The 55,332-nt window shown below is 73.3% G+C and carries 57 protein-coding genes and 1 pseudogene (2 of these 58 cut by a window edge); 37 read left to right on the top strand and 21 right to left on the bottom strand.

Going from position 1 to position 55,332, the window contains the following annotated elements:
- Positions 1–361: the 3' portion of a TetR/AcrR family transcriptional regulator gene (locus Ae331Ps2_RS02705; RefSeq protein WP_249265366.1), read on the top strand. 224 nt of this gene lie to the left of the window's left edge; 361 of the gene's 585 nt are visible here — the last part of the coding sequence; the start codon falls outside the window, past its left edge; the stop codon is at positions 359–361.
- On the opposite strand, the gene Ae331Ps2_RS02700 is transcribed toward Ae331Ps2_RS02705, so the two are convergent.
- Both Ae331Ps2_RS02700 and Ae331Ps2_RS02695 read right to left on the bottom strand, forming a co-directional pair.
- On the bottom strand, positions 348–1,577 hold the full coding sequence (locus tag Ae331Ps2_RS02700) for an enoyl-CoA hydratase-related protein (protein WP_158071514.1): 1,230 nt from the start codon (positions 1,575–1,577) through the stop codon (positions 348–350). The two genes, Ae331Ps2_RS02705 and Ae331Ps2_RS02700, sit on opposite strands and share 14 nt — an antisense overlap.
- Before the next feature lie 14 nt (positions 1,578–1,591).
- Positions 1,592–2,380 carry an enoyl-CoA hydratase/isomerase family protein gene (locus tag Ae331Ps2_RS02695; protein WP_075310921.1) on the bottom strand — a complete coding sequence of 263 codons (789 nt, stop codon included), beginning with the start codon at positions 2,378–2,380 and terminating at the stop codon, positions 1,592–1,594.
- A gap of 92 nt (positions 2,381–2,472) precedes the next feature.
- Between Ae331Ps2_RS02695 and Ae331Ps2_RS02690 the strand changes: the two genes are divergently transcribed.
- From Ae331Ps2_RS02690 to Ae331Ps2_RS02680, 3 genes are read left to right on the top strand one after another with little or no spacing between them, the layout of a single operon-like run.
- A complete protein-coding gene (locus Ae331Ps2_RS02690; RefSeq protein WP_043278107.1) occupies positions 2,473–3,714 on the top strand; it encodes an NAD(P)/FAD-dependent oxidoreductase in 1,242 nt (413 codons plus the stop codon).
- A gap of 24 nt (positions 3,715–3,738) precedes the next feature.
- A complete protein-coding gene (locus Ae331Ps2_RS02685) occupies positions 3,739–4,890 on the top strand; it encodes an acetyl-CoA C-acetyltransferase (protein WP_020623741.1) in 1,152 nt (383 codons plus the stop codon).
- Positions 4,890–6,056 (top strand): thiolase family protein, encoded by a 1,167-nt coding sequence (locus Ae331Ps2_RS02680; protein WP_075310923.1) that lies wholly within the window; start codon positions 4,890–4,892, stop codon positions 6,054–6,056. The genes Ae331Ps2_RS02685 and Ae331Ps2_RS02680 overlap by 1 nt, the downstream gene beginning before the upstream one ends.
- 25 nt (positions 6,057–6,081) lie before the next feature.
- Here Ae331Ps2_RS02680 and Ae331Ps2_RS02675 read toward each other — a convergent pair whose 3' ends face one another.
- A complete protein-coding gene (locus Ae331Ps2_RS02675) occupies positions 6,082–6,879 on the bottom strand; it encodes an enoyl-CoA hydratase/isomerase family protein (RefSeq protein WP_075310925.1) in 798 nt (265 codons plus the stop codon).
- A gap of 48 nt (positions 6,880–6,927) precedes the next feature.
- On the opposite strand from Ae331Ps2_RS02675, the gene Ae331Ps2_RS02670 reads away from it, so the two are divergent.
- Positions 6,928–7,965, top strand: a complete 1,038-nt coding sequence (locus tag Ae331Ps2_RS02670; protein ID WP_075310927.1) for an MBL fold metallo-hydrolase — start codon at positions 6,928–6,930, stop codon at positions 7,963–7,965.
- Between the two features lie 127 nt (positions 7,966–8,092).
- On the opposite strand, the gene Ae331Ps2_RS02665 is transcribed toward Ae331Ps2_RS02670, so the two are convergent.
- A complete protein-coding gene (locus Ae331Ps2_RS02665) occupies positions 8,093–9,412 on the bottom strand; it encodes an NAD(P)/FAD-dependent oxidoreductase (protein WP_075310929.1) in 1,320 nt (439 codons plus the stop codon).
- A gap of 56 nt (positions 9,413–9,468) precedes the next feature.
- A complete protein-coding gene (locus tag Ae331Ps2_RS02660) occupies positions 9,469–10,116 on the bottom strand; it encodes a TetR/AcrR family transcriptional regulator (RefSeq protein WP_075310931.1) in 648 nt (215 codons plus the stop codon).
- Between the two features lie 273 nt (positions 10,117–10,389).
- Here Ae331Ps2_RS02660 and Ae331Ps2_RS02655 point away from each other — a divergent pair, with 273 nt between their 5' ends.
- The 3 genes and pseudogenes from Ae331Ps2_RS02655 (at position 10,390) to Ae331Ps2_RS02645 (ending at position 14,085) form a co-directional block, all read left to right on the top strand.
- Complete coding sequence (locus Ae331Ps2_RS02655; RefSeq protein ID WP_075313133.1) at positions 10,390–11,214, top strand: transposase family protein; 825 nt, start codon at positions 10,390–10,392, stop codon at positions 11,212–11,214.
- 25 nt (positions 11,215–11,239) lie between these two features.
- Positions 11,240–12,310: pseudogene (locus tag Ae331Ps2_RS02650) on the top strand (CaiB/BaiF CoA transferase family protein); the annotation flags it as partial.
- 83 nt (positions 12,311–12,393) lie between these two features.
- Positions 12,394–14,085, top strand: a complete 1,692-nt coding sequence (locus Ae331Ps2_RS02645) for a class I adenylate-forming enzyme family protein (protein ID WP_075310935.1) — start codon at positions 12,394–12,396, stop codon at positions 14,083–14,085.
- 54 nt (positions 14,086–14,139) lie between these two features.
- On the opposite strand, the gene Ae331Ps2_RS02640 is transcribed toward Ae331Ps2_RS02645, so the two are convergent.
- From Ae331Ps2_RS02640 to Ae331Ps2_RS02625, 4 genes are all read right to left on the bottom strand, one after another.
- A complete protein-coding gene (locus Ae331Ps2_RS02640) occupies positions 14,140–15,762 on the bottom strand; it encodes an AMP-binding protein (RefSeq protein WP_083695156.1) in 1,623 nt (540 codons plus the stop codon).
- A gap of 59 nt (positions 15,763–15,821) precedes the next feature.
- Positions 15,822–16,478 (bottom strand): TetR/AcrR family transcriptional regulator, encoded by a 657-nt coding sequence (locus Ae331Ps2_RS02635; protein ID WP_075310937.1) that lies wholly within the window; start codon positions 16,476–16,478, stop codon positions 15,822–15,824.
- A gap of 4 nt (positions 16,479–16,482) precedes the next feature.
- The gene (locus Ae331Ps2_RS02630; RefSeq protein WP_075310939.1) at positions 16,483–17,649 is read right to left on the bottom strand and encodes an acyl-CoA dehydrogenase family protein; all 1,167 of its coding nucleotides are present in this window, start codon (positions 17,647–17,649) and stop codon (positions 16,483–16,485) included.
- Positions 17,650–17,727: 78 nt separating this feature from the next.
- Complete coding sequence (locus Ae331Ps2_RS02625; protein WP_075310941.1) at positions 17,728–18,525, bottom strand: SDR family NAD(P)-dependent oxidoreductase; 798 nt, start codon at positions 18,523–18,525, stop codon at positions 17,728–17,730.
- A 151-nt stretch (positions 18,526–18,676) separates the two neighbouring features.
- Between Ae331Ps2_RS02625 and Ae331Ps2_RS02620 the strand changes: the two genes are divergently transcribed.
- From Ae331Ps2_RS02620 to Ae331Ps2_RS02570, 11 genes are read left to right on the top strand one after another with little or no spacing between them, the layout of a single operon-like run.
- Entirely contained in the window at positions 18,677–19,930 is a 1,254-nt protein-coding gene (locus Ae331Ps2_RS02620) for a cytochrome P450 (protein WP_075310943.1), read from the top strand.
- Entirely contained in the window at positions 19,927–20,136 is a 210-nt protein-coding gene (locus Ae331Ps2_RS02615) for a ferredoxin (RefSeq protein WP_337819577.1), read from the top strand. The genes Ae331Ps2_RS02620 and Ae331Ps2_RS02615 overlap by 4 nt, the downstream gene beginning before the upstream one ends.
- 3 nt (positions 20,137–20,139) lie before the next feature.
- Positions 20,140–20,595 (top strand): MaoC family dehydratase, encoded by a 456-nt coding sequence (locus Ae331Ps2_RS02610; protein WP_020622791.1) that lies wholly within the window; start codon positions 20,140–20,142, stop codon positions 20,593–20,595.
- 28 nt (positions 20,596–20,623) lie between these two features.
- On the top strand, positions 20,624–21,910 hold the full coding sequence (locus tag Ae331Ps2_RS02605) for a Rieske 2Fe-2S domain-containing protein (protein ID WP_075310945.1): 1,287 nt from the start codon (positions 20,624–20,626) through the stop codon (positions 21,908–21,910).
- Positions 21,907–22,407 (top strand): aromatic-ring-hydroxylating dioxygenase subunit beta, encoded by a 501-nt coding sequence (locus Ae331Ps2_RS02600; RefSeq protein ID WP_075310947.1) that lies wholly within the window; start codon positions 21,907–21,909, stop codon positions 22,405–22,407. Before Ae331Ps2_RS02605 ends, Ae331Ps2_RS02600 begins: the two co-directional genes overlap by 4 nt.
- On the top strand, positions 22,407–22,625 hold the full coding sequence (locus tag Ae331Ps2_RS02595; RefSeq protein WP_020622794.1) for a hypothetical protein: 219 nt from the start codon (positions 22,407–22,409) through the stop codon (positions 22,623–22,625). The genes Ae331Ps2_RS02600 and Ae331Ps2_RS02595 overlap by 1 nt, the downstream gene beginning before the upstream one ends.
- The gene (locus Ae331Ps2_RS02590) at positions 22,622–23,437 is read left to right on the top strand and encodes an enoyl-CoA hydratase/isomerase family protein (RefSeq protein ID WP_226360363.1); all 816 of its coding nucleotides are present in this window, start codon (positions 22,622–22,624) and stop codon (positions 23,435–23,437) included. Before Ae331Ps2_RS02595 ends, Ae331Ps2_RS02590 begins: the two co-directional genes overlap by 4 nt.
- Positions 23,434–24,234: an enoyl-CoA hydratase/isomerase family protein gene (locus Ae331Ps2_RS02585; protein WP_075310949.1), complete on the top strand. Its 801-nt coding sequence runs from the start codon at positions 23,434–23,436 to the stop codon at positions 24,232–24,234. The genes Ae331Ps2_RS02590 and Ae331Ps2_RS02585 overlap by 4 nt, the downstream gene beginning before the upstream one ends.
- 39 nt (positions 24,235–24,273) lie before the next feature.
- A complete protein-coding gene (locus tag Ae331Ps2_RS02580; RefSeq protein WP_075310951.1) occupies positions 24,274–25,137 on the top strand; it encodes an SDR family NAD(P)-dependent oxidoreductase in 864 nt (287 codons plus the stop codon).
- A 7-nt stretch (positions 25,138–25,144) separates the two neighbouring features.
- A complete protein-coding gene (locus tag Ae331Ps2_RS02575; RefSeq protein WP_075312949.1) occupies positions 25,145–26,557 on the top strand; it encodes an aldehyde dehydrogenase family protein in 1,413 nt (470 codons plus the stop codon).
- A gap of 11 nt (positions 26,558–26,568) precedes the next feature.
- Entirely contained in the window at positions 26,569–27,378 is an 810-nt protein-coding gene (locus tag Ae331Ps2_RS02570) for an alpha/beta fold hydrolase (RefSeq protein WP_233147630.1), read from the top strand.
- Between the two features lie 72 nt (positions 27,379–27,450).
- On the opposite strand, the gene Ae331Ps2_RS02565 is transcribed toward Ae331Ps2_RS02570, so the two are convergent.
- The gene (locus Ae331Ps2_RS02565) at positions 27,451–28,242 is read right to left on the bottom strand and encodes a coniferyl-alcohol dehydrogenase (RefSeq protein WP_075310953.1); all 792 of its coding nucleotides are present in this window, start codon (positions 28,240–28,242) and stop codon (positions 27,451–27,453) included.
- Positions 28,243–28,343: 101 nt separating this feature from the next.
- Between Ae331Ps2_RS02565 and Ae331Ps2_RS02560 the strand changes: the two genes are divergently transcribed.
- Complete coding sequence (locus tag Ae331Ps2_RS02560) at positions 28,344–29,318, top strand: nitronate monooxygenase family protein (RefSeq protein ID WP_020628014.1); 975 nt, start codon at positions 28,344–28,346, stop codon at positions 29,316–29,318.
- A 56-nt stretch (positions 29,319–29,374) separates the two neighbouring features.
- Here Ae331Ps2_RS02560 and Ae331Ps2_RS02555 read toward each other — a convergent pair whose 3' ends face one another.
- The 6 genes from Ae331Ps2_RS02555 to Ae331Ps2_RS02530 all read right to left on the bottom strand — a co-directional run bounded on the left by Ae331Ps2_RS02555 (position 29,375) and on the right by Ae331Ps2_RS02530 (position 34,705).
- A complete protein-coding gene (locus Ae331Ps2_RS02555) occupies positions 29,375–29,857 on the bottom strand; it encodes a nuclear transport factor 2 family protein (RefSeq protein WP_020628015.1) in 483 nt (160 codons plus the stop codon).
- A 37-nt stretch (positions 29,858–29,894) separates the two neighbouring features.
- Positions 29,895–30,692: an enoyl-CoA hydratase/isomerase family protein gene (locus Ae331Ps2_RS02550; protein ID WP_020628016.1), complete on the bottom strand. Its 798-nt coding sequence runs from the start codon at positions 30,690–30,692 to the stop codon at positions 29,895–29,897.
- A gap of 30 nt (positions 30,693–30,722) precedes the next feature.
- A complete protein-coding gene (locus Ae331Ps2_RS02545; protein ID WP_075312953.1) occupies positions 30,723–31,640 on the bottom strand; it encodes an SDR family NAD(P)-dependent oxidoreductase in 918 nt (305 codons plus the stop codon).
- Entirely contained in the window at positions 31,637–33,325 is a 1,689-nt protein-coding gene (locus tag Ae331Ps2_RS02540) for a class I adenylate-forming enzyme family protein (RefSeq protein ID WP_020628018.1), read from the bottom strand. The genes Ae331Ps2_RS02545 and Ae331Ps2_RS02540 overlap by 4 nt, the downstream gene beginning before the upstream one ends.
- A gap of 83 nt (positions 33,326–33,408) precedes the next feature.
- Positions 33,409–34,170: an enoyl-CoA hydratase/isomerase family protein gene (locus Ae331Ps2_RS02535; protein ID WP_075310955.1), complete on the bottom strand. Its 762-nt coding sequence runs from the start codon at positions 34,168–34,170 to the stop codon at positions 33,409–33,411.
- 40 nt (positions 34,171–34,210) lie between these two features.
- Complete coding sequence (locus tag Ae331Ps2_RS02530; RefSeq protein WP_020628020.1) at positions 34,211–34,705, bottom strand: nuclear transport factor 2 family protein; 495 nt, start codon at positions 34,703–34,705, stop codon at positions 34,211–34,213.
- A gap of 95 nt (positions 34,706–34,800) precedes the next feature.
- On the opposite strand from Ae331Ps2_RS02530, the gene Ae331Ps2_RS02525 reads away from it, so the two are divergent.
- Positions 34,801–35,664, top strand: coding sequence for a PaaI family thioesterase (locus tag Ae331Ps2_RS02525; RefSeq protein ID WP_075310957.1), 864 nt, complete (start codon positions 34,801–34,803; stop codon positions 35,662–35,664).
- On the opposite strand, the gene Ae331Ps2_RS02520 is transcribed toward Ae331Ps2_RS02525, so the two are convergent.
- Positions 35,624–36,172, bottom strand: coding sequence for a TetR/AcrR family transcriptional regulator (locus Ae331Ps2_RS02520; RefSeq protein ID WP_075310959.1), 549 nt, complete (start codon positions 36,170–36,172; stop codon positions 35,624–35,626). The two genes, Ae331Ps2_RS02525 and Ae331Ps2_RS02520, sit on opposite strands and share 41 nt — an antisense overlap.
- A gap of 177 nt (positions 36,173–36,349) precedes the next feature.
- On the opposite strand from Ae331Ps2_RS02520, the gene Ae331Ps2_RS02515 reads away from it, so the two are divergent.
- Together Ae331Ps2_RS02515 and Ae331Ps2_RS02510 are read left to right on the top strand one after the other, a co-directional pair.
- Positions 36,350–36,763: an SCP2 sterol-binding domain-containing protein gene (locus Ae331Ps2_RS02515; protein ID WP_075310961.1), complete on the top strand. Its 414-nt coding sequence runs from the start codon at positions 36,350–36,352 to the stop codon at positions 36,761–36,763.
- A gap of 5 nt (positions 36,764–36,768) precedes the next feature.
- On the top strand, positions 36,769–38,043 hold the full coding sequence (locus tag Ae331Ps2_RS02510; protein ID WP_075310963.1) for a cytochrome P450: 1,275 nt from the start codon (positions 36,769–36,771) through the stop codon (positions 38,041–38,043).
- Positions 38,044–38,060: 17 nt separating this feature from the next.
- On the opposite strand, the gene Ae331Ps2_RS02505 is transcribed toward Ae331Ps2_RS02510, so the two are convergent.
- Positions 38,061–39,245: a TetR/AcrR family transcriptional regulator gene (locus Ae331Ps2_RS02505; protein WP_075310965.1), complete on the bottom strand. Its 1,185-nt coding sequence runs from the start codon at positions 39,243–39,245 to the stop codon at positions 38,061–38,063.
- 136 nt (positions 39,246–39,381) lie between these two features.
- Here Ae331Ps2_RS02505 and Ae331Ps2_RS02500 point away from each other — a divergent pair, with 136 nt between their 5' ends.
- The gene (locus Ae331Ps2_RS02500; RefSeq protein ID WP_075310967.1) at positions 39,382–40,914 is read left to right on the top strand and encodes an acyl-CoA synthetase; all 1,533 of its coding nucleotides are present in this window, start codon (positions 39,382–39,384) and stop codon (positions 40,912–40,914) included.
- 52 nt (positions 40,915–40,966) lie between these two features.
- On the opposite strand, the gene Ae331Ps2_RS02495 is transcribed toward Ae331Ps2_RS02500, so the two are convergent.
- The 3 genes from Ae331Ps2_RS02495 to Ae331Ps2_RS02485 form a co-directional block, all read right to left on the bottom strand.
- The gene (locus Ae331Ps2_RS02495) at positions 40,967–41,608 is read right to left on the bottom strand and encodes a TetR/AcrR family transcriptional regulator (protein ID WP_051050496.1); all 642 of its coding nucleotides are present in this window, start codon (positions 41,606–41,608) and stop codon (positions 40,967–40,969) included.
- A gap of 92 nt (positions 41,609–41,700) precedes the next feature.
- Complete coding sequence (locus Ae331Ps2_RS02490; protein WP_075310969.1) at positions 41,701–42,861, bottom strand: acyl-CoA dehydrogenase family protein; 1,161 nt, start codon at positions 42,859–42,861, stop codon at positions 41,701–41,703.
- 28 nt (positions 42,862–42,889) lie between these two features.
- Positions 42,890–43,612, bottom strand: a complete 723-nt coding sequence (locus Ae331Ps2_RS02485) for a hypothetical protein (RefSeq protein WP_075310971.1) — start codon at positions 43,610–43,612, stop codon at positions 42,890–42,892.
- Between the two features lie 144 nt (positions 43,613–43,756).
- Between Ae331Ps2_RS02485 and Ae331Ps2_RS02480 the strand changes: the two genes are divergently transcribed.
- The 13 genes from Ae331Ps2_RS02480 to Ae331Ps2_RS02420 all read left to right on the top strand — a co-directional run.
- Complete coding sequence (locus Ae331Ps2_RS02480) at positions 43,757–44,365, top strand: cytochrome c oxidase subunit 3 (protein WP_075310973.1); 609 nt, start codon at positions 43,757–43,759, stop codon at positions 44,363–44,365.
- A 3-nt stretch (positions 44,366–44,368) separates the two neighbouring features.
- Entirely contained in the window at positions 44,369–44,650 is a 282-nt protein-coding gene (locus tag Ae331Ps2_RS02475) for a cytochrome C oxidase subunit IV family protein (RefSeq protein ID WP_233147629.1), read from the top strand.
- Positions 44,651–45,122: 472 nt separating this feature from the next.
- Positions 45,123–45,905, top strand: a complete 783-nt coding sequence (locus tag Ae331Ps2_RS02470; protein WP_198932213.1) for an ABC transporter permease — start codon at positions 45,123–45,125, stop codon at positions 45,903–45,905.
- A gap of 10 nt (positions 45,906–45,915) precedes the next feature.
- Entirely contained in the window at positions 45,916–46,758 is an 843-nt protein-coding gene (locus tag Ae331Ps2_RS02465) for an ABC transporter permease (protein WP_198932212.1), read from the top strand.
- 11 nt (positions 46,759–46,769) lie between these two features.
- Positions 46,770–48,011 (top strand): MCE family protein, encoded by a 1,242-nt coding sequence (locus Ae331Ps2_RS02460; RefSeq protein WP_158071513.1) that lies wholly within the window; start codon positions 46,770–46,772, stop codon positions 48,009–48,011.
- Positions 48,008–49,027 carry an MCE family protein gene (locus tag Ae331Ps2_RS02455; protein ID WP_020628035.1) on the top strand — a complete coding sequence of 340 codons (1,020 nt, stop codon included), beginning with the start codon at positions 48,008–48,010 and terminating at the stop codon, positions 49,025–49,027. Before Ae331Ps2_RS02460 ends, Ae331Ps2_RS02455 begins: the two co-directional genes overlap by 4 nt.
- Positions 49,015–50,082: an MCE family protein gene (locus Ae331Ps2_RS02450; RefSeq protein ID WP_075310977.1), complete on the top strand. Its 1,068-nt coding sequence runs from the start codon at positions 49,015–49,017 to the stop codon at positions 50,080–50,082. The genes Ae331Ps2_RS02455 and Ae331Ps2_RS02450 overlap by 13 nt, the downstream gene beginning before the upstream one ends.
- On the top strand, positions 50,079–51,245 hold the full coding sequence (locus Ae331Ps2_RS02445; protein ID WP_020628037.1) for an MCE family protein: 1,167 nt from the start codon (positions 50,079–50,081) through the stop codon (positions 51,243–51,245). Before Ae331Ps2_RS02450 ends, Ae331Ps2_RS02445 begins: the two co-directional genes overlap by 4 nt.
- Entirely contained in the window at positions 51,242–52,480 is a 1,239-nt protein-coding gene (locus Ae331Ps2_RS02440) for an MCE family protein (protein ID WP_075310979.1), read from the top strand. The genes Ae331Ps2_RS02445 and Ae331Ps2_RS02440 overlap by 4 nt, the downstream gene beginning before the upstream one ends.
- Positions 52,477–53,997: an MCE family protein gene (locus tag Ae331Ps2_RS02435; RefSeq protein WP_075310981.1), complete on the top strand. Its 1,521-nt coding sequence runs from the start codon at positions 52,477–52,479 to the stop codon at positions 53,995–53,997. The genes Ae331Ps2_RS02440 and Ae331Ps2_RS02435 overlap by 4 nt, the downstream gene beginning before the upstream one ends.
- A complete protein-coding gene (locus Ae331Ps2_RS02430; RefSeq protein ID WP_075310983.1) occupies positions 53,994–54,548 on the top strand; it encodes a hypothetical protein in 555 nt (184 codons plus the stop codon). The genes Ae331Ps2_RS02435 and Ae331Ps2_RS02430 overlap by 4 nt, the downstream gene beginning before the upstream one ends.
- Complete coding sequence (locus Ae331Ps2_RS02425) at positions 54,545–55,129, top strand: hypothetical protein (protein WP_075310985.1); 585 nt, start codon at positions 54,545–54,547, stop codon at positions 55,127–55,129. The genes Ae331Ps2_RS02430 and Ae331Ps2_RS02425 overlap by 4 nt, the downstream gene beginning before the upstream one ends.
- Positions 55,126–55,332, top strand: the start of a protein-coding gene (locus tag Ae331Ps2_RS02420; protein ID WP_075310987.1) for a hypothetical protein. 495 nt of this gene lie beyond the right edge of the window; only the first 207 of its 702 coding nucleotides appear in the window; the start codon lies at positions 55,126–55,128; its stop codon lies beyond the right edge, outside the window. Before Ae331Ps2_RS02425 ends, Ae331Ps2_RS02420 begins: the two co-directional genes overlap by 4 nt.

The raw sequence follows: 55,332 nt of genomic DNA, 5'->3' as shown, positions 1-55,332 counted from the left end.
CGAGCGGCTGCGCCGCGCGGTCGAGGCCCACGTGCGGTTCCACGCCCGCAACCGCCTGGAGGCCTTCGTCGGCAACCGGGAGCTGCGCAGCCTGACCGAGCCGCACCGGTCCGAGGTGCTCGGGCTGCGTGCCGACTACGAGCGGCGCTTCCGCCGCCTGATCACCGACGGGGTCGAGGCGGGCGTGTTCTCGGTGGCCTCGCCGCAGCTGGCCTCGTACGCGATCCTGGACCAGGGGATGGGCGTCGCGGTGTGGTTCCGCGACGACGCGGGCCCGGCCGAGAACGAGGTCGCCTGGCAGCTCGCGGAGTTCGCGCTGCGCCTCGTCGGAGCCGGGCCCGGGCCGGTCAGGAGCCCGTGAAGCGGGGCTGCCTGCGCTCGGCGAGGGCCCGCGTCCCCTCCAGCAGGTCGTGGCTGCGCCCGGCCTCGACCACCGAGCGCTGCTCCTCGGCGAGGTGGGTGTGCAGGTCGGACTCGCTGCTGCGGCGCAGCAGCCGGCGCACCGCGCCGAACGCCTGTGTCGGGCCGTCCGCGATCGTCGTCGCGTACTCCCGCGCCACCGCGTCGACCTCGGCGGCGGGCACCACCCGGGTCACCAGGCCCCACTCCAGGGCCTCGGCCGCGGTGAGCCGGCGCCCGGTCAGGAACAGCTCCTGGGCGCGGCGCAGCCCGACCAGCCGCGGCAGGGTCCAGGAGAGCCCGCCGTCGGCGGTGAGCCCGATGCCGCCGTAGGCGGTGGTGAACACGGCGTCCTCGGCGGCGACGACGACGTCCGCGGCGCACACCAGTGCCAGGCCCATCCCGGCTGCGGCGCCGTGCACCGCCGCGACCACCGGCGCATCCATCGTGGACAGGCGTTCGACGGTGGGGTGGAACAGGTCGGTGACCTCGCGCAGGACCCGGGGGAGCTCCTCGGGGGCGCAGCCGGTGAACAGCTCGACGTCGCCGCCGACGCAGAACACCCGGTCCCCGCCGGTGAGCACCACGGCCCGCACCGCGGGGTCGGCGGCGACGGCGTCCACGGCCCGGGCGAACTCGGCTCCCAGTGTCCGGTCGACCGCGTTGTGCCGGTCCGGACGGTTCAGCCGCAGGGTGCCGACGCCGTCGGCGACCCGCACGTCGAGGGTGGTGTACGGCGGCGCGGCGGCGGCCCAGCGGGCGGTGTCGGTGAGCTGTTCGAGCCGGGTCAGCCGGCCGCCGGCGACGGTGACGACGTGGGTGAACGCCGCCTCCAGCTCGGCGCCGCCGCGCCGCCCGCGGCCCCGGTAGTGCCCGGAGACCAGCAGCCGGCCGTCGGCGAGCGCGTCGATCCGGTCGGGCTCGGCGCGGGCGGCGAAGTGTCGTCCGATGCCGCCCCAGCCGTCGCGCCGCATCGCCTCGGCGCCGCGGTGCTCGCCGCCCACGTCGCCCGGCATCCCCGCGGCGAGCACGCCGACGAAGTCGGGGTCGAGGATCGCGTCGAGGGTGTCCCGGTCGCCGTCGGCGAGCGCGGTGTAGAGGCGCCGGACCACGGCCTCGGCGTCGGTTCCGGTGCCGCTGTCGGTGTGGGTGTCGGTGGTGACGGTGGTGGTGTCCACGGTGTGCTCCTGGGTCATCGGCCGTCGAACTTCGGGGCGCGGCGCTCGGTGAACGCGATGACGCCCTCGCGGACGTCGGCCCGCCCCGCGCCGGCCGTCATCAGCCGGTACTCGGCGAGCAGGCCGTCGGCGTGGGTGCGGTCGTCGCTGTCGCGCAGCAGCTGCTTGATCCCGCCGTAGGCCCAGGTCGGGCCGTCGGCGAACTCCTCGGCGATGGTCCGGGCAACGGTCTCGACCTCGTCGCCGGGCACGACCTGCGACACCAGCCCCCACTCCAGCGCCTGCTCGGCGCCGACCGGGGTGGAGCGCAGCATGAGCTGCTGGGCGCGGCGCATCCCGACCAGCCGCGGCAGGTACCAGGTGCTGCCGCCGTCGCCGGTCATGCCGAGCTTGGTGAACCCCGTGGCGAGCTTCACGTCATCGGCGGCGACGACCACGTCGGCACCCCACACCAGCCCCAGCCCGCCGCCGCCGACGCCGCCGCGCACGGCCGCGACGACCGGGACCGGCAGCGCGGAGAGCCTGCGCAGCGTCGAGCCGTGCCACGTGTCGATCATCGAGTCCAGCTGGGCGGGCAGGTCGTCCACCCGGCTGCGGAAGAACCCCAGGTCGCCGCCGACGCAGAAGGCCGGACCGGCGGCGGTGAGCAGCACGCTGCGCACGGTCTCGTCGGCCTCGACGGCGCGGACGGCGGCGTCGATCGCCTCCACCATCGCGGGGTCGATCGCGTTGCCCCGGTCCCGGGTCAGCCTGATCTCGGCGAGTCCTCCGGTGACCCGGTGGATGGCCCTGTCCTCGTGCATCGCGTCCTCCCGAACGGCGGCCCCGGCGTTGACGTCGAATCTGGCATAAGTTTATTCTCGATTCAAATCTGGTCGACGAAAGGGTGCCTGCGATGTCACCGAGTCCCGGTCCCCGCCTCGTGGTCGTCGGGGCGTCCCTGGCCGGTCTGCGGGCCGCCGAGGCCGCCCGCGACGCCGGGCACACCGGCCCGGTGACCCTCGTCGGTGCCGAGGCGCACCTGCCCTACGACCGGCCCCCGCTGTCGAAGGCGTTCCTGGACGACCCCGAGGCGCCGGACGTGCGGTTCCGGACCGAGGAGCACCTGCGTGACGAGCTCGGCGTGGACCTCGTCCTCGGCGAGCCGGCGACCGGCCTGGACGCCGACGCCCGCGAGGTCGTCGTCGGCGACCGCCGGATCGGCTACGACGCACTCGTCGTCGCCACCGGGGCCCGCGCCCGCACGCTGCCCGGGGACCTGGCCGGGGTGCACACGCTGCGCACCCTCGACGACGCGCGGGCCGTGCGCGCCGCGCTGGACGCGGGCGCCCGCACCGTGGTCGTCGGGGCCGGGTTCATCGGGTCCGAGGTCGCGTCCGGTGCCCGCAAGCGCGGCCTGCCCGCCACCATCGTCGAGGCGCTGCCGGTCCCGCTGGTCCGCGCGGTCGGCGAGCAGATGGGCGCGGCGCTGTCACGGCTGCACGAGACCAACGGCACCGACCTGCGCTGCGGCGTCGGCGTCGACGGGCTGGAGGGCGACGGCCGGGTCACCGGTGTCCGGCTCGCCGACGGCACCGTGCTGCCCGCCGACCTCGTGGTCGCCGGGATCGGCGCCACCCCCGACACCGGCTGGCTGGAGGGCTCCGGGGTCGGCCTGGACAACGGGATCCTCGCCGACGAGACCCTACGGACCGACCTGCCGGGGGTGTACGCCGCCGGCGACGTCGTGAACTGGGTCAACCCGCTGTTCTCCGAGCTGCCGACCGGCGGCCGCATGCGGATCGAGCACTGGACCAGCGCCGCGGAGCAGGGCGCCCGCGCCGCCCGCAACGCCCTCGACCCGGACGCGGCCCGGCCCTACGAGACCGTGCCCTACTTCTGGTCGGACTGGTACGGCAGCCGCATCCAGTTCGTCGGCGTCCCGCGCGCGGACGAGATCCGGGTCGTCTCCGGCTCCCCGGAGGACGGCCGGTTCGTGGCGCTCTACCGGACCGGCGACCGGCTGACCGGCGCGCTGACGCTCGAGCGCCGCGCCGACGTCATGAAGTACCGCGTCCGCATCGGACGCCGCACGAGCTGGACGGACGCACTCGCGTTCGCCGAGGAACGCAACGCCGCGGCCGTCGCCGCGCGCTGAGACGCGACGCAGGAAGAGGAACTCATGGGCGAGGCCTACATCGTCGACGCCGTCCGGGCCCCGGTCGGCCGCCGCAAGGGCGGACTGGCCGCCGTGCACCCCGCGGACCTCGGGGCGCACCCGATCCGGGCCCTGGTGGAGCGCACCGGGGTCGACCCGGCGGCGATCGACGACGTCGTCTACGGCTGCATCGACGCCATCGGCGCCCAGGCCGGGGACATCGCGCGCACCGCGGCGCTGGTCGCCGGGCTGCCGGAGTCGGTGCCGGGCACGACCGTGGACCGCCAGTGCGGCTCCAGCCAGCAGGCCGTGTCCTTCGCCGCGCAGGCGGTCATGGCGGGCACCCAGGACCTGGTGATCGCCGGCGGCGTGCAGATCATGTCGCAGTACCCCATCCTGTGCTCGTTCTCCGTCGGCGAGCCGTTCGGCGCGACCGACCCGTGGACCGGCAGCGTCGGCTGGGAGAAGCGCTACGGCACCCAGGAGATCAGCCAGTTCCGCAGCGCGGAGATGATCGCCGAGAAGTGGAACCTGTCCCGCGAGGACATGGAGGTCTTCGCGCTGGAGAGCCACCACCGCGCGCTGCGCGCCATCTCCGAGGGCCGCTTCGAGCGGGAGATCGTGCCGTTCGGCGAGGTCGGCACGGACGAGGGCCCGCGCGCGGACACCTCGCTGGAGAAGCTCGCCGGCCTCAAGACCCTCACCGAGGGCGGCCGGCTGACCGCCGGCGTGTCCAGCCAGGTCTCCGACGGCACCGCGGCACTGCTCATCGCGTCGGAGTCGGCGGTGCGCGACCACGGGCTGACCCCGCGGGCGCGGATCCACCACGTGTCGGTGCGCGGTGCCGACCCGGTCTGGATGCTGACCGCGCCGATCCCGGCGACCGAGTACGCGCTGCAGAAGACCGGTCTGACCATCGGCGACATCGACACCGTCGAGATCAACGAGGCCTTCGCCTCGGTCGTGCAGGCGTGGCTGGCCGAGACCGGCGCCGACCCGGAGAAGGTCAACCCCAACGGCGGCGCCATCGCGCTCGGCCACCCGCTCGGCGCCACCGGCGCCCGGCTGATGACGACCATGCTGCACGAGCTGGAGCGCACCGGCGGCCGCTACGGCCTGCAGACCATGTGCGAGGGCGGCGGCCAGGCCAACGTCACGATCATCGAGCGGCTCTGATGCGCACCGCCGTCGTCGTCGAGGCGATCCGCACCCCGGTCGGGAGAGGCAAGCCCGGCGGCGGGCTGTCGGGTGTGCACCCGGCCGACCTGCTCGCCGGTCAGCTCGCCGCGCTCGTCGAGCGGGCCGGGATCGACCCGGCGCTGGTCGAGGACGTGATCGTCGGCTGCGCCCAGCAGGTGGGGGAGCAGGCCGGCAACATCGGGCGCAACGCGGTGCTCGGCGCCGGGTTCCCCGAGTCCGTGCCCAGCACGACGCTCAACCGGCAGTGCGGGTCGAGCCAGCAGGCGGCGGCGTTCGCCGCCCAGGCCGTGCTGGCCGGCGTGCACGACGTGGTGATCGCCGCGGGCGTCGAGTCGATGAGCGCGGTGCCGATCGGCAGTGCCCGCGCCGGGATGGGGGAGCGGGCGTCCGCCCGGTACCCCGACGGTCTGGTCAACCAGGGCATCTCCGCCGAGCTGGTGGCGCAGCGCTGGAAGCTCGAGCGCGACGAGCTCGACGCCTACTCCGCCGAGTCGCACCGCCGCGCCGCGCGGACCTGGGCCGACGGCGGGTTCGACGCCGAGGTCGTCGCGGTGCCGGAGGCGCCAGGGCTGACCACCGACGAGACCGTCCGCGACACGACCACCGCCGAGGGCCTGGCCGGGCTGCGGCCGTCGTTCCGCACCGACGAGATGTCGGCGCGGTTCCCCGAGATCGACTGGCGGATCACGCCGGGCAACTCCTCCCCGCTGACCGACGGCGCGTCCGCCGTGCTGGTCATGAGCGAGGAGCGGGCGACGGCGCTCGGGCTGCGTCCGCGGGCCCGGTTCCACGCGTTCTCCGTCGTCGGCGACGACCCGCTGATGATGCTGACCGGCCCCATCCCGGCCACCCACGCGGTGCTGGCCCGCGCCGGTCTGTCCCTCGACGAGATCGACGCCTACGAGGTCAACGAGGCGTTCGCCCCGGTCCCGCTGGCCTGGGCACGCGAGTTCGGCGCGGACCCGGCCCGGCTCAACCCGCGGGGCGGGGCGATCGCGCTCGGGCACGCGCTCGGCTCCTCGGGCACCCGGCTCCTGGTGACGATGCTGCACCACCTGGAGGCCACCGGCGGCCGCTACGGGCTGCAGACGATGTGCGAGGCCGGAGGGATGGCCAACGCCACCGTCATCGAACGGCTGTGAGCGGCGGCGGGCCGTGTCCGGGGGATCAGCACCCCCGGAACACGGCCTGCCGCTTCTGTGCGAACGCGGCCCTGCCCTCGGCGTAGTCGTGGGTGGTGGCGTGCCGCTGCTGCAGGGTCGCCTCCAGCTCCAGCTGGTCGGCCAGGCGCCGCTGGGCGGCCGCCCCGAGGGCCTGTTTGGTGCTGGCCAGCGCGACGGTCGGCGCCTGGGCGAGGCGCCGGGCGAGTGCCTCGGCCTCGGCGTGCAGGCGCTCGCCGGGGTGCACCGCGTTCACCAGTCCCCAGCGGTGTGCGGTCTCGGCGGGCAGCCGGTCGCCGAGCATGCAGAGCTCCGCGGCGCGGGCGAGCCCGATCCGCTCGGCCAGGAACGCCGTGGTCCCGCCGTCGGGCATCACCCCGATCCGGACGAAGGCGAGCAGCAGGTAGGCGTCCTCGGCGGCCAGCAGCAGGTCGCAGGACAGGGCGAGGGACACCCCGAGCCCGGCGCAGGCGCCCTGCACCGCCCCGACGAACGGCTTCGGTGCCGCCCGCACCGCCAGCACGATGGGGTTGTAGATCTCGCGCAGCCGGGTCGACAGGTCCGGATCGCCCTCGGGGGTCGTCTCGCGCGGGTTCTTCACGTCGGCACCGGCGCAGAACGCCCGGCCGGCCCCGGTGACGAGCACCGCGCGGACCGCGTCGTCGGCCGACGCCCGACGCACGGCGTCGAGCAGCTCGGTGCCCATGGCGGGGGTCCAGGCGTTCAGGGCGTCGGGGCGGTGCAGCTCGATCCGGGCCAGTCCGTCGCCGGTCTCGTACCGCAGGTCCTCGTAGCGCGGGGTCACGTCCGCGAAACTACATTGAATCAGGATTAGAAAGAAGGAGGGGTCGATGTGACCGTGGAGCTCGCCGAGCAGGTGCAGGACTGGACCGAACCGGGGGCGCACCCCGTGCTGCCGGGGGTGCACCGGATCCCGCTGCCGTTGCCGCTGGACGGGCTGCGGGCGGTCAACGTCTACGTGCTCGACGGGCCGGACGGGCCGACCCTGGTCGACTCCGGCTGGGTCGACGCCGACGGCGACGCGCTGGAGGTCGGCCTGCGCGCCCTGGGGTACGCCCCGGCCGACGTCGCCCAGGTCGTCGTCACCCACGCCCACCACGACCACTACACCCAGGCCCTCGCGCTGCGCTCCGCCCACGGCACCCGGGTCGTGCTCGGCCGCGGGGAGGAGCCCTCGGTGGCGGCGCAGAGCGACCGCGCGGCCCACCCCGCGCCGCAGCCGGCCATGGTGGCCGCGGCAGGTGCGGCCGACCTGGCCCGGGACCTGGCCCGGCACGTCGCCGAGGTCGAGCGCGTCGACCTGGCGCCGTGGAGCATGCCCGACGCCTGGCTCGACGACGGCGACCTGGTCACCGCAGGCGAGGGCGAGCTGGAGGTGCGGGCGACCCCGGGGCACACCCGCGGGCACGTCGTGCTGCGCGACACCGCGCGCGGCGCGCTGTTCTCCGGGGACCACGTGCTGCCGCACATCACGCCGTCGATCGGCTACGAACGCGCCCCCGAGCCGATGCCGCTGCGCAGCTACCTGGACTCGCTGCGGCTGGTCCGCGACCTGCCCGACTCCCTGCTGCTGCCGGCCCACGGGCCGGTCACCCGCAGTGTGCACACCCGTGTCGACGAGCTGCTGGCCCACCACGAGCAGCGGCTGGCCGCCGCCGCGGCGCGGGTCGGGGCCGGGGACACGACGGCCTGGGCGGTCGCGTCCGCCCTGCCGTGGACCCGGCGGGAGCGGCACCTGTCGCAGCTGGAGACCGAGCACGCCGCGCTCGCGGTGCTGGAGATCGCCGCCCACCTCGACGTGCTGGTCGACGCGGGCGTGCTCGTCGCACACGACGGCGAGGACGGCGTACGCCGCTACGCCCCGTCCTGAGCGCCCCGTCCCGGCTGCCCCGTCCCGAACGCGCTGTCCTGAACGCACTGTCCCGAACGCACTGCGCGCCGCCACCCGGGGAGCAGGTGGCGGCGCGCCGGTGGGGGAGTGGCCGGGAGCGGCGGGGTCAGACCGCCGCGGTCAGCGGGTACTCCGCGAGGATCTTCTCGGTGACGAGCTTGGCGGTCTCGGCGCAGGCGGTGGTGCCGCCGTTGGCGTACTCCTTGACCCCGTCGCCGACGTTCCACAGGTTCGCGATCGGGGTGTCGTGGCCCAGGTCGTAGCCCGCGACCGCGCGCTGCGGGGGCCACCCGTCGCGCATGACCGCGACCGACAGGGTGCGGGCCCGGTCGAAGCCGGGGATCTGCTCGCGCAGGTCCGTGCGCAGCAGCTCGACCTCGGCATCGGCGTCGAAGTCGCCGACCGAGGGCTTGGGCACCGAGGCCGCGACGTAGAGGTTCCAGCCCTCCGGCGCCATCTCCGGGCAGGTGTCGGTGAAGTTGGCGACGTAGCAGAGCCGCTCGGACGTGGAGAACAGCAGCATGCCGGGCACGTCGACCAGGCGCTCGCGGCTGGCGAAGTTGAGCGCGATCATCGAGCACGGCCGGTCCTTGACCGCGACCTGCTCGCGGTAGTCCGCGGGGAGGTTCTCCGCGCCGAGCAGGCCCACGGTCGCGGCGGGCCCGGTGTCGCTCACGGCCACTCGGCAGGTGACCTCGACGCGCTCGCCGTCGCGCACGACGGTGGCACCGGTGACCCGGCCGTCGGCGAGGTGCAGCCGCTCGACCTCCGACGACAGCCACACCTGGCCGCCGTTGCCGATCACCGAGTTCGCCAGCGACTGCCAGACCCCGATCGTGCCGGCCGGGCAGAACCCGAACTTCTTGAACGCCGACTTGCGGGTGAAGTAGGTCAGGAACACCCGCGCGGGCAGCTCCTCGGACCCGACGGCGAACACCGAGGCGCACATGTTGCGGAACACGCCCTGCACGGCCGCGTTCTTCGAGTACCTGCCGACCCACTCCGCGGTGGACAGCTCGCTGCCGGGCAGTGCGTCGTCGTTCGTGCGGGCGGCGCCGATGCCCGAGAGCAGCTTCGCGCCCTGCCGGGTGAGCTGGGACAGCAGCATGCCCCAGCCGCCGCGGGTGACGTCGAGGTTCTTGCCGCCCACCCGGTAGAGCACCGGGACCTTCGGGGTGCGGATGTCGAACTCGGCGCCGACCTCGGCGAAGGTCTCCTCGGTGATGCCACCGACCTCGATGACGATCGCGCCGTCGTTGACGAGGAACCCGTCGATCTCGGTGGTGGACGCCCGCCCACCCACCTTGTCGAGCCGCTCCACGACGAGGGTGCGGTAGCCGGCACGGGCCAGCCGGGCGGCGGCGAACAGGCCACCGGCGCCGGCGCCCACCACGAGCGCGTCGAACGCGGTGTCGGACGTCTGCACGGGTCATCTCCTTCGGTCGACTCTTTAATCGAGAGTAAATTAATACGAAGCACGGGTCAACGGTCCGGCGAGAGCCCCTCGCGCACGATGGTCTGCGCGGTCGCCACGGTCCCTGCGAGGTCGCCGCGCTCGGGGCGCCACCACTCCGGGGCCCAGTTCAGCGCCCCCATCACCAGCATCCGGGCCGCCTGCGCGTCCAGGTCCGGATCCACCTCGCCGGCCTCGCGCGCGGAGTCCACCAGGCCCCGCCACAGTGCGCCGTAGCGGCGCTGGTCGCGGAGCTGGACGTCGCGGATGCCCGGCGGGAGCTGGGCGGCGTGCCGGATCGCGGCCGAGGCGTACTCCGAGTCCCGCAGCACGATCTCCAGGTGTGCGCGCACGGCGGTGGTGATGCGGTCCATCGGCGAGCTGTCCGGCGGCAGTGCGTCGAGCTCGCCGTGCACGTGCGCCATCACCCGGCGCAGTCCGACCTGCACCACCTCGGCGATGAGCTCGTCCCGCGAGGCGAAGTGGTAGTAGATCGCCGGGGCCTGCAGGCCGGCGATGGTGGCGATGTCGAGCAGCCGGGTCCCCGCGTAGCCGTTGCGGTTGAGCACCACCGCCGCCGCGTCCAGGATCCGCTCCCGGGTGGGCGCCGGGCGCGGGGCGGGGAGCTCCGCGGCGTCGCCCACCGTGGCTGGGTCCCGCTCCGGTGCGTCGGTCACGGTCGTCAGGCTACTGTTTAATCGTAGTAAGAAAAAGTATCGGGAGGGTGCGGCATGGGTGGGACGCAGCGGGGGCCGCTGGCCGGGCGGACGGTCGTGGAGCTGGCCGGGATCGGGCCGGGACCGTTCGCCGGCATGGCACTGAGGTGTTCTCAGTAGCGGGGTGGCAGGTCGTGGCGACACGCCGAGGGTGGTGAGATGAGCGGGAACGGGGCAGGACCCCGGTAGATCGGTTCGGTCCAGCACAGATCGACACCGTCACCGAGGTCCTGCATGTCTGATCCTGTCACCTACACCGCTGTCCTCCCGATCGGGGAGCGCACCGTGGCCTATCTGGCGCGGCTCCTGGTCCTTCAACGCCGTCGACGTGGCACCCGGCGGCGGGCGTTGACCCCGTTCGCCCAGGCAGTGCTGGTGATCCGCTGGTTCTGTGATGCTACCCGGGTCCGATGTTTGGCCGGTGACAACGCGATCAGCACTGCAACGGCCTACCGTTACCTGCACGAAGGCATCGACGTCCTCGCCGCGGCCGCACCCGGCCTGCACGGAGCCCTGCTCGCCGCCCGCACAGCCGGGCACACCCACGTGAATCTCGACGGCACCCTGATCGCCACCGACCGGTGCCGCGCGCTCGGCCTCACCCCCGGGGTCGACCTGTGGTGGTCGGGCAAGCACCGCCGCCACGGCGGGAACATCCAGGTCCTCACCGCACCTGATGGATGGCCGCTATGGACCAGCGACGTGCGGCCGGGCCGCGAGCACGACACCCGCTGCGCCCGTACCCACCCCGGGCTGCTCGAGGGCCTGGCCGCGTTCACCGACGACACCCACGCCGCGCTGGGCGACCTCGGCTACGAAGGCGAAGCCGACCGGCTCACCGTGCCCATCAAACTCGCCCCCGGCCGCGGGCAGACGGTCAACCAGCGCACCGTCAACACCCTGCACTCAGCCCTTCGTGCTCTGGCCGAACGCGGAAACGCCCTGCTCAAGACCACCTTCGCCGCGTTGCGGCGAGTCACGCTATGTCCCTGGCGCACCGGCGCGATCACCGCAGCTGCGCTCGTACTACTCCACACCGAGTACGACCGCACGACATGATCAACCCGCTACTGAGAACACCTCACTGGCCGACCTCGGGGCCGACGTGATCCGGGTCGACCGGCCGTCGGCCGGGCCACTGCCGACCGCGCCGCCGGCCGCCGACGTGCTGGGGCGCGGCAAGCGTTCGGTGGTGCTCGACCTCAAGCGGCCCGAGGCGGTCGAGGCGGTGCTCGCCCTCGCCACCGGTGCGGACGTGCTGATCGAGGGCAACCGGCCCGGGGTCGCCGAACGTCTGGGGGTCGGACCGGAGGCGGTGTGGGAGCGCAACCCGCGGCTGGTCTACGGGCGGATGACCGGCTGGGGGCAGGACGGGCCGCTGGCGCACACCGCCGGGCACGACGTCGGCTACATCGCCCTGACCGGGGCGCTGGGTGCCATCGGCCCGGCCGACGGACCCCCGCAGATCCCGCTCAACCTGCTCGGCGACTTCGGCGGCGGGGCGACCTACCTCGTGATCGGTGTGCTCGCGGCGCTGCTGGAGGCCGAACGCACCGGGCGCGGGCAGGTCGTCGACGCGGCGATCGTCGACGGCACCTCGCACCTGCTCGCCGTGATCCACACCCTGCTCGGCTCCGGTCGCTGGGAGGACCGGCGCGGGGTCAATCTGCTCGACGGCGGCACGCCGTTCTACGCCGTCTACGCCACCTCCGACGGCGGTCACATGGCGGTCGGTGCGCTCGAACCGCAGTTCTACGCCGAGCTGCTGCGCCTGCTGGAGATCCCGTGCGAGGTCGCGGACCCGCGGGACCAGCACGACCGCAGCCGCTGGCCGGCCCTGCGCGCCACGCTCGCCGGACGGTTCGCCACCCGGACCCGCGCGGAGTGGACGGCGGTGTTCGACGGCACCGACGCCTGCGTCGCGCCGGTCCTGGGCCTGCGCGAGGCGGCGGCCCACCCGCACCTCGTGGCCCGGGGGAGCGTGGTCGAGGTCGACGGGGTGCTGCAGCCCGGACCCGCGCCGCGCCTGTCCGGGCATCCCGTCGCCGCGCCCGGCCCCGCGCCGGTGCGGGGCGGTCACACCCGCGAGGTGCTCGCCGCAGCCGGGCTGGACGTCGACGCCCTGCTCGCCTCGGAGGCGGCCCGGCAGGCCTGACCCGGTGCGCCGGACGGTCCATTGTCCGCCGCGCCCGGCTTCTCTAATCTACGACAGATTAAACACTGACGTGGAGGTCGACGATGCCCGCCCCGATCACGGACCGTCGAGCGGCCCTGGAGGCCCGCCACCCGGTCTGGCGCCCCCGGACCCTCGACGGTTTCCTGGACGACTGCGCCGCCGAGTTCGGCGACCGCCCGCTGGTCGTCACCGACGACCGCACACTGACCTACGCCGAGGCCGTCGCCTGGTCCGACCGGCTCGCGGGCGGCCTGGCCGCGCTCGGCGTGCGGCCCGGGGACCGGGTCGGCCTGCTCATGGCGAACCACCTGGAGTTCGTGCCGCTGAAGTTCGCGGTCGCGCGGGCCGGGGCGGTGGCGATCCCGTTCAACTTCCTCTACCGGCGCGACGAGCTGGCCTACGTGCTGCGTCAGTCGCGGTGCACGGTGCTCGTCACCATGACCGGCTACGGCGACCTGGACCACCTGGCCCTGCTCGACGACGTCGCGCCCGGCTGGGAGCAGGGCCCCACCGCGGAGCTGCCGGACCTGCGCGCGGTCGTCGCGCTGCCCACCGTGCACCCGGCGCGGCCGGGGGTCACGACCGTCGAGGAGCTGGGCGCGCTCGGATCCCCGGTCGCGGCCGGCACGGCAGGCACCACACCCGGCGATCTGGGCGACATCCTCTACACCTCGGGCACCACCGGCGCGCCCAAGGGCGTCATGGTCACCCACGACGGGGTGCTGCGGACGGGGTACGCCTCCGCGCTGACCCGCGCGTTCGAGGACGGACGGCGGATCCTGTTCTCACTGCCCTGCTACCACATGTTCGGCTACGTGGAGGGCCTGGTCGCGGCCATGTTCGTCGGCGGGGCGATCGTGCCGCGCCTGGCGTTCTCCGCGGCCGACTACGTCGAGGGCATCGAGCGGCACCGGGCCACCGAGATCCTCTGCGTGCCCACGATGACCGTCGCCCTGCTCGAGTCCCCCGCCCGGGCCGGGCGCGACCTGTCCTCGGTGTTCGCGCTGCTCTCCGGCGCCGCGCCGGCGCCGGTGTGGCTGTGGGAGAAGGTGCGGGCCGAGCTGGGCATCGCCGAGGTCACCACCGGCTACGGGATGACCGAGTGCGGCGGCGCGATGACGATGACGCTGCCCGAGGACCCGCTGGAGCGGCACGCGACGACGGTCGGCCGGGTCAAGCGGGCCGGCGTCGCCGGGCTGCCCGACCGCGACGGCGACCTGTGCGCGTACACGACCTGCGACCCGCTCACCGGTGAGGAGCTGCCCGCCGGGGCGGAGGGCGAGCTCGTCTCGTCCGGACCCACCCACATGCTCGGGTTCTGGGACAAGCCCGAGGAGACCGCGGCCGCGCTGCGCGGAGGCCGGGTGTTCTCCGGTGACCTGGGCCGGGTCCGCGACGACGGCTACCTGGAGATCACCGGCCGCAGCAAGGAGCTCTACAAGAGCGGCGGCGAGCTGGTGATGCCGAAGGAGATCGAGGAGCTGCTGACCCGTGAGCCGGGGATCAGTCAGGCGTTCGCCGTCGGCGTCCCGGACGACCGCTGGGGCGAGGTCGGCTGCGTCTGGATCGTCCCGGAGCCGGGCGCGACCGTCGACCCGGACGCGGTGCTCGCCCTGTGCCGGGAGAAGCTCGCGCGGTTCAAGGTGCCCCGGCACGTCCTGGTGACCACCTCCGGGGAGCTCCCGACCACGCCCACCGGCAAGATCCAGAAGTTCCGGCTCGCCCGGCGCGCCGCCGAGGTGCTGGGCGGATGAGTGCCGGGTCCCGGGCGCACCGCCCGGGACCCGGCCGCTCGTCCGGTGCGGGGCTCAGCCGCCCAGCTCGTCGCGGAGCACGAACTTCTGCACCTTGCCCGACGGGGTCATCGGCAGCTCGTCGACCAGGAACCAGCGCACCGGCACCTTGTACGGGGTGAGCCGGGCGAGGCAGTGTGTGGCCAGCTCGTCGGTGAACCCGGCCGGCTGCGGCTCGTGGGTCACCACGGCCGCGGCGACGATCTCGCCCCAGGTCGGGTCGGGCAGTCCGACGACCGCCGACGCCGCGACCGCCGGGTGCTCGGCGAGCGCGACCTCGATCTCGGCCGGGGCGATGTTCTCCCCACCGCGGATGATGAGCTCCTTGAGCCGACCGGTCAGCGTGATCATCCCGCGCTCGTCCATCGACCCGAGGTCGCCGGTGTGCACCCAGCCCTCGTCGTCGACGGTCGCGGCCGTGGCCTCCGGGTCGTCGTAGTAGCAGAGCATCTGGTTGTAGCCGCGGGCGCAGACCTCGCCGACGACGCCGAGGCCGGCCACCTCGCCGGTCGCCGGGTCGACGATCCGGGCCCCGGTGTGCGGCAGCGGGCGGCCGACGGAGCGGACGAGGTCGTCCTCGCCGTCCGACCGCCGGGTCAGGCTCAGCACGGGGGAGAGCTCGGTCTGGCCGTACAGGTTGTGCACGAACGCCCCGAACGTCTCCCGGACCCCGGTGATCAGCGTCCCGGGCGCGGTCGCGGCACCGACCAGGACGGTGTCCAGCGGCGGGGCGGCCTCGTCGCGGCCGCGGGCCTCGTGCAGCACCGCCCCGAGCACCGTCGGCACGCTCATCAGGACCGAGGCGCCCTCCGCGCGGATCGCGTCGAGCACCGCGGCGGGGGTGAACTTCTCGATCAGCACCATCGTGCCGCCGAGCACCGCCGGGCCGAGGGTGGAGATCACACAGCCCGCGGTGTGGAAGGTCGGCAGCGGGGCGACCGCGACGGCCCCCTCGCGGGCCTGCGCGGTGTGCATGGTCAGCCGCGCGTTGTTCAGCAGCGAGCGGTGCGCCAGCAGCACCCCCTTGGGGCGGCCGGTCGTGCCGGAGGTGAACTGCATCATGGCCGGGGCGTCCGGGCTGCTGCGGTCCGCGGCGTCGGGGGACCCGCCGTCGAGCGGGGCCCCGTGCAGCCGGTCGGTGTCGGACAGGCTGACGACGTGGGCGAGTCCCGGCACTCGGGGGGCGACCTCGGCGACGACGCCGGTCAGGTCGTGGTCGCGTACCCGGTCGGCGTGCAGCAGCACGGTGGAACGGGACAGGGTGAGGGCGTACTCGAGCTCCCCGGGGCGCAGGGCCGGGTTGAGCGCCACCAGCACGACGCCGGCCAGGCCCGCCGCGTACTGCACGATCGTCCACTCGGCGATGTTCGGCGCCCAGATCGCGACGTGGCCGCCGGGTCCGGCGAGCTCGTGCAGGGTGCCGGCGACGCGGCTCGCCTCGTCGAGCAGCTCGGCGTAGGTCCACCGGCCCGGTGTCCCGTCGTGCCGGGTCGCGACCAGGGCGACGGTGTCCGGGCGGGCGGCGGCCTGCTCGCGCAGCAGTCCGCCGACGGTGCTCTCGAGCAACCCGGGGCCGGGGCCCTCCAGCCATTCGGCGCGCCGGAGCGCGGTGGGCTGCGGGCTGACGGACGTGCTCATACGGCCTCCGACGATGCAGGTCACGAGATGAACCGAATCTAGATAAGAAACTTCGGACGTCAACCGCCGGTCGGAGCCGTCAGGCCCCGCCGGACGATGGTCTGCGCCGTTCGGACCAGCGACCGCAGGGAGCCACGCCCGGGGCTCCACCACTCGCACGCCCAGTTGAGCGCCCCCAGTACGAGCATCCGTGCCGCGCGGGGGTCGAGCTCGGGCCGCAGCTCACCCGAGACCCGGGCGGCCTCGACGAGCTCGCGCCAGAAGTTCACGTAGCGCTGCTGTTCCGCGAGCTGGCGGTCCCGCACCTGCGGGGGCAGCTGCGCGGTGGTGCGCACCGCCGCGACGGTGTAGTCGGAGATCCGCAGCACGGCCTGCAGGTGGGCCTCGACGGCGCAGCAGATCCGGTCCATCGCGCTCGCCGTGGCGGGCAGTTCCTGCACCCGGGCCCGCACGTGCTCCAGGTTGCGCACCATCCCCGCGACGACGACCTGCTCGACCGGGTCCTCGCGGGAGTCGACGTAGTAGTAGATCGCCGGAGGCCGGACCCCGGCCAGCCGCGCGACGTCGGACAGCCGGGTCCCCGCGTACCCGCGGGTCGCCAGCAGCGACGCCGTCGCGTCCAGGATGCGGCGCCGGGTCCGCGCCGCCTTCTCCCCCGAACCCCGCGCGCCCTCGGCGCGGGACCCGGGGGAGCGGGCGCTCTGGGTACGGGTCATCGGGTCAGTAGGACGCCGGCAGGCCCAGGCTGCGCTGGGCGACGAAGTTGAGCACCATCTCCCGGCTGACCGGTGCGGTCTTGAGCATCCGGGCCACGAACCACAGGTCGGCCAGGCCGTACTCCAGGGACATGCCGTTTCCGCCGTGGGCCTGCATCGCCTGGTCCAGGGTGCGCAGCGAGGAGTCGGCGGCGGCGAACTTGGCGATGTTCGACGCCTCGGCCGCGTCGACGCCGGCGTCGTAGAGCTCGGCGGCGCGGTAGGCCATCAGCCGCGAGAGCTGGGTCCCGATGTAGGCCTCGGCCAGCGGGTGCGCGACGCCCTGGTGCGACCCGATCGGCACGCCCCACACCTGCCGGTCGCGGGCGTAGCCGCACGCCTTCTCCAGGGCGTAGCGGGCGATGCCGTTGGAGATGCAGGCCGCGGTGATCCGCTCCGGGTTGAGTCCGGCGAACACCTGGCGCAGGCCGTTGCCCTCCTCGCCGATCAGCGCCTCGGGGCCCACCCGGACGTCGTCGAAGAACACGGTGAACTGGTGCTCGGGCTGCTGCAGTGCGGCCGGGATCGTCTGCCAGGTCAGCCCCTCGGTGTCGGTCGGCACCACGAACAGCGACAGCGGGTGGCGGCCGTTCGGTCCCGCCTCGGGCGCGCGGGTCACCACGAGGACCGCGTCGGCCTCGTCGATGCCCGAGGTCCAGTACTTCTGGCCGCGGAGCCGCCAGTCGTCGCCGTCGGGGTGGGCGGTGGTGGTGATCTCGTGGCTGTTGGACCCGGCGTCGGGCTCGGTGATGGCGAAGGCCATCTTCAGCGAGCCGTCGGCGATGCCGGGCAGCCAGCGCGACTTGAGCTCGTGCGAGCCGTGCGTGTCGATGATGGTGCCGCAGATCGCGGGGGAGATGACCATCATCAGCAGCGGGACGCCCTGGGTCGAGGACTCCTCGACGACGACGGCCAGGTCGGCCATGGTGCCGCCGCCCCCGCCGTAGGCCTCGGACAGGTGCACGCCCAGGAAGCCGGCCGCGCCGAGCTCCTTCCAGAGCTCGGTCGGCTCCTCGTGGGCGGCGGCCTTGCGCATGAAGTAGTCGTGGCCGTAGCGGCCGACCAGGGTCGCGACCGCGTCGCGCAGCGCCGCACGCTCCTCGGTGTCGGCGACGATCAGCGAGCTGGGCATCGTGTCTCCTCGTGACCCGGAGTATTTTCTAATCGAGAATAGGTAAAGTGGGTCGGCGTCGTCAACGTGGGCCCCACGTCACGGCATGGACGACCCGCCGCCGACGGCGACCACCTGCCCGGTGACCTGGAACGCGGCCGTCTCCGAGGCCAGCCAGGCGACCGCGTTCCCGACGTCGGTCGGCGTCGTGCGCCGGCGCAGCGCCTGGGTCGCCACGATGGCGTCGACGGCCTCGGGGGCGAACAGCGAGTCCGCGCCGCCCGCCCACACCGAGCTCGGGCCGACCTGCTCGTCCTCCGGTGGCAGGACCAGGCCCGGCGCGACGACGTTGCTGCGGATCCCGAACCGGCCGTTCTCCCGGGCCACGGTGCGGGCGAGCGAGATCAGCGCCGCCTTGGTGCCGCCGTAGATGCCCTGGCGGACCGCCCCGTAGGCGGCGTCGCTGGACAGGAACACGACCGCGCCCCGCCCGGCCTCGCGCATCGGTCCCAGGACGGCCTGGGTGCAGTCGATCGCGGCGAACAGGTTCACCTCGACGGTGCGCCGCCACAGGTCGCGGTCGGTCTGCTCGGCGAACCAGCCGGGCCTGCTCCAGCCCGCGTTGTTGACCAGCACGTCCACCCCGCCCCAGGCGTCCAGGGCGGCGGCGGCCACCGCGGCGCCCGCGCCCTCGGCGGTCAGGTCGGTGGCCAGGGCGAGCGCCTCCGGCGCGCCGAGCCCGGGCAGCTCCCCGGCGACGCGCCCGGCCTGCTCGCCGTCGATGTCGACGACCAGCACCCTGGCGCCCTCGCGGGCCAGGACCTGGGCGATGCCGCGCCCGATGTTGGCCCCGGCCCCGGTGACGACCACCCGTGCGTCGCGCAGTCCCAGATCCATCGCCGCTCCTCCTCGTCCCACCCGGTCTTTCGACGCGGGATTAAACACCCGACCGCCTCCGACGTCGCCGTCTTGACACCGGGTCGGCGCTCGTGATGTCCTTCCCGCTAGATTAATCGAGGTTAGAATCGAGACCGTCCCTGGGGGAGCAATGGTGCAGACCCGACCCGACTACGACCCGGTGTCGGTGGGATCGCTGGAGTTCTGGTCGCTCACGCCGGAGGGCCGCGAGGAACGCCTGCGTGTGCTGCGCGACGAGCGGCCGGTCAGCTGGCAGCGCCCGGCCGAGGGCTCGATGCTGCCCCAGGAGGACGACGCCGGGTTCTGGGCGATCACCCGGCACGCCGACATCGCGGCCGTCAGCAAGGACCCGGAGACCTTCTGCTCCGGCCAGGGCGTGATGATCGAGGACGTGCCGTCGGACATCCTGGAGGCGGCCAGCTCGTTCCTCGCGACCGACGCCCCCCGGCACACCCAGCTGCGCCGCCTGGTCAGCGCGGCGTTCACCCCGCGCCGGGTGAAGCAGATCGAGGCGCAGATCGCCGACCAGGCCCGCCGCATCGTCGACGACCTGATCGCCACCGGGGACTGCGACTTCGTGGACCAGGTCTCGCGGCGGCTGCCGATGTGGACGATCTACGAGATGTGCGGCCTGCCCGTCGAGCGCCGCGACGACGCCGCGCACGCCGCCGACGGCATGGTGTCGTGGGCCGACGCCGACGTGCGCGCCGGGCTGGAGCCCGCGGACCTGCTCAACCAGTCGCTGGTCACCCTCATCACGATCGGCCTGGAGCTGGCCGACGACCGCCGGGAGAACCCCCGCGACGACCTCATGACCTCGCTGGTGCAGGCCGAGGTCGACGGCGAGCGGCTGTCGGAGGAGGAGATCGCGGCCTTCTTCGTCCTGCTGTCGGTCGCCGGCAACGACACCACCCGCAACACCATCAGCCGCACGATGGAGGCGCTCACCCGCTTCCCGGACCAGCGCAAGATCCTGCAGGCCGACCCCGACGGCACGCTGAACACCGCCGTCGACGAGTTCGTCCGGTGGGCCAGCCCGGTGATGACCTTCCGCCGGGTCGCCACCCGGGACGTCGAGCTGCACGGCCAACGGATCCGGGCCGGCGACTGGGTCGTGATGTTCTACGCCTCGGGCAACCGCGACGAGCGGGTCTTCACCGAGCCCTACACCTTCGACGTCACCCGTTCCCCGAACCCGCACGTCGGCTTCGGCGGCGGAGGACCGCACTTCTGCATGGGCAACATGCTCGCCCGCACCCAGCTGCGCTCGCTGTTCGGGGAGCTGCTGCGCCGGGTGCCCGACCTGCGTACCGGTGAGCCCGTCCAGCTCGTCGGCAACTTCGTGGACGGCGTCAAGTCGATGCCGTGCACGCTCAACCCGTGAAGGAGGTACCACTCGTGCGCGTGGTGGTCGACTACGACAAGTGCACCGGGCTGGGGCTCTGCGAGTCCCTGGCCCCCGACTTCTTCGAGGTCGCCGACGACGGTTCGCTCAACCTGCTCCAGGAGCAGGCCGACGACTCGCAGCGGGGTGAGCTGGAGGAGGCCTGCCGGGCCTGCCCCACCGAGGCCCTGCGGATCGAGGGCTGAGCGGTGACGAAGGTCTTCGCGGGCGTCGACGCCCTGGCCGCCGCCGAGGGCGAGTCGTTCGGCCCGACCGACTGGGTCGAGATCGACCAGCGTCAGGTCGACCTGTTCGCCGAGGCGACCGGCGACCACCAGTGGATCCACACCGACCCCGAGCGGGCGGCGTCCGGCCCGTTCGGCCGGACCATCGCGCACGGGTTCCTGACCCTGTCGCTGCTGCCCCGGCTGCTGAACGAGCTCTACCGCGTCGACGACGTGCGGATGGGGATCAACTACGGCCTGAACAAGGTCCGTTTCCCCTCGCCGGTCCCGGTGGGCTCGAAGGTCCGGCTCGCCGCCGAGATCGCCTCGGTGCGCCGTGGCGACGGCTTCGTGGAGGTCACCACCCGCTCGACGATCGAGGTCGAGGGCTCGCCGAAGCCCGCCTGCGTGATCGAGAGCGTCGGCCGGCTCTACCCCTGATCCGCCAGACACGAGAGGAACGACCGTGATGCCGAGCGCCCCCACCGGTGCCGCGCGCGCCCCGCGCCCACCGGCGGCGCCGTACGACGAGCTGATCCGGCCCCGGCAGGTGCACGGGTCGCTCTACACCTCGCCGGAGATCTTCGCCGACGAGCTGGAGCGCATCTGGTACCGCACCTGGGTCTACGTCGGCCACGTCAGCGAGATCGCCGAGCCGAACGACTACGTCCGCAAGTCCATCGGACCGCAGGACGTCATCATGACCCGCACCGCCGACGGCGAGGTGCACCTGCTGCTCAACCGGTGCGCGCACCGCGGCAACCTGGTCTGCGAGGCGCGGTCGGGCAACTCCAGCTCGTTCCGCTGCCCGTACCACGGCTGGACCTACCGCAACGACGGCCGGATGCTCGGCTACCCGTTCCCGCAGGGGTACGGCGGCCGCGGGAAGCTGGACCTCGGCCTCGGCCGGGTCCCGCGGGTCGGGGTCTACCGGGGGTTCGTCTTCGGCAGCTTCGCCCCCGACGGCCCCACCCTCGACGAGCACCTCGGCGAGGCCAGGGGCGAGATCGACCGGCTCGTCCGGCTGTCCCCGGACGGGGAGGTCGAGCTGTCCGCCGGCTTCCTGCAGCACCGCGCGAAGGCGAACTGGAAGCTCCTCGCGGAGAACGAGACCGACGGCTACCACCCGCAGTTCGTGCACGCCTCGATCTTCAGCGTCGCGGAGAGCGGGATCGGGGCGCTCTACGGCGAGAAGTCGACCGCGGTGACCCGCGACCTCGGTGGCGGGCACAGCGAGAACGACCTGCGCCCGGAGTTCCGCCGGCTCGGCGTCCCGCTGGGCTGGTTCGGCACGACCGAGGAGAAGGTGCCGCGCTACGCGGCCCGGATGCGGGAGACCTACGGGTCCGACGCCCACGACATCCTGGTCGAAGGCGGACCCCACGTCATGATCTTCCCGAACCTGTTCATCGCCGAGATCCAGCTGTTCACCATCCAGCCGCTGGCCGCGGACCTCACCGTCCAGCACGTCACCGCGGTGCAGCTCAAGGGCGCGCCGGAGATGAACAAGCGGATGCTGCAGCAGTGCATCGGGTCGGTCGGGCCGGCCGGGATGCTGCTCGCCGACGACACCGAGATGTACGAGCGCAACCAGGCAGGCGTCGCCGAGCTGCGCCCGGAGTGGCTCGACATCCGGCGCGGCGCGGAGCGCGAGTACACCGACGAGCGTGGCCTCACCGTCGGCGGGGCCACCGACGAGACCGGTATGCGCGGGTTCTGGACGCACTACCGGCGGTTGATGACGGAGGGCCGATGACCACCACCGAGCCGGCCACCGGGCTCGATCTGCGCACCGTCGAGCAGTTCCTCTACCGCGAGGCGCGCTACGCCGACGAGCACCGCTATGAGGACTGGGAGGCGCTCTGGACCCCGGACGCCCTCTACTGGGTGCCCGCGAACGACGACGACGCCGACCGCATGACCCAGATGTCGATCATCCACGACAACCGCAACCGGATCGCCACCCGGATCCGCCAGTACCGCACCGGGCGCCGGCACTCCCAGGTGCCTGCGTCGCGGCTGCGCCGGGTCGTGTCCAACGTGGAGATCCTCGGTACCGTGCCCGGGACCGGGGACACCGAGGTCGGCGCCAACTTCGTGCTCGTCGAGTCCCGCGAGCGCGGCACCCAGCTGTGGGCCGGGCGCTACACCTACCGGCTGCGCGTGGTCGACGGGGAGCTCGCGATGTCCTACAAGAAGGTCGCGCTGGTGGACAACGCCCGCGCGATCGCGACGCTGGCGTTCCTGGTCTGATGGAGATCCGTCCCGATATCGTCGGCAACGAGTTCGCCGAGGTCGCCGTCCGCATCGACGACGAGGCGAACAGCCGGCGGCTGCGCATCGAGGACCTGCGCACCGGCCGGGTCCGCTACCTCGACGCGCTGGAGCTGGAGACGCTGGTGTGGCTGCCCGAGGGACACCTGCACAAGCTCCTCGACCCGTCGGCCGACCGGTGGCGGGAGGACGCGTGAGCCCCGACCTCGGCACCGACCCCGGCACCGGCCCGGACACCGCACCGGTCCTGTCCCGGATCGAGGAGCGCGCCGACGGGCGCGTCGCCCACCTGACGCTGAACCGACCGCGGGCCCGCAACGCGATCACCGTCGCGCTGGCCGGCGCCCTGCACGCGGCGCTGGTGGCCGCCGCGGCCGAGGCCGACGTCGTCGTGGTGCGCGGGGCGGGCGGGCACTTCTGCGCGGGCGGGGACTTCCACGAGGTCTCCCGGCTGCGCGAGGACGGCCCGGAGGCGCTGCGGCCGCTGTTCGAGACCTTCGTCGGTGCGTGCCAGCTGATCGCGGACCTGCCGGTCCCGGTCGTCGCCGCGGTGGAGGGCTACGCGATGGCCGGCGGCTTCGAGCTGGTCCAGTCCGTCGACATCGCGCTCGTCCGCGAGGACGCGGTACTCGCCGACAACCACGCCAACTTCGGCATGATCCCCGGCGGTGGCGGGTCGCAGCGGCTGCCCCGCATCGTGGGGACCCCACGCGCGCTCGGGCACATCCTGCTCGGCGACCGGCTCTCGGGCCGTGACGCCGTCGACTGGGGGATCGCCTACGCCTGCGCCCCGGCCGACGGGTTCGAGGCCCTCGTCGAGAACACCGTCGCCAACCTGCTCGGCAAGGACCCCGGCGCGCTGGCCCGGATCAAGCAGCTCGTACGCGGCGGGCTGGACGGCCCGCTGAGCGACGGCCTGTCCGCCGAGACCGCCGCCACCCTCGCCCACCTGGACGGGGAACGGGCCGGTGCGGGCATCGGCCGCTTCACCGGAAGGACACGCACGTGACCGTCACCGACCAGCTGGTCCTGTTCGACCTCGACGAGGACGGCGTCGGCCGGCTGCGACTCAACCGCCCCGAGGCCGCCAACGGCATGAACGTGCCGTTCCTGCGCGCGCTCTACGACGCCGTCATGACCGCCACCGGGCAGGCCGACCTGCGGGTGCTCCTGCTGACCGGCGAGGGCCCGCACTTCTGCGCCGGCGGTGACGTGAAGACCTTCACCGCCAAGGGCGAGGCGCTCCCGGACTACCTGCGCGAGGCCACCGCCTGGCTGCAGAACGTCGCGCAGGCCCTGCTGGCGCTGCCCGTCCCGGTCGTCACGGCGGTGCACGGGTTCGCCGCGGGCGGCGGGGGACTGGGCCTGGTGTGTGCCTCCGACATCGTGCTCGCCGGGGAGTCGGCGAAGTTCATGTCGGGCGCCGCGCGGGTCGCCATGGCACCCGACGCGGGCTCGTCGGTGACGCTGCCCCAGCTCGTCGGGCTGCGCAAGGCGATGGAGATCCTGCTGCTCAACCCCACGCTGACCGCCGCCGAGGCCGTCGAGATCGGGCTGATCACCCGGGTGGTCGCCGACGACGCGCTGCACGACGAGGCGCTGGCCGTCGCCCGCACCCTGGCCGCCGGCGCGCCGCGTGCGCTCGGTGCCGTCAAGCGGCTGGTCTGGTCCGGGCTCGGCGCCCGGGTCGAGGCCCAGCTGCCGGAGGAGGCCCGCACGGTCTCCGAGCTGTCCGGCACCGCGGACGCCCGCGAGGGGCTCGCCGCCGTGCTCGAACGGCGCCGGCCCCGGTTCACCGGCCGCTGACGCGGCCGTCCACCCCCACTACGAAGGAGTTCGGCAGGCATGGCAGGAGTCGAGGGACGCGTCGTCGCGATCACCGGGGCGGGCAACGGCCTGGGCCGCGAGTACGCGCTGGTGCTGGCGCGGGCGGGCGCGAAGGTCGTCGTCAACGACCTCGGTGGGTCGCGGGACGGCAGCGGCAGCGGATCGAGCGCCGCGGACGCCGTCGTCGCCGAGATCCGGGCCGAGGGTGGCGATGCCACGGCGAACCACGACAGCGTGGCCACGTCCGAGGGCGGCGCCGCGGTCGTCACGACCGCGCTGGAGGCCTACGGCCGCATCGACGGCGTCGTGGCGAACGCCGGCATCCTGCGGGACAGGTCGTTCCACTCGATGACCGACGACGACTGGGACGCCGTGCAGCGCGTGCACCTCTACGGCGCCTACCACGTGATCCACGCGGCCTGGCCGCACCTGCGCGAGCAGGGCCACGGCCGGGTCGTCGTCGCCACCTCGACCTCGGGGATCTACGGCAACTTCGGGCAGGCCAACTACGGCGCCGCCAAGGGCGGGCTGATCGGGCTCATCAACACCCTGGCCATCGAGGGCCGCAAGCGCGGCATCACCGCGAACGCGATCGCGCCGATGGCGGCGACCCGGATGACCTCCGACATCGCGCCGCCGGAGGTGCTCGCGAAGCTCGACCCGGCGCACGTCGCCCCGGTCGTCGGCTACCTGCTGACCGACGAGTGCACCGAGACCGGCAGCGTCCTGGTCGTCGGTGGCGGCGAGGTGCACCGCGTCGCGCAGTTCCGCAGCAAGGGCGTGACCTTCGCGGAGGTCCCGACCATCGACCAGGTCGGTGACCGGTTCGCCGAGATCGTCGACCTCGACGGTGCCGTCGTCGGCACGAACCCGGTCGGGTGAGGCGGCCGTGACCGTCACCGACAGCACGTCCCCCGAGGCCACGGACGCCACGGAGGCCTCGGACGCCGCGGCCACCGTCGCCCGCCTGCGCCGGACCTTCGAGTCCGGCCGGACCCGGCCGCTCGCCTGGCGGCGCCGCCAGCTGCACGGCATCGAGCGCCTGGTCTCCGAGCGCGAGTCGGACATCGCCGCCGCGCTCGCGCAGGACCTGGGCCGCCCCGCGCCCTACGCCTGGCTCGGCGACATCGCCTCCACCGCGGCCGAGGCCGCCTACGCCCGCAAGCACCTCAAGCGCTGGATGCGCCGGCGACGCACGTCGCTGCCGCTGTCCATGCTGCCCGGCCGCGGCTTCTACCAGTACGAGCCGCTGGGCACGGTGCTGGTCATCGGGCCGTGGAACTACCCGGTCTACCTGACGCTCGGCCCGCTGGTGGCCGCGGTCGCGGCCGGCAACACCGCGGTGGTCAAGCCGTCCGAGCACGCCCCGGCCACCTCCGCACTGATGGCCCGGCTGATCCCGGAGTACCTGGACCCGGACGCGGTCGCCGTGCTGGAGGGTGACGCCGCCGTCACCCAGGCCCTGCTCGCCCAAGGCCTGGACCTGGCGTTCTTCACCGGCGGCCCGGGGATCGGCAAGAAGGTGATGGCCGCCGCGGCCGAGCACCTGACGCCGGTGGTGCTGGAGCTGGGCGGCAAGAGCCCGGTGATCGTGACCGCCGATGCCGACATCGACGTCGCGGCTCGCCGGATCGCCTGGGTGAAGCTGCTGAACTCCGGCCAGACCTGCATCGCACCGGACTACGTGCTGGTCGAGGAGTCGGTGCGGGACCGCCTGGTCGCGGGGATCGTCGCGACCGTGCGGGAGTTCCGCGCCGGGGAGCCCGCCACCCAGCCGATCGTCGACGACAGGCAGTTCGCCCGGATCGCGGGCCTGCTCGACGACCACGGCGGGACCGTCGCGCTCGGCGGTGGCACCGACGCGGCCTCACACGCGATCGAGCCGACCGTGCTGGTCGACCCGTCGCCGGACTCGGCGGTGATGGCCGACGAGATCTTCGGCCCGATCCTGCCGGTGCTCACCGTGCGCTCCGTCGACGAGGCGCTGCGCTTCGTCAACGACCGCCCGAAGCCGCTGGGCCTGTACCTGTTCACCGGGTCCAAGGCGGTCAAGGAGCGGGTGCTCACCGGGACGAGCTCGGGCGGCGTGGTGGTCAACCACCTGGCCATGCACTGCCTCGTCCCGCAGCTGCCCTTCGGCGGTGTGGGCAACAGCGGGATGGGCGCCTACCACGGCGAGTGGGGCTTCCACGCGTTCAGCCACCGCAAGGCGGTGCTGGACAAGCCGGCCAAGCCGGACCCGTCGCTGATGTACCCGCCCTACACCGACCGGAAGATGGCCCTGCTGCGGAGGTTCTTCTGACCCGGATCCCCGTGGAGCCCGTGCACGTCGGCGGGGCCGGCACGCCGATGGTCCTGCTGCACGGCGCGACGTCGTCGTGGCGGGCCTGGCGGCCGGTCCTGCCGGCGCTGGAGCGCCACCACCACGTCGTCGCGCCCACGCTGGCGGGGCACCGCGGCGGCCCGGTGCTGTCGGTGGCCCCCGAGAAGGTGGTGCCCGCGATCGTCGACGCCGTCGAGGTCGCGCTGGACGAGGCCGGCATCGACCGGGCCCACCTGGTGGGCAACTCGCTCGGCGGGTGGGTCGCGCTGGAGCTGGCCCGCCGCGGCCGGTCGCGGTCGGTCGTCGCGCTGTCCCCGGCCGGGGCGTGGGCGACACCGGCGGACCTCGACCGGCTGCTGCGGCTGTTCCGCATCGGCGGGCGGATCGGGCGGCTGCCGGGCACGGGTGCGGTGCTGCGGCCGCGTGCGGTGCGCCGCCTGCTGCTGCGGGCGGTCTCCGAGCACCCGGAGGTGCTGTCGCAGGCCGACGTCGGGGAGCTGGTCGAGGACCTGGCGGGCTGCGCGGTGCTGGCCGACCTGCTCGCCGGGGCCCCGGACTCGGGTGGGCTCGCCCCGTTCACGCCGGAGGGCCCGGTGATGATCGCCTGGGGGGAGCGGGACCGGATCCTGCCCTTCCCGCGCTACGGCCGCCCGATGGTCGAGGCCGTCCGCGGCGCGCAGCTGGTCCGGGTGCCGGGGGTGGGACACGTGCCGATGGCCGACGCCCCGGCCCTGGTCTCGTCGCTGATCACCCGGTTCACGGCGCGGGTCGACCGCGACGCGGTCCCCGCCGAGCACTGACGACCCCCGACGACCCTGAACGACACCGGCCGGTGGGCACCGCCACCGAGGCGCCCACCGGCCGGCCCGGGCTCAGATCTCGGGGGCCGGGACCAGCCCGGCGGCCACGGCGCCGGTGATGCCGCCGTCGGCGGTGATCGTCGAGCCGTTGAGCCAGCGCGAGCCGCGCGAGGCCAGGAACACCACGGCGGGTGCGATGTCGTCGACGGTCGCGTGCCGCCCCAGGAAGGCCTTGACCCCGTCGAGGGTGTCCTTGCCCATGCTCTCCTCGAAGTCGGCGAGGATCGGGGTCTCCACCGGGCCCGGGAGCACGGCGTTGATCCGCAGCTCGTTCATCTCCCGTACCGCGCCGCCCATGGCCAGGCAGTAGACGGTCGCGGCCTCCTTGGAGAAGTTGTAGGCGTTGCCCTGCTGCGGGTGCTCGGCGAACCAGGCCGCGCCCTCGTCCATCGACTCGGTGGCGAGCACCTCGCGCAGGGTCTCCAGGCGGGCCGGCCAGCCGAACCCGGCCGTCGAGGAGACCACGACGATCGAGCCGCCCGGGTTCATCCGCTCGAACACGGCCTCGGTCAGGTGCCGCATGCCGAGGAAGTTGACCCGGAAGACCAGGTCGGCGGGCGCGGTGCCGGGGATGCCCGCGACGTTGGCGAGGACGTCGAAGGTGCCCTCGATCTGCGCCAGCGCCGAGTCGATGCTCGCGGCGTCGGCGAGGTCGACCTCGACGTGCTGCTCCACCTCCGCGGAGGGCTTGTTGCGGTCGAGGCTGACGACGGAGGCGCCGCCCTCGACCAGCTGGCGCGTGACAGCGTCACCGATGCCCGACGCGGTGCCCGTGACCAGGCAGCGCAGTCCCTGAACGTCCATGTGATCCCTCCGGTGTCGCCTGTGACGCCTTATGTTTCTAACCTAGATTAGCTACCTACGGGGGGCAACGGGCCCCGGGTGGCGAGTCGAAGGAGACGTCGATGCGGACACGGTTCACCGAACTCGTCGGGGTGCGTCACCCCGTCGTGCAGGGAGGCATGCAGTGGGTGGGCCGGGCGCCGCTCGTCGCCGCCGTCGCCGAGGCGGGTGGGCTCGGGTTCCTGACCGCGCTGACCCAGCCGACCCCGGAGGACCTGCGTGCGGAGATCCGGCGCTGCCGGGAGCTGACCGACGCCCCGTTCGGCGTCAACCTGACGATCCTGCCGACGATCGACGCCCCGCCCTACGCCGCGTACCGGCAGGTGATCATCGAGGAGGGTGTCCCGGTCGTGGAGACCGCCGGGGCGAACCCGGTGGACCACCTCGGGCCGCTGCACGACGCGGGGATCGTCGTCGTCCACAAGTGCACCTCGGTCCGGCACGCGGTGAAGGCGCAGGACCTGGGGGTGGACGCGCTGTCCATCGACGGCTTCGAGTGTGCCGGCCACCCCGGCGAGGACGACGTTCCCGGGCTCGTCCTGCTGCCCGCCGCGGCCGACGTCCTGGAGATCCCGTTCATCGCTTCGGGCGGCATCGCCGACGCCCGCGGTCTGGTCGCGGCGCTGGCGCTCGGTGCGGACGGGGTCAACATGGGCACCCGCTTCCTGTGCACGCAGGAGTCGGGGGTGCACGACGCGGTGAAGGCCCGCATCGTCGAGGCCGGCGAGCGCGACACCACCCTCATCTTCCGCGAGCTGCGCAACACCGCTCGGGTCGCGGCCAACGCGGTCTCCCGGGAGGTGGTGGAGAAGCTCGCCGCCGGTGCCCGGTTCGAGGACATCCGCCACCTCGTCGCGGGCAGCCGCGGGGCGACGGTCTACGAGACCGGAGACCTCGACGCCGGCATCTGGTCGGTCGGGATGGTGCAGGGGATCATCCGCGACGTCCCGACCTGCGCGGAGCTGATCGAGCGCATCGTCACCGAGGCCGAGCAGATCGTCGCGGGCCGGCTGGCGGAGCTCGTCACGGCCGGCTGAGGCCCGGACAGGGCCCTCGTCGCCGGGCTGTCCGGGCCTCGGCCCGACCGCGTGCCTCAGCGGGTCGGCGAGGTGATGCGGGCGCCGACCTGGTACAGCACCGTCGCGAGGTCCCAGTAGTCGTCGTGACCGGTGAGCAGGCCGTCGTCGTCGTAGGTGCAGACGGCGACGCCCGGCACCGAGAACCGGGCACCGGCCACGTCGACGAGCTCACCGGTGCGCAGCTTCAGCGGGCCGCGGACGGTCCCCGACCACACCCAGCGCGAGGTGAGCCCGCCGCCGGCCGCCCATGTCTCGCCGAACTCGATGTGCGAGTCGGGGGCGAAGGAGAGCATGAACCGGTGGAAGCGGCCGACCTCCCCGCGGCCGCGGTAGGTGCCGTCGAGCGCGATGTCGCGGTACACGCCGTCCGGGGCGAAGAACTCCAGCAGCGCGTCGGGGTCGTTGCTCCAGGCGATCCCGTAGGCCAGGGCGAACCCGGGGTCGGTGGGGTGCGGTGTCGTGCGGGACGGGGTGGGGGAGGTCGGCGAGGACGTCATCTCGGCTCCGGGGCTCGGTCTCGGCTGCCGCTCGGTCTCAGCTGCGGCGGGACAGTCGCTCGGTGGCCCTGCTGGCCCCGGACCGCAGCCGGTCCAGGCCCTCGGCGATGCGGCGGGTGAACAGCCCGCGCTGCAGCAGGTCGTGGGTGACGCGCAGCTCGTAGGCGGTCGCCGCGACGTGGTCCATGTGCCCGGCGCGCAGCGCGACCTCCTTGAGCACCGTGGTCAGCTCGGCACCGTTCTCGGCGATCTGCTTCGCCAGCGTCAGCGCCGAGGAGCGCAGCGTCCCGACCGGGACGACCTCGTCGACGAGCCCGCAGCGCAGGGCCTCGTGGGCGTCGATCGGGTCGCCGGTGAAGAACATCCGGCGGGCCCGCTGGGTGTTCGTCTTGCGCAGGATCGCGTGGTAGAAGCCGTTCATCGCGTACTTGACCTGGGTCGAGCCGAACGCGGCGTTCTCCGAGGCGATCGTGATGTCGCACATGTTGGCCAGGTCCATGCCGTAGCCGGGGGCGACACCGGCGACGGCGGCCACGGTCGGCTTGCGGTAGTCGTAGATCGCGACCATGAGCTTGTAGGCGAGGTCGGTGAACCGGGTGCGGGCGTCCCCGCTGGTGTCCTGCAGCACGTCCAGGGCCCAGCCGGCACAGAAGATGTCCTCGTCGCCGATCATCAGGACGCAGGCGACCTCGTCGTCCTCGGCCCACTCGGCGAGCGCCGCCACGATCTCCTCGTGCAGCTCCCAGCCCAGCGCGTTGCGCTTCTCGGGATGGTTCAGCTGCAGGATGCCGACGCCGTCCTCGACGGAGGTCAGCAGGTAGCGGTACTCGGTCACGGGGGTTCCTCTCGGGGTGGGGGTGTGGGATCAGTGGCAGGACTCGGAGCCGGCGCGCAGCGCGGTCGTCCCGCGGAACGGGTCGCACGCGGCGGCGAGCGAGTCCGCGGTCGTGGTCGGACGGTCGGACGGGCGGCCCACCAGGTCGGTGATCCCGCCCCAGTGCGCGGCGACGTCGGCGACGGCCGGTGGCGGCCCGTCGGGGCGGGTGAAGCGCACCCCCTCGGAGCGCTCCCAGCGCAGCACCGAGGCCCAGCCGCCGCCGGTCTCGACGACCTCGCCGGTCAGCGGGCAGGAGGGCAGGGCGAGCGCGACGACGACCGGGGCCACGTCGGCCGCCAGCAGTGCCTGCGCCGGTCGGTCGCGGAACACCTCGGCGGTCATGGAGGTCAGCGCCATCGGCGCGACGGCGTTGACCCGGATCCCGTGCCGCGAGCCCTCCGCGGCCAGGGTGCGGGCGAGCCCGACCAGGCCGGCCTTCGCCGCCGCGTAGGCGGCCTGGCCGGGGTTGCCGTGCAGCCCCGCGCCGGAAGTGGTGAGCACGATGGCGCCGCCGCGCTCGCGCAGGTGCGGCCAGGCCGCCGAGCAGGCGGTCCAGCTGCCGCGCAGGTGCACGTCGACGACCTCGTCGAAGTCGTCGTCGGTCAGCCGGGACACCCCGCGGTCGCGCAGCCCGCCCGCGTTGACCACGAGCACGTCGAGCCGGCCGAGCGCCGCGACGCAGTCCCCGACCAGGGCGCGGCCGTCGCGCGCGTCCCCGACGACCGGGTGCGCGCGCCCGCCCGCGTCCCGGATCCGGTCGGCGACGGCACCCGCGGCCCGCGCGGTGCGCGCGTGCACGGCGACCGTCGCCCCGGCCGCGGCCAGTGCGGTCGCGTACTCCGCGCCCAGCCCGCGTCCGGCGCCGGTGACCAGTGCGACGGTCCCGGCCTCGAACACCGCGGTCACGCCCGGGCCGGTCGGTGGGCGTGCCACAGCTCGAGGTCGGTGAGCCCGGCGAGCGCGTGCTTCTGGATCTTCCCGCTGGCGGTGGCCGGGATCTCGGCGACGACGTGCCACTCGACGGGCGTCTTCGCGCGGGCGAGCTTCTGGGCGGCCAGGTGCTCCAGCAACGGGCCGACGCCGGCGGCGCGGGCGTCGTCGTCGAGGACCACCCAGGCACCGACGGCCTCCCCGAGGCGCTCGTCGGGCACCGCGGTGACCGCGACCCGCCGCACACCCGGGGCGGAGGCGACCGCGAGCTCGATGTCCATCGTGGAGAACTTCTCGCCGCCGCGGTTGACGATGTCCTTGGTGCGGCCGGCGATCTGGACCCAGCCCTCGTCGTCGACGCGGCCGACGTCGCCGGGGAGGAACCAGCCGTCGGCGTCGATCTGCTCGGCGGTGACGACCGGGTCGGTGTAGCGGTCGAGCAGCTGCGGCCCGCGGATCCGCAGCCGGCCCACGGTGCCGGGCGGGACGAGCGCGCCGTCGTCGTCGACGACGGTCATCTCCATGCCGCGCAGCAGCCTGCCGTCCCAGGCGCGCCGGCGCTCCAGGGAGTCCGAGGCCGCCGCGATCGCGAGCACCCCGGCGGTCTCGGTCATGCCGTAGGCGCGCACCACCCGCACACCCACCTCCGCGGCACGGTCGACGACCTCGGGCGCGATGGCCGCGCCGGCACAGGCGTAGGTGTCGAGGCGGTGGCCCTCCGGACGGTCCCGGTAGCGCTCGACGAGGTCGGTCACGAACACCGTGGCCCCCATCATGAGGGTGACCCGCTCGGCCTCGATCAGCTCGACGGCGTCGTCGGGCCGCCAGCCGGCCATCACCACCGAGCGCCCGCCCAGGAACGCGGGGAACACGACGGCGGCGACGAACCCGCCCAGGTGCGACAGCGGTGTCGCGGCCAGGGTGACGGTGTCCTCCCCGGCGCCGAGCGCGTCGCGGAAGTTGACCAGGTGCGCGACGACCGCCCGGTGCGACAGCAGCGCGCCCTTCGGCGCGGCGGTCGTCCCGGAGGTGTAGAGCAGCAGCGCGGGCTCCGCGGGGTCGGCGGACGCCGGCAGCGCGGCGTCGTCCGCGGCCTCCGGCCCCGGGACGGCGGTCCAGCCGGGGCGCTCGCCCCCGACGAGGTAGCGCACCGCCGGGGTCACACCGGCCTCGTCGAACAGCGCGTCGAGCTCGGCGGACGGGTCGCGGTCGCCGAGGGCGTCGACCGTGCAGACCGCCGCGGGCCGGCAGTCCGCGACGATCTGACGCATCTCGTGCTCCCGGTAGATCGGGATCACCGGGACGTCCACCGCGCCCGCCCGGAACGCCGCGACCTGCACGGCCAGCGCCTCCAGCCGGTTCGGCAGCTGGACCAGGACCCGGTCGCCGGGGCGGACCCCGCGGCGCACCAGGTCCTGGGCCACCGCCCGGGTCCAGCGCTCGAAGGCGCCGTAGGTGACCCGGGTGCCCTCGAAGGAGAACAGCTCGCGCTCGGGGTGGCGGGCCGCGGCCTCCGGCACGAGATCGGCCAGCGACGTCGGCGTCCACAGGCCCGACGCGCGGTAGCCGGCGTACCGGTACGCGCGCGCCGGGTCGGTCCCCCCGGCGGTCACGGACTGTGCGGTCGACGGTGCGGTCACGGACGGGGCGGCAGTCGTCATCGACGTGCTCCTCGGACTCGATCGGGCCACGGCGGCCCACCCTATCTAGTGAACCGTCACTATCCACTGCGCCGAACGGACGCTCAGCGCGTGCGGATCCGGCTGAACGCCTCGTTGATCCGCTCCAGCACGTCGGGGTGGCGGATGACCTCGCGGTAGGCGGAGGTCTCGAAGGACAGCGCGCTGATCGGGTCCATCGCCGGGGAGCGCAGCGCCAGCTCCTTGTTGATCTTCGCCGACTTCGTGGTGGTCTCCGCGATCGACCGGCCCAGCGCGGTCGCGGCCTCGACGACACCGCCGGTCGGCACGAGCCGGTCGAGCAGGCCGATGCGCAGCGCCTCCGCGGCGTCGATCCGGTCGCCGGAGAAGGTCAGGAGCTTGGCCTGGCTGAGTCCCACGATCTTCCACAGCGGCGAGAAGTACGGGGTGAGCCCGAACTTGATCTGCGGGAACCCGAACACGGCGTTCTCCGCGCCGATCCGGATGTCGCAGAACACCGCGATGTCGCAGCCGCCGCCCAGGGTCGGTCCGGCGCACGCGGCGATGGTGGGCTTGCCGTAGTCGAGCAGGGCGCCGTAGACCCGCAGGCACATGTCCGAGTACACCTCGCGGGAGTCCTCGGTGAACGCCGACTGCAGGTCGAGGTCCAGGCCCGCGGAGAACGCCTCCTCGCCACCGGTGAGCACGACCGCGGCGACCTCGTCGTCGCTCCGCCAGGCGTCGAGCTGGTCGCCGAGCGCTTCGAACAGCTCCAGGCTGAGCGCGTTGCGCCGGTGCATCCGGTTGAAGGTGATCGTGCCGACGCCGTCGGCGACGGTGATGCGGACGGCCTCGTCATCGGCCATGGTGACTCCTCGGTCTGGGGTGGTGCGGGGGACGGGCGGGTCAGCCGGCGTTCGCCGGGCTGCGGTGCAGCAGCGACAGCAGGTAGGCGCCGCCGATCCGGCCCTCGCGGGCGGGCAGCACGCCGAGCTGGCGCATCATCTCGGTGATCTCGTACTGCGCCAGGTAGGACGACAGCAGTCCGTCGGCGAACTCCAGGAAGATGTCGCAGCCGTAGGTGCTGAAGGTGGCGTCGGGGGCGAGCTTCGCCGGGCCGTGGCCGTACTGGCGGAACAGGCACAGCGCGCGGCCGTCGCCGGGGGAGGTGAAGGTCTGCACGTCGTCGAACGCGACGTCGGGCATGACCTCCCAGATCCGCTCCACGTAGGTGCGCACGCCCTCGCGGCCCTCGATCACCCCGGTCCAGAAGACCGTGTCCTCCCATCGGACGTCGGGGTGCAGCAGCGCGAGCACCTGCTCGGTGTCGTGGGAGTTCCAGGCCGCCAGCCAGCGCGTGCTGAAGTCGCGCAGGAACGTCTCGGTCAGGGGCGCGGGCACGGCGGCTCCTCCTCGATGACGGCCCGCTCCGGCGCGGACCTCGCCGCCGTAGCCTAGCCATGATTAACTTAGAGGGCAACGAGGGAGAGGTCACGATGACCGGCGAGCAGTCCTGCAGTCTCGACACGGCGGGCACGCCCGAGCAGCGCCTCGGCGTGCTCGGGTGCACCGTCGTACCTGGTGAGAGGCGGTGCTCCGCGCTCACCGGGGGCTGGTCGGACGGCGCGGGGCGGACGTGGACGGGGCCGCTGGCGGTGCTGGCGGACCATGTCCTGGGCGAGGTCGCCAACCGGCCGCAGGCGCCGGGGTTCCAGCCGGTGACCACGGCGCTGTCGCTCGACGTGCTCGTCCCGCCGCCGTGGCCGGGGGACCGGCTGCACGCCCGGGCCGCGCGCACCGCGGGCGAGGTGCTCCGCGACCACGTCACCGCCTCCGTGCGCGACCCGGACGGCCGGCTCGTCGCGGTGGCGTCGGCCTGGACCGCGGACGTCCCCGCACCCGGCACGACCCCGCTCGCCGCGGGGCCCGCGGTCGGCGCCCGGCCGGGGCAGGGCGGGATCGGCGAGCTGCTCACCGACCTCACCGAGGTGGGGTCCGGCCCGGACGAGGCGGTGCTGGAGCTCGACGCGACGGGGTGGACCAACCAGAACGGCACCGTTCACGGCGGGGTCTGGGCCTGCGCGGCGGAGCTGGCCGCGACCCGCCTGACCGGATCGGCCCCGCACGCGGTGAACCGCCTGCAGCTCGCGTTCCTGCGGCCCGGCCGGGGCCGGGTGCGCCTGACGGCCACGGCCCTGCACCGGGGCCGGACCTCCGGGCTGGTGGAGGTCAGGGGACGCGACGCGACGGGCCGGGTCTGCGTGCACGCGATGGTCGGCTCGCGTGCCGACCACGCCGCTCCCGGGGCGGTCGCGACGCTCAGTCCGGCCGGCCGGAATGCGCCTCCACCAGCGCGATGAAGCGGGCGAGCACCCGGTCCAGACCCTCGACGTCCACGGGGCGGTGCCGTAGCTGGGCGCCGACCACCGCGGACAGGCACAGCTCGGCGAGCTCGTCGGCGGCGTCGGGTGCACCCGCGGCGGCGACCGCCCGCCGGATCACCTCGAGCCGTCGTGCGTCGACCGCGCGCTGTGCCTCCGCGACGGCCGGGTCGGTCGTGGCCCACACCCGGATCGCCGCCTCCGCGTCGTGCGGGACGGTGCGCGAGAGCCGGCGCAGCAGCTCCAGCCGCTCGTGCGGGTCGTGGGGTCCGGCCGCCTCACGGGCGATCGCCTCGGTCGACCCGCGCCAGTGCTCCAGGAACCGCTCGACGAAGTCGGGCCAGTTGCGGAACCAGTTGTAGAACGATCCGCTGGAGACGCCGAGCCCGCGGTGCAGGGCGGTCATCGTCAGCTCGTGGGCCCCCGATCCGGACAGGATCGCGATCGCGGCCGCGTAGTAGTCCTCGCGTCCGACGTACTGCGGCACGGTCGGTCCTTCCGGGTCGGGTCGGGGCTGGTCGGATCGGTGCCGGGACGGCACCACTGCATCATCGCAGCCGTCGACGTCTTCCCGCATAGAGGACTCTATGTTAACTTGCGCTAGGCCGTGGCCGAGGCGGGAACCCTGGCCGTCGATCGGCGCCGACATGTCAAAGGAGACGTCATGGGTGGTTTCCGTTCCGCGGACGAGGTCCACGAGTTCCTCGGCGGGATCTTCGCCGAGGCGATGGAGGACGAGACGATCGGGCCGAAGCTCGCCGCGACCGGCATGAGCCTGCGCATGGACTACACCGACCCCGACACCACGGTGCGGGTCGAGTTCGCGACCAAGAAGATCACCACCGGGGCCGAGGCCGCCGCGGCGGACTCCGACGCGACCCTGTCGATGGCCGCCGACACCGCCAACCAGTACTGGCAGGGCAAGGTCAGCCTGCCGCTGGCGATGGCCCGCGGGAAGATCACGGTCGGTGGTTCGGCGGCGCAGCTGCTCAAGCTCTCGCCGATCGCGAAGGCCCTCTACCCGCGCTACACCGCGATGCTGGCCGACCGCGGTCGTTCCGACCTCGTCGTGAGCTGATCGCGATGACCGGATCCCTCACCGCATCGCGCCCGTTCTCCGCGCTCGACGTCTCCTCCCGGGAGTTCTGGCGCCTGGACCCCGTCGAGCGGGAGAAGACCTTCGGCCGGCTGCGCGCCGAGGAGCCGGTGTCCTGGCAGCGCCCCCTGTACAGCCCGCTGATGGACGGTGACGACGGCTCGCCCGGCTACTGGGCCGTCGTGCGGGCCGAGGACATCGCCACCGTCAGCCGTCGCGCCGAGGTCTTCTCCTCCTCCGCGGGCGGGGTCCTCGCCGAGGACTTCCCGGAGGAGGTGCTGGAGATGGCCTCCTCCATCCTGACCATGGACGACCCGCGGCACCGCGACGTCCGCAAGCTGGTCAGCTCGGTGTTCACACCGAAGCGGGTGAAGCTGATCGAGCAGCAGATCGCCCGGCAGGCCCGGGAGATCGTCGGCGCGATCCGCGACCGCGGTGAGGCCGAGTTCGTCTCCTCGGTGTCCGCCCGGCTCCCGATGTGGACGATCTCGGAGATGATCGGGATCCCGCCCGAGCGTCGTGAGGAGGTCGCCGACGCGGCCGAGTCGATGGTCGCCTGGGGCGACGACGGGGACGGCGGCGGCGACGACGCGGCGACGAAGATGCTCAACGCCATCGTCGTCCTGCACGGCGCCTGCCAGGACGTGATCGACGCGCGTCGCGAGCAGCCGGAGAACGACCTGATCTCCGCGCTGGCCGCCGCCGAGGTCGACGGGGAGCGGCTCACCGACGACGAGATCAGGTCGTTCTTCGTGCTGCTCTGCGTGGCCGGGAACGACACGACCAAGCAGACCACCACCCACACGCTGCGCGCGCTGACCGACCACCCGGAGCAGCGCGAGTGGCTGTTCGCCGACTACGAGGCCCGCATCGGCACCGCCGTGGAGGAGTTCGTCCGGTGGGCGAGCCCGGTCATGAGCTTCCGGCGGACCGCGCTGGAGCGGTTCGAGCTGAACGGCGTCGTGATCGAGCCCGGCGACAAGGTCACGATGTTCTACAGTTCCGGCAACCGCGACGAGGCGGTCCTCGACCGGCCCGACGAGTTCGACCTGTCCCGCACGCCGAACCCGCACGTCGCCTTCGGGGGCGGGGGGCCGCACTTCTGCCTCGGTTCGCACCTGGCGAAGATGCAGCTGCGGTGGATCTTCCACGAGCTGTACACCCAGCTGCCCGACATCCGGGCGGTCGGTGAGCCGGAGCGCCTGGTCAGCACCTTCATCAACGGCGTGCGTCGGCAGCGGTGCGCGTTCACCCCCGCCTGACCGGCACGCGGGGCCGGTCAGGCGCCGGAGCGGAGCACGGCCAGCGCGGCCGCCGTGACCTCCGCCCGCTCCGCCGGCCGGTCCCGCGTGGAGGTGAGCCGGGTCAGGTCGCTGATCAGCGACAGCGCGGCCCGCACGCGCAGCCGCGCGGTCGGCTCGTCGAGGTCGAGGAAGTACGCGAGCAGCGACCGCGTCCAGTCGCGCAGCTCGGTCCGGATGGCGTCCGCGGTCCGGCGCCGCGCGTCGTCGGTGAGGTGGTTGAACTCGCTGACGTAGACCCCGAGCAACGCCCGGTTGGCCAGGCAGAAGCCGACGTAGCGGTCGATCAGCCCTGGCAGGTCGACCGACCCCGGCCGGGCCCGACGCGCGGCCTGCTCGGCCCGCAGCCGTTCCGAGCCGAGGTCGAACGCCGCGGTGAGGATGTCGGCCTTGCTGGCGAAGTGGTGCAGCAGGCTGGGCCCTGCCATGCCGACGGCCGCGCCGATCTCGTCCAGGCTCACCCCGACGTAGCCGCGCTCGTGGAACAGCGCGACCGCGCGGTCCACGATCTCCCGCGGCCGCGACGACGGCCCGTCCTCCGACGAGACCGGGCCGTCCGGTCCGGCCGCGGGTCCGGCCGGTGGGTCGGACCGCAGGCAGGCCAGCGCCGCTGCGGCCAGGACGGTGCGGACCCGCTCGTCGTCCAGGCCGATGTGGGTGACCGACGGGGTGGCCAGCACGCCGAGCGCGCCGGTCACGAGCACACCCGCCGCGCGCTCGGTGAGCTCGGGACGCTCGCGCCGCAGCCGGCGCGACAGCAGCTCGAGCCGTCCGCGCAGTCGTTCGCGGATCTCCTCGCGGGCCTGTGGGGAGAGGAAGCGGACCTCCCGTTGCAGCAGCGTCCACAGGTCGGGACGGTCCAGTGCGACGCGGGTCAGCGCGGTGACCAGCTCCTCCAGCGGGCCGTCGAGGTGCCGGTCCAGGGCCTCGGCGACCTCGTCGAGCCCGGCCGCGATCCCGGCGGCGAGCAGGGCCTGCTTGTTGGGGAAGTGCCGGTAGACCGCAGGCCCGGTCAACCCCACGTCGGCGGCGACGTCGCCGAGGGAGACCTGGTGGTAGCCGACCAGGTGGAACCGTGCCGCGGCGGTGCGTGCCAGCTGGTCGCGCCGCTCGGCGGCCCTCATCCGTCGCCGCGGTCCCGGCTGCGACTGCGGTGCGGCCACGTCCCACCCCTTCTCCGGTCGGGTCGACTGTAGAAGACCCGCGGCCGCCCGACCGTTGCCGGTGGGGAGCTTTCCGCCCTACTTTATCGACATTAAATTCCGTCGTCGCCGACGACCACACCGACGTGGAGGACCCGTGACCCACCCCGGCGCCCATGCCGCCCAGCACCCGGACAAGATCGCCGCGCTCCTCGCGGAGACGGGGGAGCAGGTGACCTACGCCGAGCTGGAGGAGCGCTCGGTCCGGCTCGCGAACGTGCTGCGCGAGGCCGGCCTGCGTCGCGGTGACGTCGTCGCGCTCCTGAGCGAGAACAACCTGCGTGTCTTCGAGGTCTACTGGGCCGCGATGCGCTCCGGGCTCTACATCACCGCGATCAACCACAACCTCGTCGCCGAGGAGGTCGGCTACATCGTCGAGGACTCCGGGGCGTCGGCGCTCATCGTCTCCGCGGGCAAGGCCGACGTCGCGAAGGCGGTGCTCGCCACCGGTGTCTCGCCCGGCCTGCGGCTGTCCTACGACGGCGTCGTGGACGGCTTCTCCTCCTACGAGGACGCCCTGGCCGCCGCCTCCGACGTCGCGCCCGACGACCAGCCGCACGGCGCCCCGATGCTGTACTCCTCGGGCACGACCGGCCGGCCGAAGGGGGTGCGGCCGCCGCTGCCGCCCGTCCAGTTCACCGAGCTGGGCGACCCGCTGGTCGGACTGATCAGCAAGGCCTTCGGCGTCGGCCCGGAGACGGTCTACCTCACCCCGGCCCCGATCTACCACGCCGCGCCGCTGCGCTGGTGCGGCGCCGTGCAGGCGCACGGCGGCACCGTGGTCATGATGCGCCGCTTCGACGCCGTCGGGTCACTGGAGGCGATCGGCACCCACCGGGTGACCCACGCCCAGTTCGTGCCGACGATGTTCGTCCGGATGCTGCAGCTCCCGCAGGAGCAGCGCGACGCGGCCGACATCTCGTCGCTGCGGGTCGCGGTGCACGCCGCCGCCCCGTGCCCGGTCGAGGTCAAGCAGGCGATGATCGACTGGTGGGGCCCGATCCTGGTCGAGTACTACGGCGCGACCGAGGGCAACGGTCTCACCATGACCGACAGCGCCACCTGGCAGACCAAGCCCGGCACCGTCGGCCGCCCGATCCTGGGGGTGCTGCACATCTGCGACGACGACGGCACCGAGCTGCCGGTCGGGGAGACCGGCGCGGTCTACATCGAGCGCGACATCGTGCCGTTCGAGTACCACAACGACCCGGAGAAGACCCGGGCCGCGCAGCACCCCGAGCACGAGACGTGGACGACGCTGGGCGACATCGGCCACCTCGACGAGGACGGCTTCCTGTACCTCACCGACCGCAAGTCCTTCATGATCATCTCCGGCGGGGTCAACATCTACCCGCAGGAGACCGAGAACGTCCTGGCGCTGCACCCCGCCGTGCACGACGTCGCCGTCATCGGCCTGCCGGACCCGGAGATGGGGGAGCGGGTCACCGCGTTCGTCCAGCCGCGGGCCGGCGTCGCGACCGGGCCCGAGCTGGGGCAGGAGATCATCGACTTCGTGAAGTCGCGCATCGCGGGCTACAAGGCTCCGCGCGAGGTCCGCTTCGTCGACGACCTGCCCCGCACCGAGACCGGCAAGCTGGTCAAGGGCGAGCTGAAGAAGCGCTACGCCTGACCGCGTGCCCCCCGGTGCCGTGGCGTCCCGCGTCGTGGCACCGGGAGGGAGGTCACGGCCGCAGCGCGTGCAGCACCATCGACTGGGCGACCGTGATCGTCCGGTCGATGTCGCCCCGCTGCGGGTCCCACCACTCGACCGTCCAGTTCAGCGAGCCGATGACGAGCATGCGGCCGATCGACGGTTCCACGTCGTGCCGCAGCTGCCCGGCGGCGCGCAGGTCCTCGACCAGTCCGCGCCAGATGTCGTGGAACTCCCCGATGTGCACGCGGGCACGGGCCGACAGGTGCTCGGGCAGCTGGTTGGCGTTGCGGACGACCGCCCGGGCGTAGTCGGACAGCTGCAGCTCGTGCCGGAGCTGCGCCTCCACCGCCGCGGCGATCCGCTCGGCGGGCGGGGTGTCCGGCGGCAGTGCCTCGAGGACCTGGGACAGGTGGTCGCGCAGCGAGATCGCGCCCGTCGCGACGACGTCCTCGATCAGGTCCTCACGGGACGGGTAGTAGTAGTAGATCGCCGGCGCCTGGATCTGCGCGGCCTTGGCGATGTCGGACAGCCGGGTCCCCGCGAAGCCCTTCTCGCTCAGGACCCGCGCCGCGGCGTCGAGCAGGCGGGCACGGGTGCGAGCCGACTTGGTGTCGGTCGCGTCGGTGTCGTCGGTGGCGGCTGGGGCCACCGCGTTCGTCCTGCGGGCCACCGGACCAGGATAGGCGGACCGGGGGTCACCAGCCGGACACCTGCCCGGCCGTGTCGCCGGCACGCGGGCGTCCGCGTGCCGGCGACCCCTGCTCAGGAGCGGTACCGGGAGGCGATGTCCCGCCCGATGATCTCCTTCATGATCTCGGTCGTGCCGCCGTAGATCGTCTGGATGCGACCGTCGGCATAGGCCCGCGCGACCGGGTACTCGAGCATGAATCCGTAGCCGCCGTGCAGCTGGACGCAGCGGTCGGTGATGCGCTTCTGCAGCTCGGTCAGGTACCACTTGCCCTTCGCCGCCTCGACCGGGGTCAGCTCGCCCCGGTTGAACGCGAGCACGGCACGGTCCACCCACGCCTCGGCGACCTCGAGCTCGGTCTCCATCTCGGCGAGGACGAACCGCGAGTTCTGGAAGTCGCCGATGGCCGTGCCGAAGGCGTGGCGCTCGAAGCAGTAGCGCGCGGTGTGCTCGTAGACCGCGCGCGCGGCGGTGACGGCCGAGGCGATCAGGCCCAGCCGCTCGTGCGGCAGGTGGCTCATCAGGTGCATGAGGCCGTGGCCCTCGGTGCCGATGAGGTTGTCCGCGGGCAGGCGCACGGCGTCGAAGAACAGCTCGCCGGTGTCCTGGCCGTGCAGACCGACCTTCTCCAGCCGGCGCCCGCGCCGGAAACCGAGCATGTCCCGCTCGACGACGAACAGGCTGAACCCGCGCGAGCCCGCCTCGGGGTCGGTGCGGGCGGCGACGATCACGAGGTCCGCCGACAGCGCGCTGGAGATGAAGGTCTTCGAGCCGTCGAGCACCCAGTCGTCGCCGTCGCGGCGGGCCGAGGTGCGGATGCCCTGCAGGTCGCTCCCGGTCCCCGGCTCGGTCATCGCGAGCGCGCCGAGCAGCTCGCCGCGGCTGAACGGCTCCAGCCAGCGCTTCTTCTGCTCGTCGGTGGTGAGGTCGAGCAGGTAGGACAGCACCAGGTCGTCCTGCAGGCCCAGCGTCATGCCGAACGAGGTCGCGCCGACCCGGGCGACCTCCTCGTTCACCACCATCCGGTAGCGGTAGTCGGTCTCACCGGCGCCGCCGAACTCCTCGGGCACGGCGAGCGCGTAGACGCCGGCCTCGGCCGCGGTGCGGAACACCGCCGGGTCGATCCCGCCCGCGCGCTCCCAGTCCAGGTAGTGCGGCTCGACCTCGCGGGCGAGGAACTCGCGCACGGTGGCGCGGTACTGCTCGTGGTCGTCGGTGTAGAGCTCGCGTCGCATCGTCTCTCCTCGATCCGGTCGGGACGCCTCAGGACGGGGCGGTGGCGCTCGGTGGGGTGGCGCTCGGTGCGGGGGCGGTCGACCTGCGCCCGGCCACCAGCGGCGGGAACATCACCACGAACCAGCCCACGAACACCGCGACCGGGACCCAGAAGCTGAACATGCCGTTCCAGGCGAGCGGGCCGGAGTGGAACAGCGGGATGAAGGTGGCCGGGACCAGCAGCAGTGCCACCCAGATGTTCACGTAGGCCACCCAGCGCGGGTAGGGTAGCCGCCCCGAACGGTCCCGCAGGATGATCGCGGCGATCAGCAGGTACTGGACCGTGAACGGCGCGACCGGCATGAACGTCATCGTGAACCCGACGTCGTGGAGCAGCTGGGAGTAGCCGCTGTCGCCGTTCTCGAGCCGGTAGGGCACCAGCGAGAGCAGCACGAAGTTCAGCGAGAAGAACACCGTGCCGAGCACACCGATGCAGGCCTGCCCGAGGTTCAGCGCGAGGTCGCCGCTGCGCCGCAGCGCCACGAAGACCGCGAGCGACGCGGGGGCGTAGAGCACCCCGCCCCAGACGCAGATCACCATCGACAGCTGCTTGAGCGTGGTGTCGGTGCCCCAGAACCGCAGCAGCTCCTCGCCGGCCAGCGACGGCGGTGGCGGCGGGAAGAACCCGGCGCTCAGCCAGCCGACGAGCACCAGCAGGATCGAGAGTGGTCCGGCCCAGCCGAGGATCCGTAGACCGCGGTCGTCGTCCATGACGATCCGGCCCCCTTCCGTGGGATGGCCCGGACCGCCGTCCGGGCATAATCTAATGTAGGTTAACCGGAAGAGACCACGCGCGCCCCCTGCTGTCAACGGCCGTGGTCCGACCCGGTCCGGACCGGCCACGAAGGAGTGGGCATGACCGAGACCAGCGCGTCGCCGTCCCCGGCGACGGCGCCGATCGCGGACCGAGGGCGGCACGTGCCCGGCGAGCCGGGACTGTGGGTCCTGGTACTGGGCGACATGACCGTGTTCGCCGTCTTCTTCGCCACCTACCTCGTGGTCCGCGGGGGCGACCCGGCCGGGTTCGACGCGGCCCAGGCCCGGCTGGACCCGGTGCCGGGCGTGGTGAACACACTGGTGCTGCTGCTCAGTTCGCTGCTCGTGGTGCGGGCGGTGCATGCGGCGCGGACGGGTGTCGCCCACCGGGCCACGGTGCTGCTGGGCGGGGCGATCGCCTGCGGGGTGACCTTCTCGGTGATCAAGGCGTTCGAGTGGGGTGCGAAGTTCGGCGCGGGGATCACCCCGAACACCCACGAGTTCTTCATGTACTTCTTCGTGCTGACCGGGCTGCACTGGCTGCACGTGCTCGCCGGGCTGGTGGCGCTGGCGCTGATGACAGCGGCCTGCCGGCGCCCGGACCGGCTCCCCGGCCGGCTGCCGCTGATCGAGGGCGCCGCGTGCTTCTGGCACATGGTCGACCTGCTCTGGATCGTGCTGTTCCCGCTGCTCTACCTGGTGAGGTGACCCGTGTCCTCGATCGTGTCGAGCACGCCGGCCTGGCGGGACCGGGTCGCCGTGGTGTGGCTGGTGCTGGTGGCCGTCACGACCGTGTCCTGGATCCTCGGGACCGGCCCGGCCTCGGGCACCGTGGCCTCGGTCGTGGTGCTGGTCCTGGCGTTGTTCAAGGTGCGCCTGGTCGGTCTGTACTTCATGGAGCTGCGTGACGCCCCGGTCGTGCTGCGGCTGCTGTTCGAGCTCTACTGCGTCGCCGCGTGCGCGGTGCTCGCGGGCATCGTCGCCCTGGCCTGAGGGCGAGCTCGACGCAGTTTCGGGGCACCTCAAGTAAATCGCTGCTAGGCGGAAGAGCTCGTCGACCCGGCGGATGCTCCCGTCGTCGGTGACCGCGCGGGGCGGGGCCGGCGCCGTCCCGGTCCGGCGCCGCTGCCGTGTCACGGCGCCGGCCGGGCCCGGCCCGCAGCCGGGTTCCGGCCGGCAAGTCGGCCCGTTCCTGCACGTCAGATGCGGAATCGGGCCGGATGCGACCGCTCGTCGTCGGAGTGACGCCGCTCACCGTCGAGCGTGCCGTGTTCTCCCGTGTCACCCGGTCGGGTGGGGCGACGGACGGAGCGGAAAAAGACCTCCGCCCCCGTAACCTCCGTTTCTGATCCTCGTTTAGAAAATGGATGCTAGGCAGGACCGATGACGGAGGCCACTCGATGAAGAGTCCACTCACCGCGGTCCCGGTCGCCACGGCCGGGAGCACCGAGGCCGGTGTCGACCGGTGAGCGGCTCCCGGGTGCCGACCCTCGACGGGGCGGTGCGCACCGTCGGCAGCTTCACCGCCTTCGTCCTGGACGTGGCGCGGACCGTGGTGAAGCGTCCGTTCCCGTTCGGCGAGTTCCTCGCCCAGACCCGCTTCATCACATCGGTCTCGCTCGCGCCCGCGATCATGGTGACGATCCCGTTCGTCGGCGTCGTGATCCTGCTGATCAACCAGCTGCTCGCCGAGATCGGCGCGCTGGACGTCGCGGGCGCCGTGACCGGCCTCGCCGTGCTGCGCCAGATCGGCCCCATCGCCGCGGTGCTGGTCACCGCGGGCGCGGGTGCGACGGCCATCGCCGCAGACCTCGGCGCCCGCAAGATCCGCGACGAGATCGACGCGATGAAGGTCATGGGCATCGACCCGCTGCACCGCCTGGTGCTGCCCCGGGTGCTCGCCTCCGCGCTGGTCGCGGTCTGCCTCAGCGCGATCATCACCGTGGTCGGTGAGGTCGTCGCCTACCTCGTGTCGGTCGGCCTGCAGGGCGCCTCGGCCGGCCAGTTCCTCGCGACGCTGACCCTGCTCACCGACGAGGGCGACTTCGCCGTGAGCTCCTTCAAAGCAGTCCTGTTCGGGACCCTCGCCGGGCTCGTCGCCGCCTACCGCGGCCTCAACGCCGAGGGCGGGTCGAAGGGCGTCGGACAGGCGGTCACCGAGACCGTCGTCATCTCCTTCGTCCTGCTCTTCATCATCAACGCCCTGCTCACCGCCATCGACATCCAGCTCAAGCTGGCACGGATCTGAGGACGACGTCGTGGACACATCCGAGCACTCCGCCCTCGGGCGGATGGTCGAGCGACCCCGGTCGGGGCTGCGGGCCGTCGGGGTACAGGTCGACTTCTACGTCAAGGCCTACGCCGGCATCCCGATCGTGCTGCGCCGCTACCTCGGTGAGGTGCTGCGGCAGCTCACCAGCATCAGCTTCGGCACCGGCGCGCTGGTCCTGATCGGCGGCAGCGTCGTGGTCGTCGCGATCCTGACCGCCAGTGCGGGCGCCGTCGTCGGCCTGCAGGGCTACGAGGCCCTCAACGCGGTCGGCACCGACGCCCTCACCGGCTTCCTGGCGAGCTACATCAACATCCGGCTCGCCGCCCCGCTGATCGGCGGGGTCGCGCTGGTGTCGACGATCGGGGCGGCGTTCACCGCCGAGATCGGCGCCCAGCGCATCAGCGAGGAGATCGACGCCATCGAGGTCATGGCGGTCCCGTCGGTGCCGTTCCTGGTCACCACCCGGATCCTGGCCGGGACGATCGCCATCGTCCCGCTGTACGCACTGGCCCTGATCGCCTGCTTCGCGACGACGCAGCTCATCGTCGTGCTCGGCTACGGGCAGTCGGTCGGCACCTACAACCACTACTTCGCGACCTTCCTGATCCCGACCGACGTGCTCACCTCGATGCTGCAGGTCACCCTGATCGCCTTCGTCGTGATGTCCATCCACGCCTTCTACGGCTTCACCGCGAGCGGCGGTCCGGCCGGCGTCGGCGCCGCGGTCGGTCGCGCCGTGCGCCTGTCGCTGATCGCCGTGATGGTCACCGCCCTGGTCACCGCCGTCCTGCTCTACGCGGACCCCGAGACCCTCCACCTGTCGCGATGAGCGGGGGACCCGTGCGACACGAGATGACCGGGCTCGCCGCCGTCGGCGTGCTGCTGCTCGGTGCGGTGCTCGTCGTGGCGAGCTACCTGCACGTGTTCGACCCCGGCGTGTCCGCCACCGTGCAGACCGACCGGGCCGGGCTGCTCATGCTCCCCGACGCCGACGTGTCGATGCGCGACGTGCGCGTCGGCCGGGTGTCGGACGTGCGGCCGGACGGCAACGGCGGTGCGCTGGTGCAGGTGGCCCTGGACCCCGCGACGATCGACATGATCCCGGCGAACGTCACCGCCCGGATCATCTCGCCGACGGTGTTCGGGCCGAAGTTCGTCGACCTCGTCCCGCCGCCCGCCCCGGAGCCCCGCACGATCGAGGCCGGCGCCGTCGTCCCGGCGTCGTCGGTGCAGACCGAGGCGAACATCGTCTTCGACAACCTGAACCGGCTGCTCACCACCGTGGACCCGGCGAAGGTCAACACGGCGCTGGGCGCGCTGTCGACCTCCCTCAACGGCCGGGGTGACGAGCTCGGCGCCAGCCTGGTGCGGTTCAACGACTACCTGGAGCGCATCAACCCGAGCCTGCCGGCGCTGCAGCGCGACCTGCAGGCCGCGGCGCCGGTGCTCGACACCTACGCCGACGCCGGCCCCGACCTGCTCGCGCTGCTGCGCAACGCGACCACGACCGCGGGCACCGTCGTCGACGAGCAGGCCGGCATCGACGCGACGCTGGCGTCGCTGTCGATGTTCTCCACCGACGTGTCCGGGGTGCTGGAGGCCAACACCGACAGCCTCGACCGCACGCTGAAGACCCTGCGCCCGACCACCGCGGTGCTCGAGCGCTACGCCCCGGTGCTGCCCTGCACCGCGGCCAGCCTGAACCACCTGCGGGCCCTGCTGGAGCCCAGCTTCGGCGGCGCCCAGCCGGGCCTGCGCTCGCTCACCACGTTCCAGCCCGGTGAGGACGGCTACACCTCGCAGAACGCGCCGAAGCTCGGCGTCGACCAGCCGAACTGCGGGCCGGGCATCCCGCGCCCCGGCGAGATCCCCCGGCACACCTACTTCGACGACGGCTCGCCGCGCCTGGACACCCGCGACGCCGGCATCGAGGTCCGTGACCCGCTGGCCACGCTGGTCGGCGGCGTCGATCTCGGACCGACGATCGCCGAGCGTCTCGGTCAGGCGCCGTCCGCGCCGCGGCAGTCCGGTCAGGCCGTCGGGGCGCCCGCCCCCGCGCCGGGAGAGGAGGGCGGCCGATGAGGCACCGCGCCGAGTTCCTGAGGGTCCTGGTGTTCGTCGTCGTGGCCGCGGTCTGCGCGGCGACGGTCGTCGTCGCCTACGGCTCGGTCCGCTTCGGCGAGTCGGCCCGCTACTCCGCGGAGTTCGCCGACGCGTCGGGGCTCAAGGAGAAGGACGACGTGCGCGTCGCCGGCATCACCGTCGGCCGCGTCGAGTCCGTCGAGGTCGGTGCCGACAACCTGGCCCGGATCTCGTTCAGCATGCGCTCCGACGTGCCGGTGCAGACCGGCTCCGAGGGCATCGTCCGCTACAAGAACCTGCTCGGGCAGCGCTACCTGGAGATCGTGCGCGGCCCGCAGCCGACCGGCGTCCTCGCCGACGGCGGGACGCTCCCGGTCACCCAGACCCATCCCGCGCTCGACCTCGACGAGCTCTACAACGGCTTCACCCCGCTGTTCCAGGGGCTGGAGCCGGCCCAGGTCAACCAGCTCGCCGAGTCGCTCATCACCGTCCTGCAGGGGCAGGGGGGCTCGATCGACGCCTTGCTGGGCCAGATCGGCAGCCTCACCGGTGCGCTGGCCGACCGCGACCAGGTCATCGGTCAGGTCGTCACCAACCTCAACGGGGTCCTCGGCACCGTCGACCAGCGCCGTGACCGCCTCTCCGACACCGTGGTCCAGCTCCAGCAGCTGATCAGCGGGCTGTCGCAGGACCGGACCTCGATCGGGCAGTCGCTGGAGCGGGCGAGCAACCTCGCCGGGGACGTCGAGGGCCTGCTCCGCGAGGCCCGTCCGGACGTCGCCGGGGTGGTGCACGAGGTCGACCGGCTCTCCCGGGTGGTCAACTCCGACGGCGAGCGCCTCAACTACCTGTTCTCCCAGATCCCCGGCTACTATCAGATCCTCGGTCGCGCCGGCATCTACCAGCAGGGCTTCCAGTTCTACCTCTGCGGCGTGCAGATCCGGCTCGACCCCGGAGTCGGCCCGCCGATCATGACCGACACCATCGCGAGCCAGGAGGCTCGATGCCAGTTCTGAACCGCCGCTTCCAGGAGCTGAACCTCCTGAAGGTCGGAGCAGTCGCCGTGGTGGTCGCGCTGCTCGCGACCGTGACGGCACTGAACTCCGGCTACCTGTCCCGCCAGCTGACGTCCGGGTCCTACTCGGCGCTGTTCAGCGAGGCCGCCGGTCTGAAGTCCGGCGACGAGGTCCGACTCGCGGGCGTCGTCGTCGGCAAGGTCGACGACGTCGAGCTGGCCGGCCGTGCCGTCCGGGCCGACTTCACCGTGTTCGACGGCAGCACCCTCGGTGACGCCACCGGTGCGTCGATCAAGACCGCGACCGTGCTCGGCGCCAAGTTCCTGGAGGTCCGCCCGGCCGGCACCGGCCGGCTGGCCGAGGGCTCGGTGATCCCGCTGGACCGGACGTCGTCGCCGTACGACGTCCAGGAGCTGCTGGACACCGTCACCCGCAAGACGGCCGACCTCGACGTGAACCGGGTCGCGGAGTCGCTCACCACGGTGGCCGACACCTTCGCCGACACACCCCCCGAGCTCCGCTCGGCGATGGAGGGGCTCGGCCGGCTGTCGCAGACGATCTCCTCCCGCGACGCCGAGCTGCGCCAGCTGCTCGACCACACCGCGTCGGTGTCGGCGGTCCTCGCCGAGCGCAGCGGCAACATCACCACGCTCGTGACCGACGGGAACATGCTGCTGGAGGAGCTGCGCGCCCGGCGCGAGGTGATCCGGTCGCTGCTGCTGAACATCACCGGCGTGCTGCACCAGCTCGACGGGCTGGTGCACGACAACGAGCGCCAGCTCGGACCTGCGCTGGCCGAGCTGGAGAAGGTGCTCGACCTGCTGCGTCGCAACGACCGCAACCTCGCGGCCGCGATCACCGGTCTCGACACCTACGCGGGCAGCCTCGGTGAAGCCATCTCCAGCGGTCCCTGGTTCTTCGCGCTGGTGCCCAACCTGCCCCCCACCAACCTGGCGCGCCAGACCCTTCCGTCGGTGCTCGACCAGGCCTCCCCGGTGTCCCCGGCCCTGCCCGGTGGCACCCCGGCCGCCCCGGAAGGCGGTGGCGACCGATGACGGTCCTCTCCCGCTCCCGGGTGCTGGTCGTCGTGCTGGTGCTCGTCGTCGCGGCCGCCGCGACGTGGGCGCTGGTCGGCTCCGGCACCCGCACCGTCACGGCGTACTTCGACCAGACCGTGAACCTCTACCCGCGCGACGAGGTCCGCGTGCTGGGGGTCAAGGTCGGTTCGATCGAGTCGGTCGAGCCCGGCCCGGACTCGGTGAAGGTCGTCATGAGCTACGACGACGACGTGACACTCCCCGCCGACGCGACCGCCGCGATCATCTCGCCCACCCTGGTCGGTGTCCGCTACGTGCAGGTCGGCCCGCCCTACGAGAGCGGTCCCGAGCTCGCCGACGGGGCCGAGATCCCGCGTGAGCGCACCGTCTCCCCGGTCGAGTTCGACCGGGTCAAGACCGAGGTCGCCGGCCTCGCGCAGGCGCTCGCCCCGAAGTCCGCCGAGACCGAGGGCGCCCTCAACCGGCTCCTCGACACGACCTCGGCGAACCTGCAGGGGCAGGGCCCGCTGATCCGCGACACGATCCGCACGTTGTCCGAGGCGTCGAGCACGCTGTCCGACAGCCGCGGCGACCTGTTCGCGACGGTGCGCAACCTGCAGACCTTCGTCACCGCGCTGAAGGACGCCGACGCCCAGGTCGCGCGGTTCCAGAGCCAGCTCGCCGACACCTCGGGGATCCTCGCCGACAACCGGGAGGCGCTGGCCCAGGTGCTGCAAGGGCTCGAACGCACGGCGCCACTGGTGCAGCGGTTCGTCTCCGACCACCGGGACGCCTTCACCACCGACCTGCGCAAACTCGACGACGTCGTCGCGAACATCTCGCAGAACCGGCAGGCGCTCGGCGACCTGCTGCAGAAGGCGCCGTTCGCGGTGTCGAACTTCGCGAACTTCATCGACGAGAAGACCGGAGCGGTGACCGCGAACGTCGCGGTGACCAACCTGCGCAGCCCGGCCGCGGTGGTGTGTGACAGCGCCGCCGCCGTCGCCCCGGCCGGTGCCGACGACCCGGCCGCCGCCTACGCCTGCCGCGCGGGCCTCGGCCCCCTGCTGGACCTGGCGCGGATCGACGCGCCGCCGGTCGCGGTCAACCCGATCCAGTACGGCGATCCCTCGGCGCCCGTGCTGCCCACGCCCCCGCTCCCGATCGGAGGGAACCGATGACCGGCCGGACGCCGCGTACCGCCCGGCTGAGCGCGGTCCTGCTCGTCGCCGCCCTGGGCGCGGCGGGCTGCGGGATCTCCAGCATCGGCGAGCTCCCGGTGCCGCTGCGCCCCGGGACCGGCGACGGTTCCTACCAGGTCCAGGTGGAGCTGGCCCAGGTCGCGAACCTGGTGCCCAACGCCGAGGTGATGGTCGCCGACGTGCCGGTCGGCTCCGTCGTCCGGACCGAGGTCGACGACTGGAAGGCCCGGTTGACCGTGAGCCTGGACCGCGACGTGCGGCTCCCGGCGAACGCGACGGCCCGGGTCGCCCAGAAGTCCCTGCTCGGCGCGGAGTACCTGGAGCTGGCCCCGCCCGCGAACGCGGCTCCGGAGGGGAGCCTCGGCGACGGGGCGGTCATCCCGCTGGCGAACACCGGCCGCTACCCGGAGACCGAGGAGCTGCTCGGCGCGCTGTCGGTGGTGCTGAACGGCAGCGGGCTGCAGCAGGTCCGGACGATCACCACCGAGCTGAACAAGGTCTTCGACGGCCGCCAGCAGGACCTGCGCGGCCTGGTGGGGAACCTGGAGAGGTTCGTCGGCGGGCTCGACGCGCAGCGCGACGACATCGTCCGCGCGCTGGAGTCGCTCGACCGGCTCAGCGCGACGCTGAACGCGGACAACCAGACCATCGCCGCGGCGCTGGACACCCTGCCGGGCGCGCTGAAGGTGCTCAACGACGACCGTGCCCAGCTGGTGCGCACGCTCGAGGACGTCCAGCGGCTCGACCGTGCCACCGGCACCCTGGTCGACCGCTCCCAGGAGGACCTCCTGGCGAACCTGCGCCAGGTGCGCCCCGCCGTGAAGCGCCTCGCCGACGCGGGCAGCGACCTGACCCGCGGCGTGGAGCTGCTGGCGACCTACCCGTTCCCAGCGTCGACGGCGTTCCCCGGGATCTTCCGGGGTGACTACGGCAACCTGTTCCTGGTACTGGACCTCACACCGGAGACCCTGCGCCACAACCTCGTCGACGGGTTCCAGCTCCCCGCGCCGGGCAGCCCCGGCGTGCTGGCGGTGCCGCCGCTGGGTGCTCCGCCCGCGCTGACCGCACCGCTGGAGCCGTTCGGGGAGGCCCTGCAGCAGCCGCTGGGGGCACTGCCCCTGCCGGGCGCGGCTCCGGCTCCGGCACCGGCCGGCGACGGGACCGAGGACGGCCAGGGCGGGCTCCTCGGCGGACTGTTCGGAGGTGGCCGATGAGGCTCTCGTCGCTACGCATCAACGCCACCACGGGCCGCAAGCTCGTCGCGTTCGCGGTGATCGCCGCGATCGCCGTCGGGTGGGGAGCGGTGACCTACCTGAACGTGCCCCGCATGCTCGGGATCGGGCGCAACGCCGTCACCCTGGAGCTCCCGGCCGGCGCCGGTCTCTACACCAACGGCGTGGTGACCCTGCGCGGCGTCACCATCGGCCAGGTCGACGAGGTCCGGCTCACCCCGACCGGGGTCGAGGCCGACATCCAGGTGCTCGACGACCACCCGATCCCGGTCGACTCCGCGGTGGAGGTCCGCAGCGTCTCCGCGGTCGGTGAGCAGTACGTCAACTTCGAGCCGCGCACGACCGCCGGCCCCTTCATCGAGGACGGCGCGGTCGTCCCCGCCGACCGGGTGGTGCTGCCGACGACGACCGGCGAGCTGCTGGAGAAGGCCAACGCACTCGCCGCGTCGGTGCCGGGGCAGAAGCTCAACGCCACCGTCGACGACCTCGGGAAGGCGTTCGCCGGCAGTGGCGACGACCTGCAGCGGCTGATCGACTCGCTCGACCTGCTCACCACCGAGGCCCAGGCCAACCTGGACCCGACGGTCCGGCTGATCGAGGACGCCGCACCGGTGCTGGACACCCAGAACGCCACCTCCGGTGACATCCGGACCTACCTGGCGAACCTGGCGTCGTTCACCGGCCGGCTCGCGGAGGCCGACGGCTCGCTCCGGTCGACCCTCGGCGTGTTCCCGCCGGCCCTCGACGAGGTCGCGAGCTTCGTGAAGCAGGTCGGGGACCCGCTCCCGCAGCTGCTCGGGAACCTGACCTCGGTCGGTGAGGTGACCCGGGTCTACGTCCCGCACCTGCAGCAGACGCTGACGATCCTGCCGTCGATGCTGCAGGCGTCGATCGGGACGCTGAGCAGCTCGCCGGTCCCGGGCACGATCAAGATCAACCTGCAGACGCAGGTCAACGATCCCGCGCCGTGCACCGAGGGCTTCGTCGTCGACCGGCGTCCGCCGAACGACAGCTCGCCGGCCCGGCCGCCGAGCGACGTGCGCTGCAAGGACGCCGACCCGCTCAAGGCGGCCCGCGGCGGCAAGGCCTACGCCTGCCCGCCCGGAGCCCCGGTCCCCGGCGGTCGGGGCCCGGACGCCCGGTCCTGCGGCCTGAACTTCCAGAGCCCGGAGGAGGCCGAGGCCGCCCGCCGGGCGGCGATCGACACCCAGATGGAGGTGGCCGGCACGCAGACCACGAGCACCGCGGACAACCTGCTGCGCTCGGACAGGCTGCCCAGCAGCGGGCCGAACACCGACCCGGAGGAGAACCAGCCCTACGCCCCGGGGGAGCAGGGCTACCTGCCCTCCGACGCCGTCGCGCTGGACGGGATCTTCCTGCCGCCGGGCAGCACCACCCCGATCGTCGACGGGAACCAGGTCCCGTCGTCGAACACCGGGTGGCAGGGCATCGTGCTGGACCCGCTCGGCGCCACCGCTCCGGCCGGAGCGGGCGGATGAGCGCCCCGGCCGAGGACGCCGCGGTCGACACGGTCGGCGTGGTCGAGGAGGACTCGACTGCGTCCCGGCGGCGACGCCTGCCCGCGGGAGCGCTGCTGCCGGCCGGACTGGTCGTGGTCGTGGCGCTGCTGGCGGTGCTGGTCACCGTGCTGGCCGTCCGGCTGGCACCGGCGGCGGGGGACGACGAGCCGGCGCTGGTGGCCGCCCGCCAGACGGTGACCGACCTGCTCACCATCGACCCGGCGACCGCGCAGGACACCCTCGCGCGACTCACCGCCGGGTCGACGGGGGAGTTCGCGAGCCAGCTCGCGGGCCGGTCCGCCGGCTTCGTCGGCGCGATCCGGGACGCCGAGGTCACCTCGACCGGATCGGTCGTCGCGGCCGGTGTCGCCGAGCACGGGCCGGGGCGGGCGGTGGTGCTCGTGTCCGCGAACTCGACGGTGCGCAACACCCAGGTCCCCCAGGGTGAACCCCGCCAGTACCGGATGCGACTGACCGTGCAGGAGGAGGACGGACGATGGCTGGTCTCCCGACTGGAGTTCGTGCCGTGAGGCCGGTCGGCGACGACGGCGGGCCCCACCGGATCGACGACCGGACCGGCGTGGGCACCGGGGACACCGAGGACCGGGGCACGACCGGCGCCGCCCGCCCGGCTCGATCCCGGCGGCGCATGCTGGTCATCGGGTCGACCGCCGTGGCGGCGGTGCTGGCCGTCGCCGCGGGGGTGCTCGGGGCGATGCTCGCCTCGGGCGGCGCCGAGGAGCGGACCCGGGCCGACGTGCTGGCCGCGACCACGACGCAGCTGCAGACCCTGCTGTCCTACGACGGCACCAAGCTCGACGCGGCCGCCAGGGTCGTCGACGAGGCTACGACCGGTAGCTTCCACGACGACTACGAGCGGCTCTTCGACGAGTCGGTCCGTCCGAACGCGGAGCGGCTGAAGGCACGCACGCTGGCCCGCGTGGTCGGGGCCGCGTGGATCGGTTCCGAGAGCGGCGACGCGAAGGTGCTCGCCTTCGTCAACCAGAGCACGACGACCGACCAGGGGGAGCGGGTGGACACCGTGGCGGCGACCGTGACGATGCGCGAGGTCGACGGCCGATGGCTGATCGCCGGTCTGGACCAGGCGTGACGGCGGGCGAGCGGACGTATCGCACCGAGGCGGCCACCGGGTCCGCCGGGGGGCCCGACACGGACCCCGCCACCGAGGGTGGCCCGGAGACGACGACGGAGACGGGACCCGACGTCGCGCCGGGATCCGCCGCGGAACCGACCGACGATGAGCCTGTACCGGCACCGCCCGGTGAGGCCGCACCCGCCGACGCCGCCTCCACG

Origin of the sequence: Pseudonocardia sp. Ae331_Ps2 (assembly GCF_001932405.1) — a bacterium.
Lineage (GTDB): Bacteria > Actinomycetota > Actinomycetes > Mycobacteriales > Pseudonocardiaceae > Pseudonocardia.
Note: the sequence above shows the minus strand (reverse complement) of the source record. Positions and strands in the feature narration are given on the sequence as shown.

Bases quoted from the DNA above. Each gene is read 5' to 3' on its own strand.
- Ae331Ps2_RS02580 (WP_075310951.1), top strand. From the start codon at position 24,274: ATGGCAGGAGTCGAGGGACGCGTCGTCGCGATCACCGGGGCGGGCAAC.
- Ae331Ps2_RS02540 (WP_020628018.1), bottom strand. From the start codon at position 33,325: ATGACGACTGCCGCCCCGTCCGTGACCGCACCGTCGACCGCACAGTCC.
- Ae331Ps2_RS02435 (WP_075310981.1), top strand. From the start codon at position 52,477: ATGAGGCTCTCGTCGCTACGCATCAACGCCACCACGGGCCGCAAGCTC.
- Ae331Ps2_RS02490 (WP_075310969.1), bottom strand. From the start codon at position 42,861: ATGCGACGCGAGCTCTACACCGACGACCACGAGCAGTACCGCGCCACC.
- Ae331Ps2_RS02430 (WP_075310983.1), top strand. From the start codon at position 53,994: ATGAGCGCCCCGGCCGAGGACGCCGCGGTCGACACGGTCGGCGTGGTC.
- Ae331Ps2_RS02635 (WP_075310937.1), bottom strand. From the start codon at position 16,478: ATGACCCGTACCCAGAGCGCCCGCTCCCCCGGGTCCCGCGCCGAGGGC.
- Ae331Ps2_RS02510 (WP_075310963.1), top strand. From the start codon at position 36,769: ATGACCGGATCCCTCACCGCATCGCGCCCGTTCTCCGCGCTCGACGTC.
- Ae331Ps2_RS02620 (WP_075310943.1), top strand. From the start codon at position 18,677: ATGGTGCAGACCCGACCCGACTACGACCCGGTGTCGGTGGGATCGCTG.
- Ae331Ps2_RS02455 (WP_020628035.1), top strand. From the start codon at position 48,008: ATGAGGCACCGCGCCGAGTTCCTGAGGGTCCTGGTGTTCGTCGTCGTG.
- Ae331Ps2_RS02695 (WP_075310921.1), bottom strand. From the start codon at position 2,380: ATGCACGAGGACAGGGCCATCCACCGGGTCACCGGAGGACTCGCCGAG.
- Ae331Ps2_RS02655 (WP_075313133.1), top strand. From the start codon at position 10,390: ATGTCTGATCCTGTCACCTACACCGCTGTCCTCCCGATCGGGGAGCGC.
- Ae331Ps2_RS02565 (WP_075310953.1), bottom strand. From the start codon at position 28,242: ATGGACGTTCAGGGACTGCGCTGCCTGGTCACGGGCACCGCGTCGGGC.
- Ae331Ps2_RS02560 (WP_020628014.1), top strand. From the start codon at position 28,344: ATGCGGACACGGTTCACCGAACTCGTCGGGGTGCGTCACCCCGTCGTG.
- Ae331Ps2_RS02485 (WP_075310971.1), bottom strand. From the start codon at position 43,612: ATGGACGACGACCGCGGTCTACGGATCCTCGGCTGGGCCGGACCACTC.
- Ae331Ps2_RS02515 (WP_075310961.1), top strand. From the start codon at position 36,350: ATGGGTGGTTTCCGTTCCGCGGACGAGGTCCACGAGTTCCTCGGCGGG.
- Ae331Ps2_RS02525 (WP_075310957.1), top strand. From the start codon at position 34,801: ATGACCGGCGAGCAGTCCTGCAGTCTCGACACGGCGGGCACGCCCGAG.
- Ae331Ps2_RS02645 (WP_075310935.1), top strand. From the start codon at position 12,394: ATGCCCGCCCCGATCACGGACCGTCGAGCGGCCCTGGAGGCCCGCCAC.
- Ae331Ps2_RS02555 (WP_020628015.1), bottom strand. From the start codon at position 29,857: ATGACGTCCTCGCCGACCTCCCCCACCCCGTCCCGCACGACACCGCAC.
- Ae331Ps2_RS02690 (WP_043278107.1), top strand. From the start codon at position 2,473: ATGTCACCGAGTCCCGGTCCCCGCCTCGTGGTCGTCGGGGCGTCCCTG.
- Ae331Ps2_RS02480 (WP_075310973.1), top strand. From the start codon at position 43,757: ATGACCGAGACCAGCGCGTCGCCGTCCCCGGCGACGGCGCCGATCGCG.
- Ae331Ps2_RS02680 (WP_075310923.1), top strand. From the start codon at position 4,890: ATGCGCACCGCCGTCGTCGTCGAGGCGATCCGCACCCCGGTCGGGAGA.
- Ae331Ps2_RS02535 (WP_075310955.1), bottom strand. From the start codon at position 34,170: ATGGCCGATGACGAGGCCGTCCGCATCACCGTCGCCGACGGCGTCGGC.
- Ae331Ps2_RS02445 (WP_020628037.1), top strand. From the start codon at position 50,079: ATGACGGTCCTCTCCCGCTCCCGGGTGCTGGTCGTCGTGCTGGTGCTC.
- Ae331Ps2_RS02440 (WP_075310979.1), top strand. From the start codon at position 51,242: ATGACCGGCCGGACGCCGCGTACCGCCCGGCTGAGCGCGGTCCTGCTC.
- Ae331Ps2_RS02640 (WP_083695156.1), bottom strand. From the start codon at position 15,762: ATGAGCACGTCCGTCAGCCCGCAGCCCACCGCGCTCCGGCGCGCCGAA.
- Ae331Ps2_RS02450 (WP_075310977.1), top strand. From the start codon at position 49,015: ATGCCAGTTCTGAACCGCCGCTTCCAGGAGCTGAACCTCCTGAAGGTC.
- Ae331Ps2_RS02595 (WP_020622794.1), top strand. From the start codon at position 22,407: ATGGAGATCCGTCCCGATATCGTCGGCAACGAGTTCGCCGAGGTCGCC.
- Ae331Ps2_RS02625 (WP_075310941.1), bottom strand. From the start codon at position 18,525: ATGGATCTGGGACTGCGCGACGCACGGGTGGTCGTCACCGGGGCCGGG.
- Ae331Ps2_RS02685 (WP_020623741.1), top strand. From the start codon at position 3,739: ATGGGCGAGGCCTACATCGTCGACGCCGTCCGGGCCCCGGTCGGCCGC.
- Ae331Ps2_RS02630 (WP_075310939.1), bottom strand. From the start codon at position 17,649: ATGCCCAGCTCGCTGATCGTCGCCGACACCGAGGAGCGTGCGGCGCTG.
- Ae331Ps2_RS02600 (WP_075310947.1), top strand. From the start codon at position 21,907: ATGACCACCACCGAGCCGGCCACCGGGCTCGATCTGCGCACCGTCGAG.
- Ae331Ps2_RS02605 (WP_075310945.1), top strand. From the start codon at position 20,624: ATGCCGAGCGCCCCCACCGGTGCCGCGCGCGCCCCGCGCCCACCGGCG.